The 55,472-nt window shown below is 41.2% G+C and carries 65 protein-coding genes, 1 tRNA gene, 2 pseudogenes and 1 riboswitch; of the genes and pseudogenes, 10 read left to right on the forward strand and 58 right to left on the reverse strand.

Going from position 1 to position 55,472, the window contains the following annotated elements; all coding sequences use genetic code 11:
* Positions 1 to 281: 281 nt before the first annotated feature.
* A riboswitch (TPP riboswitch) is annotated at positions 282 to 383 on the forward strand.
* Between the two features lie 97 nt (positions 384 to 480).
* Entirely contained in the window at positions 481 to 1,056 is a 576-nt protein-coding gene (gene thiT, locus AWT60_RS05140) for an energy-coupled thiamine transporter ThiT (protein WP_039180928.1), read from the forward strand.
* A gap of 240 nt (positions 1,057 to 1,296) precedes the next feature.
* Here the strand turns inward: thiT and AWT60_RS05145 are convergent, their stop codons facing one another.
* The 3 genes from AWT60_RS05145 to AWT60_RS05155 form a co-directional block, all read right to left on the reverse strand.
* Entirely contained in the window at positions 1,297 to 1,851 is a 555-nt protein-coding gene (locus tag AWT60_RS05145) for a GNAT family N-acetyltransferase (protein ID WP_218676996.1), read from the reverse strand.
* Between the two features lie 150 nt (positions 1,852 to 2,001).
* Positions 2,002 to 3,549 carry a flotillin lipid rafts scaffold protein FloT gene (locus AWT60_RS05150; RefSeq protein ID WP_024423234.1) on the reverse strand — a complete coding sequence of 516 codons (1,548 nt, stop codon included), beginning with the start codon at positions 3,547 to 3,549 and terminating at the stop codon, positions 2,002 to 2,004.
* Positions 3,550 to 3,560: 11 nt separating this feature from the next.
* Positions 3,561 to 4,091, reverse strand: a complete 531-nt coding sequence (locus AWT60_RS05155; protein WP_034284306.1) for an NfeD family membrane protein — start codon at positions 4,089 to 4,091, stop codon at positions 3,561 to 3,563.
* A gap of 207 nt (positions 4,092 to 4,298) precedes the next feature.
* On the opposite strand from AWT60_RS05155, the gene AWT60_RS05160 reads away from it, so the two are divergent.
* On the forward strand, positions 4,299 to 4,778 hold the full coding sequence (locus AWT60_RS05160) for a DinB family protein (RefSeq protein ID WP_034624515.1): 480 nt from the start codon (positions 4,299 to 4,301) through the stop codon (positions 4,776 to 4,778).
* A 40-nt stretch (positions 4,779 to 4,818) separates the two neighbouring features.
* On the opposite strand, the gene gbsB is transcribed toward AWT60_RS05160, so the two are convergent.
* Complete coding sequence (gene gbsB, locus AWT60_RS05165) at positions 4,819 to 6,027, reverse strand: choline dehydrogenase (RefSeq protein WP_208945983.1); 1,209 nt, start codon at positions 6,025 to 6,027, stop codon at positions 4,819 to 4,821.
* Positions 6,028 to 6,054: 27 nt separating this feature from the next.
* Positions 6,055 to 7,524: a betaine-aldehyde dehydrogenase gene (gene betB, locus AWT60_RS05170; RefSeq protein ID WP_041107556.1), complete on the reverse strand. Its 1,470-nt coding sequence runs from the start codon at positions 7,522 to 7,524 to the stop codon at positions 6,055 to 6,057.
* Between the two features lie 206 nt (positions 7,525 to 7,730).
* Here betB and cudC point away from each other — a divergent pair, with 206 nt between their 5' ends.
* Entirely contained in the window at positions 7,731 to 8,288 is a 558-nt protein-coding gene (gene cudC, locus AWT60_RS05175; protein WP_076839866.1) for a transcriptional regulator GbsR, read from the forward strand.
* A 72-nt stretch (positions 8,289 to 8,360) separates the two neighbouring features.
* Positions 8,361 to 8,433, forward strand: a tRNA-Ala gene (locus tag AWT60_RS05180).
* A 337-nt stretch (positions 8,434 to 8,770) separates the two neighbouring features.
* Here the strand turns inward: AWT60_RS05180 and AWT60_RS05185 are convergent.
* Genes AWT60_RS05185 through AWT60_RS05275 form a run of 19 tightly spaced genes read right to left on the reverse strand, consistent with a single transcriptional unit; the run spans position 8,771 to position 22,894 of the window.
* Positions 8,771 to 9,574 carry a peptidoglycan recognition protein family protein gene (locus AWT60_RS05185; RefSeq protein WP_218676997.1) on the reverse strand — a complete coding sequence of 268 codons (804 nt, stop codon included), beginning with the start codon at positions 9,572 to 9,574 and terminating at the stop codon, positions 8,771 to 8,773.
* A 19-nt stretch (positions 9,575 to 9,593) separates the two neighbouring features.
* Complete coding sequence (locus AWT60_RS05190) at positions 9,594 to 9,857, reverse strand: phage holin (protein WP_019743388.1); 264 nt, start codon at positions 9,855 to 9,857, stop codon at positions 9,594 to 9,596.
* An 11-nt stretch (positions 9,858 to 9,868) separates the two neighbouring features.
* On the reverse strand, positions 9,869 to 10,081 hold the full coding sequence (locus AWT60_RS05195; protein WP_012011023.1) for a BhlA/UviB family holin-like peptide: 213 nt from the start codon (positions 10,079 to 10,081) through the stop codon (positions 9,869 to 9,871).
* A 36-nt stretch (positions 10,082 to 10,117) separates the two neighbouring features.
* Positions 10,118 to 10,261, reverse strand: a complete 144-nt coding sequence (locus tag AWT60_RS05200; RefSeq protein WP_034624530.1) for an XkdX family protein — start codon at positions 10,259 to 10,261, stop codon at positions 10,118 to 10,120.
* 37 nt (positions 10,262 to 10,298) lie between these two features.
* Positions 10,299 to 10,967 carry a hypothetical protein gene (locus AWT60_RS05205; protein WP_256928287.1) on the reverse strand — a complete coding sequence of 223 codons (669 nt, stop codon included), beginning with the start codon at positions 10,965 to 10,967 and terminating at the stop codon, positions 10,299 to 10,301.
* A gap of 48 nt (positions 10,968 to 11,015) precedes the next feature.
* On the reverse strand, positions 11,016 to 12,143 hold the full coding sequence (locus AWT60_RS05210; RefSeq protein WP_024425890.1) for a pyocin knob domain-containing protein: 1,128 nt from the start codon (positions 12,141 to 12,143) through the stop codon (positions 11,016 to 11,018).
* Between the two features lie 7 nt (positions 12,144 to 12,150).
* Positions 12,151 to 12,324 carry a phage portal protein gene (locus AWT60_RS05215; protein WP_024425891.1) on the reverse strand — a complete coding sequence of 58 codons (174 nt, stop codon included), beginning with the start codon at positions 12,322 to 12,324 and terminating at the stop codon, positions 12,151 to 12,153.
* Positions 12,321 to 12,650: an XkdW family protein gene (locus AWT60_RS05220; RefSeq protein WP_041107564.1), complete on the reverse strand. Its 330-nt coding sequence runs from the start codon at positions 12,648 to 12,650 to the stop codon at positions 12,321 to 12,323. The genes AWT60_RS05215 and AWT60_RS05220 overlap by 4 nt, the downstream gene beginning before the upstream one ends.
* A gap of 10 nt (positions 12,651 to 12,660) precedes the next feature.
* Complete coding sequence (locus tag AWT60_RS05225) at positions 12,661 to 13,539, reverse strand: hypothetical protein (RefSeq protein WP_218676998.1); 879 nt, start codon at positions 13,537 to 13,539, stop codon at positions 12,661 to 12,663.
* A gap of 15 nt (positions 13,540 to 13,554) precedes the next feature.
* Entirely contained in the window at positions 13,555 to 13,938 is a 384-nt protein-coding gene (locus AWT60_RS05230; RefSeq protein WP_041107568.1) for a phage tail-collar fiber domain-containing protein, read from the reverse strand.
* Between the two features lie 11 nt (positions 13,939 to 13,949).
* Positions 13,950 to 14,873, reverse strand: a complete 924-nt coding sequence (locus AWT60_RS05235; RefSeq protein WP_163114959.1) for a YmfQ family protein — start codon at positions 14,871 to 14,873, stop codon at positions 13,950 to 13,952.
* Complete coding sequence (locus tag AWT60_RS05240; protein ID WP_218676999.1) at positions 14,857 to 15,906, reverse strand: baseplate J/gp47 family protein; 1,050 nt, start codon at positions 15,904 to 15,906, stop codon at positions 14,857 to 14,859. Before AWT60_RS05240 ends, AWT60_RS05235 begins: the two co-directional genes overlap by 17 nt.
* Positions 15,899 to 16,321 (reverse strand): DUF2634 domain-containing protein, encoded by a 423-nt coding sequence (locus tag AWT60_RS05245; RefSeq protein WP_024423252.1) that lies wholly within the window; start codon positions 16,319 to 16,321, stop codon positions 15,899 to 15,901. The genes AWT60_RS05240 and AWT60_RS05245 overlap by 8 nt, the downstream gene beginning before the upstream one ends.
* A 14-nt stretch (positions 16,322 to 16,335) precedes the next feature.
* Positions 16,336 to 16,602 (reverse strand): DUF2577 family protein, encoded by a 267-nt coding sequence (locus tag AWT60_RS05250; RefSeq protein WP_041107576.1) that lies wholly within the window; start codon positions 16,600 to 16,602, stop codon positions 16,336 to 16,338.
* The gene (locus AWT60_RS05255; protein ID WP_048237251.1) at positions 16,599 to 17,609 is read right to left on the reverse strand and encodes an XkdQ/YqbQ family protein; all 1,011 of its coding nucleotides are present in this window, start codon (positions 17,607 to 17,609) and stop codon (positions 16,599 to 16,601) included. The genes AWT60_RS05250 and AWT60_RS05255 overlap by 4 nt, the downstream gene beginning before the upstream one ends.
* Before the next feature lie 11 nt (positions 17,610 to 17,620).
* Positions 17,621 to 18,289, reverse strand: coding sequence for a LysM peptidoglycan-binding domain-containing protein (locus AWT60_RS05260; RefSeq protein ID WP_076839876.1), 669 nt, complete (start codon positions 18,287 to 18,289; stop codon positions 17,621 to 17,623).
* The gene (locus tag AWT60_RS05265) at positions 18,282 to 22,274 is read right to left on the reverse strand and encodes a transglycosylase SLT domain-containing protein (protein ID WP_218677000.1); all 3,993 of its coding nucleotides are present in this window, start codon (positions 22,272 to 22,274) and stop codon (positions 18,282 to 18,284) included. Before AWT60_RS05265 ends, AWT60_RS05260 begins: the two co-directional genes overlap by 8 nt.
* On the reverse strand, positions 22,275 to 22,412 hold the full coding sequence (locus tag AWT60_RS05270; RefSeq protein ID WP_095357030.1) for a hypothetical protein: 138 nt from the start codon (positions 22,410 to 22,412) through the stop codon (positions 22,275 to 22,277).
* Positions 22,413 to 22,453: 41 nt separating this feature from the next.
* A complete protein-coding gene (locus tag AWT60_RS05275; protein ID WP_012011040.1) occupies positions 22,454 to 22,894 on the reverse strand; it encodes a phage tail assembly chaperone in 441 nt (146 codons plus the stop codon).
* Between the two features lie 183 nt (positions 22,895 to 23,077).
* On the opposite strand from AWT60_RS05275, the gene AWT60_RS18705 reads away from it, so the two are divergent.
* Positions 23,078 to 23,134 (forward strand): putative holin-like toxin, encoded by a 57-nt coding sequence (locus tag AWT60_RS18705; protein ID WP_350223447.1) that lies wholly within the window; start codon positions 23,078 to 23,080, stop codon positions 23,132 to 23,134.
* A gap of 284 nt (positions 23,135 to 23,418) precedes the next feature.
* Here AWT60_RS18705 and AWT60_RS05280 read toward each other — a convergent pair whose 3' ends face one another.
* From AWT60_RS05280 to AWT60_RS05365, 18 genes are all read right to left on the reverse strand, one after another.
* Positions 23,419 to 23,862: a phage tail tube protein gene (locus tag AWT60_RS05280; RefSeq protein WP_003213309.1), complete on the reverse strand. Its 444-nt coding sequence runs from the start codon at positions 23,860 to 23,862 to the stop codon at positions 23,419 to 23,421.
* Between the two features lies 1 nt (position 23,863).
* A complete protein-coding gene (locus AWT60_RS05285) occupies positions 23,864 to 25,210 on the reverse strand; it encodes a phage tail sheath family protein (RefSeq protein ID WP_041107583.1) in 1,347 nt (448 codons plus the stop codon).
* A 3-nt stretch (positions 25,211 to 25,213) separates the two neighbouring features.
* A complete protein-coding gene (locus tag AWT60_RS05290) occupies positions 25,214 to 25,426 on the reverse strand; it encodes a YqzN/YkzM domain-containing protein (RefSeq protein WP_034282476.1) in 213 nt (70 codons plus the stop codon).
* The gene (locus AWT60_RS05295; RefSeq protein WP_039180991.1) at positions 25,413 to 25,868 is read right to left on the reverse strand and encodes a phage tail terminator family protein; all 456 of its coding nucleotides are present in this window, start codon (positions 25,866 to 25,868) and stop codon (positions 25,413 to 25,415) included. Before AWT60_RS05295 ends, AWT60_RS05290 begins: the two co-directional genes overlap by 14 nt.
* Before the next feature lie 4 nt (positions 25,869 to 25,872).
* Positions 25,873 to 26,370 (reverse strand): HK97 gp10 family phage protein, encoded by a 498-nt coding sequence (locus AWT60_RS05300; protein ID WP_041107586.1) that lies wholly within the window; start codon positions 26,368 to 26,370, stop codon positions 25,873 to 25,875.
* Positions 26,367 to 26,723 carry a YqbH/XkdH family protein gene (locus AWT60_RS05305; RefSeq protein ID WP_041107588.1) on the reverse strand — a complete coding sequence of 119 codons (357 nt, stop codon included), beginning with the start codon at positions 26,721 to 26,723 and terminating at the stop codon, positions 26,367 to 26,369. The genes AWT60_RS05300 and AWT60_RS05305 overlap by 4 nt, the downstream gene beginning before the upstream one ends.
* The gene (gene yqbG, locus AWT60_RS05310) at positions 26,720 to 27,103 is read right to left on the reverse strand and encodes a protein YqbG (protein ID WP_041107590.1); all 384 of its coding nucleotides are present in this window, start codon (positions 27,101 to 27,103) and stop codon (positions 26,720 to 26,722) included. Before yqbG ends, AWT60_RS05305 begins: the two co-directional genes overlap by 4 nt.
* 13 nt (positions 27,104 to 27,116) lie before the next feature.
* A complete protein-coding gene (locus AWT60_RS05315) occupies positions 27,117 to 28,040 on the reverse strand; it encodes a phage major capsid protein (RefSeq protein WP_024425904.1) in 924 nt (307 codons plus the stop codon).
* 22 nt (positions 28,041 to 28,062) lie between these two features.
* Complete coding sequence (locus tag AWT60_RS05320) at positions 28,063 to 29,151, reverse strand: XkdF-like putative serine protease domain-containing protein (RefSeq protein ID WP_041107592.1); 1,089 nt, start codon at positions 29,149 to 29,151, stop codon at positions 28,063 to 28,065.
* Positions 29,152 to 29,189: 38 nt separating this feature from the next.
* On the reverse strand, positions 29,190 to 30,647 hold the full coding sequence (locus AWT60_RS05325; RefSeq protein ID WP_218677001.1) for a phage portal protein: 1,458 nt from the start codon (positions 30,645 to 30,647) through the stop codon (positions 29,190 to 29,192).
* Positions 30,644 to 31,945, reverse strand: a complete 1,302-nt coding sequence (locus AWT60_RS05330; protein WP_163115067.1) for a PBSX family phage terminase large subunit — start codon at positions 31,943 to 31,945, stop codon at positions 30,644 to 30,646. Before AWT60_RS05330 ends, AWT60_RS05325 begins: the two co-directional genes overlap by 4 nt.
* 8 nt (positions 31,946 to 31,953) lie before the next feature.
* The gene (gene terS, locus AWT60_RS05335) at positions 31,954 to 32,598 is read right to left on the reverse strand and encodes a phage terminase small subunit (RefSeq protein WP_076839883.1); all 645 of its coding nucleotides are present in this window, start codon (positions 32,596 to 32,598) and stop codon (positions 31,954 to 31,956) included.
* A gap of 152 nt (positions 32,599 to 32,750) precedes the next feature.
* Positions 32,751 to 33,269, reverse strand: a complete 519-nt coding sequence (locus AWT60_RS05340; protein ID WP_024423267.1) for a sigma-70 family RNA polymerase sigma factor — start codon at positions 33,267 to 33,269, stop codon at positions 32,751 to 32,753.
* A 130-nt stretch (positions 33,270 to 33,399) separates the two neighbouring features.
* Positions 33,400 to 33,606 (reverse strand): XtrA/YqaO family protein, encoded by a 207-nt coding sequence (locus AWT60_RS05345; RefSeq protein WP_024423268.1) that lies wholly within the window; start codon positions 33,604 to 33,606, stop codon positions 33,400 to 33,402.
* A complete protein-coding gene (locus AWT60_RS05350; RefSeq protein WP_034624557.1) occupies positions 33,603 to 34,004 on the reverse strand; it encodes a RusA family crossover junction endodeoxyribonuclease in 402 nt (133 codons plus the stop codon). The genes AWT60_RS05345 and AWT60_RS05350 overlap by 4 nt, the downstream gene beginning before the upstream one ends.
* A gap of 50 nt (positions 34,005 to 34,054) precedes the next feature.
* The gene (locus AWT60_RS05355) at positions 34,055 to 34,297 is read right to left on the reverse strand and encodes a hypothetical protein (RefSeq protein WP_029706250.1); all 243 of its coding nucleotides are present in this window, start codon (positions 34,295 to 34,297) and stop codon (positions 34,055 to 34,057) included.
* On the reverse strand, positions 34,275 to 34,427 hold the full coding sequence (locus tag AWT60_RS05360; RefSeq protein WP_162860191.1) for a hypothetical protein: 153 nt from the start codon (positions 34,425 to 34,427) through the stop codon (positions 34,275 to 34,277). Before AWT60_RS05360 ends, AWT60_RS05355 begins: the two co-directional genes overlap by 23 nt.
* Positions 34,424 to 34,687 (reverse strand): helix-turn-helix transcriptional regulator, encoded by a 264-nt coding sequence (locus AWT60_RS05365; RefSeq protein WP_076839884.1) that lies wholly within the window; start codon positions 34,685 to 34,687, stop codon positions 34,424 to 34,426. Before AWT60_RS05365 ends, AWT60_RS05360 begins: the two co-directional genes overlap by 4 nt.
* A gap of 159 nt (positions 34,688 to 34,846) precedes the next feature.
* Between AWT60_RS05365 and AWT60_RS05370 the strand changes: the two genes are divergently transcribed.
* From AWT60_RS05370 to bioB, 3 genes are all read left to right on the forward strand, one after another.
* Positions 34,847 to 35,224, forward strand: a complete 378-nt coding sequence (locus AWT60_RS05370; protein ID WP_076839886.1) for a helix-turn-helix domain-containing protein — start codon at positions 34,847 to 34,849, stop codon at positions 35,222 to 35,224.
* 217 nt (positions 35,225 to 35,441) lie between these two features.
* On the forward strand, positions 35,442 to 35,792 hold the full coding sequence (locus AWT60_RS05375) for a hypothetical protein (protein ID WP_076839887.1): 351 nt from the start codon (positions 35,442 to 35,444) through the stop codon (positions 35,790 to 35,792).
* A 151-nt stretch (positions 35,793 to 35,943) separates the two neighbouring features.
* A complete protein-coding gene (gene bioB, locus AWT60_RS05380) occupies positions 35,944 to 36,939 on the forward strand; it encodes a biotin synthase BioB (RefSeq protein ID WP_041107600.1) in 996 nt (331 codons plus the stop codon).
* 35 nt (positions 36,940 to 36,974) lie between these two features.
* Here the strand turns inward: bioB and AWT60_RS05385 are convergent, their stop codons facing one another.
* The 4 genes from AWT60_RS05385 to AWT60_RS05400 all read right to left on the reverse strand — a co-directional run bounded on the left by AWT60_RS05385 (position 36,975) and on the right by AWT60_RS05400 (position 40,180).
* A complete protein-coding gene (locus AWT60_RS05385) occupies positions 36,975 to 37,448 on the reverse strand; it encodes a hypothetical protein (RefSeq protein ID WP_024423274.1) in 474 nt (157 codons plus the stop codon).
* 170 nt (positions 37,449 to 37,618) lie between these two features.
* A complete protein-coding gene (locus AWT60_RS05390) occupies positions 37,619 to 38,452 on the reverse strand; it encodes an undecaprenyl-diphosphate phosphatase (protein WP_218677002.1) in 834 nt (277 codons plus the stop codon).
* Positions 38,453 to 38,579: 127 nt separating this feature from the next.
* Entirely contained in the window at positions 38,580 to 39,722 is a 1,143-nt protein-coding gene (locus tag AWT60_RS05395) for an AI-2E family transporter (protein WP_024423275.1), read from the reverse strand.
* 65 nt (positions 39,723 to 39,787) lie between these two features.
* Positions 39,788 to 40,180, reverse strand: a complete 393-nt coding sequence (locus AWT60_RS05400; RefSeq protein ID WP_024423276.1) for a DoxX family protein — start codon at positions 40,178 to 40,180, stop codon at positions 39,788 to 39,790.
* A gap of 197 nt (positions 40,181 to 40,377) precedes the next feature.
* On the opposite strand from AWT60_RS05400, the gene AWT60_RS05405 reads away from it, so the two are divergent.
* A complete protein-coding gene (locus AWT60_RS05405) occupies positions 40,378 to 41,370 on the forward strand; it encodes a Gfo/Idh/MocA family protein (RefSeq protein ID WP_163114966.1) in 993 nt (330 codons plus the stop codon).
* 74 nt (positions 41,371 to 41,444) lie between these two features.
* On the opposite strand, the gene AWT60_RS05410 is transcribed toward AWT60_RS05405, so the two are convergent.
* The 7 genes and pseudogenes from AWT60_RS05410 to AWT60_RS18745 all read right to left on the reverse strand — a co-directional run.
* Positions 41,445 to 41,969 carry a type 1 glutamine amidotransferase domain-containing protein gene (locus AWT60_RS05410; protein ID WP_076839891.1) on the reverse strand — a complete coding sequence of 175 codons (525 nt, stop codon included), beginning with the start codon at positions 41,967 to 41,969 and terminating at the stop codon, positions 41,445 to 41,447.
* A 90-nt stretch (positions 41,970 to 42,059) separates the two neighbouring features.
* Positions 42,060 to 44,051 (reverse strand): methyl-accepting chemotaxis protein, encoded by a 1,992-nt coding sequence (locus AWT60_RS18805; RefSeq protein WP_218677003.1) that lies wholly within the window; start codon positions 44,049 to 44,051, stop codon positions 42,060 to 42,062.
* 362 nt (positions 44,052 to 44,413) lie between these two features.
* Positions 44,414 to 46,390, reverse strand: coding sequence for a methyl-accepting chemotaxis protein (locus tag AWT60_RS18810; RefSeq protein WP_075621916.1), 1,977 nt, complete (start codon positions 46,388 to 46,390; stop codon positions 44,414 to 44,416).
* A gap of 173 nt (positions 46,391 to 46,563) precedes the next feature.
* On the reverse strand, positions 46,564 to 47,514 hold the full coding sequence (locus AWT60_RS18730; protein ID WP_373272900.1) for a methyl-accepting chemotaxis protein: 951 nt from the start codon (positions 47,512 to 47,514) through the stop codon (positions 46,564 to 46,566).
* A pseudogene (locus AWT60_RS18735) lies at positions 47,509 to 48,555 on the reverse strand (HAMP domain-containing protein); the annotation flags it as partial. The gene AWT60_RS18730 and the pseudogene AWT60_RS18735, both read right to left, overlap by 6 nt.
* A gap of 125 nt (positions 48,556 to 48,680) precedes the next feature.
* On the reverse strand, positions 48,681 to 49,631 hold the full coding sequence (locus AWT60_RS18740) for a methyl-accepting chemotaxis protein (protein ID WP_373272901.1): 951 nt from the start codon (positions 49,629 to 49,631) through the stop codon (positions 48,681 to 48,683).
* A pseudogene (locus tag AWT60_RS18745) lies at positions 49,623 to 50,672 on the reverse strand (cache domain-containing protein); the annotation flags it as partial. The pseudogene AWT60_RS18745 and the gene AWT60_RS18740, both read right to left, overlap by 9 nt.
* Positions 50,673 to 50,828: 156 nt before the next feature.
* Here AWT60_RS18745 and AWT60_RS05435 point away from each other — a divergent pair.
* Positions 50,829 to 51,569 carry a protein-glutamine gamma-glutamyltransferase gene (locus tag AWT60_RS05435; RefSeq protein WP_041115839.1) on the forward strand — a complete coding sequence of 247 codons (741 nt, stop codon included), beginning with the start codon at positions 50,829 to 50,831 and terminating at the stop codon, positions 51,567 to 51,569.
* A gap of 21 nt (positions 51,570 to 51,590) precedes the next feature.
* Here AWT60_RS05435 and AWT60_RS05440 read toward each other — a convergent pair whose 3' ends face one another.
* From AWT60_RS05440 to AWT60_RS05460, 5 genes are all read right to left on the reverse strand, one after another.
* A complete protein-coding gene (locus tag AWT60_RS05440; RefSeq protein WP_041107608.1) occupies positions 51,591 to 51,839 on the reverse strand; it encodes a hypothetical protein in 249 nt (82 codons plus the stop codon).
* A 24-nt stretch (positions 51,840 to 51,863) separates the two neighbouring features.
* A complete protein-coding gene (locus tag AWT60_RS05445; RefSeq protein WP_218677005.1) occupies positions 51,864 to 52,895 on the reverse strand; it encodes a nitronate monooxygenase in 1,032 nt (343 codons plus the stop codon).
* A gap of 16 nt (positions 52,896 to 52,911) precedes the next feature.
* Positions 52,912 to 53,313, reverse strand: a complete 402-nt coding sequence (locus AWT60_RS05450; RefSeq protein ID WP_039181060.1) for a secondary thiamine-phosphate synthase enzyme YjbQ — start codon at positions 53,311 to 53,313, stop codon at positions 52,912 to 52,914.
* A gap of 113 nt (positions 53,314 to 53,426) precedes the next feature.
* Positions 53,427 to 54,719, reverse strand: a complete 1,293-nt coding sequence (locus AWT60_RS05455) for a hemolysin family protein (RefSeq protein ID WP_024423287.1) — start codon at positions 54,717 to 54,719, stop codon at positions 53,427 to 53,429.
* Positions 54,720 to 54,767: 48 nt separating this feature from the next.
* The gene (locus AWT60_RS05460; RefSeq protein WP_024423288.1) at positions 54,768 to 55,442 is read right to left on the reverse strand and encodes a zinc metallopeptidase; all 675 of its coding nucleotides are present in this window, start codon (positions 55,440 to 55,442) and stop codon (positions 54,768 to 54,770) included.
* Between the last annotated feature and the right edge of the window lie 30 nt (positions 55,443 to 55,472).

A 55,472-nucleotide genomic window follows, 5' to 3' on the forward strand; every position in this document is an offset into this window, starting at 1 on the left:
TTTTCAAAGATCATCTTCGTCGTCTCTCAGAGGCGACTTTATTAATATAACATTCTATCAAGATAAAGTCAACAACTTTTTTCTTAATGTTATTTATCAACCGCGCTGTTTCAGCGGCGAATACAAATATAACACCTTTTGAAAGAAGAAACAAGTATTTTTTCTAAATAATTTATTTTTCCTTATCTCTTCCTATATATTGATACAAATGCTGCTTATCTCGGGAATTGTCTATTGTTGATCCTGCAGGTCTTTAGTATATTTATAATAGATTGAAACTTAATAACCGCAGGGGGAGCTTTGTGCTGAGAGTGAACATTCGTTGTTCTGACCCTTTGAACCTGTCAGTTAATACTGAAGTAGGAATGTGGAATCACTTGAATACATACGGTGTATTCAAATCGATATGTTTTTCTATGAATAACATACTCATCCTTACACGGTCTCTCCTTGCTCAATTCATGAAAAGGAGATTTTTTTATGCAGCAATCAAATCAATTGGTACGACTGATGGAAATCGCGATTATGACTTCACTTGCACTTGTATTAGATTACTTATCAGGTCTCTTTTTAAGAATGCCCAATGGCGGTTCTCTTGCGCTGATTATGATTCCCGTCATTCTCATGTCTATTAGATGGGGAATATCTACCGGATTTATTATCGGTGTGTTAATCGCAGGTCTTCAGCTGATGAATAGCCCGATCATCGCTACACCTGTTCAAGGATTCCTCGATTACTTCGTTGCATCTGTTGTTATTTCTTTAAGCGGCCTGTTTTCTGGACTGATCAAAAAAGCCATTCAGGATCAAAAGCGAAAACAGCAATTCTTCTATATTACCCTAGCTGTTTTTGTTGCTAGTTTCTTCAGACTGCTGACGTTCTTTATTTCTGGCGTCGTTTTCTTTTCTCAATATGCTCCGAAAGGAACACCAGGATGGGTCTACTCTTTAATTTATAACAGCACATATATGGTTCCTTCATTTATTATTTGCAGTATCGTTCTTTGCATACTCATCCCAAGTGCATCTCGTTTGGTTTTTCCTCATCAAAAATAACCGGCTGATTTCAGCTGGTTATTTTTTTATGCATAATTTGCTGCTCCCTGGAATCTATTAATAATAGAAGATTTCATGCTGGAGGTACGACAATGAATCCTTACTCCATTATGCTGTGCTGTTACATTCTCAGTCTCGCCTACTTTTTGGCAAGTTTCTATGAGGCACTAAAAATAGCAGGTGTGAAAGGAAAAGTAGAGGCTTCTCCTTTTATATCTTATATTTTGCTCGCCACACTTTTTACTTTTTTCTCTCATTATTACTGGAAGCTGACGATATAATCTGTTGAACATGAGCACTTAGTACAGACAGTTCCCAACCATACCCTATTTCCTCATGTTTCTCACCAGCCAGCTCGAACTGGCTGGTGACGGCAAAACTAGGTTGAAGCTTTTGATAAAATTGATTCGCTGAATTTTGCTCAAATACCCAGAGCAACATTTTCTGAAAGCCTTTCTCTATTAAATAATCCACTCCTTTTGCAATCAAAGCCATACCCGCTCCTGATTTCTGTTTCTGTTGTAATAAATAGATGGCATATAGCTCTCCATCATATGTAAAATAACGTTCGTCACGTTGTTTTCCGAAAGAGGCAAAACCAAATACGCCATCCGCATCTTCTGCGACAAACGTGCCTTCAAGCGATCTTTTTCTCCAGCTCTCTTCCTTCTCTGCAATGTTTAAACCATCTAAATACTCCTGCGAAATAATCCCTTGATAAGTCGTCTGCCAGCTTTTCACATGTATTTCGGCGATTTTTGGAATATCTTGATGTACAGCATGTCTCACCTTCATCCGCGCCACTCCTTTTAGTTTTTTTCACCCTATCTTCATTATGATAAATTCCTATTATATAAAATTCAATGACCGACGTTTTGTCAGCATACCTTTTAATGATTACAGAAAAAAGTGACACCTTCTGATAGAAGGTGTCTTCTTTTGATTTTATTCTTCTATTTGACGATCAGCGATTTCTTTTTTTCTTGGCTGTTTGATTTCATTGGTTAGTTCTTGGATGCTTTGTTTCACATTGCCTTTGCCAGAGAAATTCTCAATAATTTCTTTGACATCAATCCCAGAGGATGCTTTCAGGCTTTCTTGCAGACTGGACATGAGATTTGTGGCATAGCCTGTAACTTTATTGGCACCGCTGCCTTCTCCGTTACCGCCCGTATCCACAACAGTAATTTTATCAATGTTAGAAAGTGGTGCAGATACTTGCTTCGCATATTCAGGTAGCATTTTCACAATCATATCAAGAATCGCTGCCTGACCATACTGTTCGAATGCTTCAGCGATTTTCTCTTTCGCTTCGGCTTCTGCAAGTCCTTTTAGTCTAATGACTTCTGCTTCTGTTTCCCCTTTTGCACGATCCGCTTCCGCTTTGGCAAGCCCATCAATTCGGACTTTCTCAGCTTCTGCTTTTGCCATTGCTTCAATGCTGTATTTCTTGGCATCTGCTTCAGCGAGGCGTTTCGCTTTTTCCGCGGCAGCCGACTGCTCAACAGCATAACGGTCCGCATCTGCTTTCTTTTTCACTTCAGAATCGTATTGACGTTCACGACGCTGAATCTCTTTTTCTTCTAATTCAATTTGTTTCTGACGCTCAATGATTTTGACTTGCATTTCTTGTTCAGTTACGTGCTGACGGTTACGAGCTGTTTCTAGATCGTACGCTTGGTCAGCACTTGCTTTTGCTGTATCCTGTTCACGTCTGAATTCTGCTCTTTTCAGCTCATTAATCTTTTCTGCTTCAGCGATTTCAGTAGCACGCTCAAGCTCAGATTTCTTCGCATCTTTATCTGCTTCGGCACGTTTGATACGTGTTTCTTTATCTGCTTCAGCTGTTGCAATATCTGCATCGCGTTTTACTTGGGCAATTCTTGGTTTACCTAGAGATTCTAAATAGCCATTTTTATCACGAACATCTTTAATCGTAAACGATACAATGACAAGACCCATTTTCGCTAAATCTTGAGAAGCGACACGTTGTACTTCTTGAGAAAATTTCTCTCTGTTTTTATAAATCTCTTCGACTGTCATTGATCCTAAGATGGAACGAAGGTGGCCTTCTAATACTTCTCTCGCTTCGTTTTCACGGTCTTCTTTTGTTTTCCCTAAAAATTGCTCTGCAGCAGTCGCGATTTCTTCAATCGATCCGCCAATTTTAATGATGGCCGTTCCATCCGCCATGACCGGTACACCTTGTTCAGTATAGACTTCAGGTGTTGAAACATCTAGCTTGCTAGATAGTAAGCTGAGCGGCTCTGCTTGTTGAAAGACTGGAAGTACAAAGGTACCGCCGCCTCTCACAATCTTAATCTTGTTTCCACCTTCATCCACGTGGACATTTTTACTTCCTAGGTAACTTCCTGTGACGATTAATGCTTCATCTGGACCTGCTGTCCGGTATTTAGAAACAAATACACCAATAAGTGCAATAAGAATTACAAGCACAATTCCAATGATCACTAAAATAGTTGTTCCTGGCATAGCATTCCCTCCTAGATTTCTTCATTTGGTATAACAGATAAGACGCCTTTGTTCACTTCGACAACTAGCACACGGGTTCCATATGGAATCTCCTCTTGGTCGAAACTGACAGCTGGCTTTGAGATTTTCCCGCTATTACTGATTAACAGCACTTCTCCAAATCCGTCTTTTGGAACAGATACAATGATCTCCCCAGTTCTTCCTTTTAAATCGGCTTCCGTATAAGAGAGAGATTCTTCAGCAGAGGAAAGCGGGACTAATACAAATACATTCAAACAGGTCACAAGGATCACTGCGAGGATGGCAGATAATACTGCGCCAAGTCCACTTCCTACAATTGCAGTTTTTTCAGAGATAAACCCTCCAGCCGAGAAAAAGGTAAGAAATGCGAGGATCAATGTTGGTTGAAGGAATGGAACAGGGATCGCTTCAAACAATCCATCAAATACATCGCCGAAAAAGACGAAAACAAGTGTCAGGATTCCTGATATCATCAATATGTATAAATACAGCGTCTGAAGAGGCAGCCCGAACACATCCATCTTCCTCACCCTTTCATCATGAAATGAACATCTTTTGTTTCATTTAGACCACACTCACCTCCAATGTATTCCTTCTAACAGGTAATACGAACCACTTTTGTAAAGGTTTCATATTTCATCACAATTCTTCAAAGGGATTTTCGGATAGCTCAAGAATGATTGTCATGTACCATTATGTTAAAATTTGATCTTGAGGTGATGAAGAAAATGAGTTTATTACATGAAGCAAGACAAGAATTGTGGCACGAGCTGCAAGGTTTGAACGAAGAACAATTGAACCAAAAATTATCTGATGATACTTGGAGTATTCAAGAGGTAGCAGATCATTTAAAGAAAATGGACCTAGTTGCAGCAAAACATCTAGCTGCTGAGGGGAAAAAAGCACCGATCAAAGAATATGAACCAAAGCCGGTGGAAATGGCAGAGGACCGTTCAAAAAAAGCCACTGCGCCTAGTATTGTTGCGCCTGACCGCAAGCATGTGACACCTACACATTTAAAGGATGAGCTGGATACAGCTCGTGAGCAGCTCAATCAAATTTTATCAACATTTACTGAGGAAGATTTCAAACGCGTCATTGCACACCCTGTGTTTAAAGAGCTATCCCTTAAGCAATATCTTGATTTTATCGGCGCACACGAAAAACGCCATATTCATCAAATCAAAGAAATTAAAGAACAACTATAAAACATAAAAAGGACTCCCTTTAGGGAGCCTTTTTTCATTGTTACACTGTTTTAGGTGTTAACTCAAAGCAGCGAGCATAAATCCATTTGTACGCTTTTTCGTTTAAATCTCTTGGGTTTCCAACTGTTTGCGGATCTTTCATCGCTTCTTTAGATAAACGATCAATCATATCTTTTGATACACCTTGTTCTTCTAATGAAGGAACTTCTAAATCCTCCACTAAATCATACATCCAGTTCACAGCTGCTTTGGCTGCTTCCTCTGTTGTCATTCTGCTTGTATCAATCCCAAACGCTTGCGCAATTCGAGCGAATTTTTCCGGATACCCTTTCCAGTTATACTCCATCACTGGTCCCATCATCGCTGCAACACACTGACCGTGAGCGACAGGAATAATACCTCCAAGTGTTTGACTCATCGCATGTGCAGCTCCAGCTGATTCACTTCCATAAGAAAGCCCGGCAAGCATCGCAGCTTGTGCCATTCCATATCTGGCTTCTAAGTCCTCGCCATCAGCAAAGGCACGGCGAATATAATGAGCAGCATATTCAATTGCCATGAGCGCTACCGCATCTGTAATCGGCTGAGCAAATTTCATCGTATAGCATTCAATCGCGTGAGCAAGCGCGTCAATTCCAGTCATTGCTGTCACATGAGGCGGCATGGACACATGAAGCTCTGGATCAATTACTGTTAGATGAGCTGCAATGAGAGGTCCACCAGTATTGAATTTGAATTCTCTTTCTTCATCAGTAATGACCGCCCACTGCGTTACCTCTGAACCTGTACCAGCTGTTGTCGGAATAGTGGTTAAAGGAGGGATTCTGTTTTCTAGCGGTTTTTTTCCTTCTGCCGCTTCGTAATCAAGGACTGAGCCTTCATGGGTCGCCTCTACTCCGATTGCCTTTGCTGTATCCATTGAACTGCCGCCGCCTACTGCGATTAATCCATTACAGCCTTCTTTTTCATATAAAGCAGATCCTTCGTTCACTAGACGGACTGGCGGATTTGGCTCTACTTTATCAAATAGAACGACATCGATTTGTGCTTCTTTTAATGAAGCAATTACTGGGTCCACCACGCCGGCTTGATAAATACCAGGGTCTGTTACAAGCAATACTTTTGAAACGCCGTATGCTTTCACTTCTTCACCAACATGTTTCACTGCACCAATGCCGTGTTTGATAACAGTCGGAATTTCAAATGTGTGGAATTTCTGCATGCTTTCAATTTTCATATTTAGTGTCATTAAGAATCTCCTCCAAATGCTTAATTTTTATTTAAACCAATGAACCGCTTCAGGTTTTGTATTTCGATATAAATGCTTCAGCTCCGTATATTCTTCAAGTCCCGTGCGTCCTAATTCGCGCCCAATGCCTGATTGCTTGTAGCCACCCCAAGGTGCTTGAGCGAAATAAGGGTGGAAGTCATTGATCCAAACCGTGCCCAATCTTAATTGTCGAGCCACTCTTTCGGCCTTGCTGATATCAGAAGACCACACAGCTCCTGCTAAACCATAAATCGTATCATTTGCCAGCTTGATGACTTCTTCCTCTGTACGGAAGGATTCGACTGTCAGGACGGGTCCAAAGACTTCTTCCTGTACAATCCGCATATCTGACGTGCAGCCTGAGAAAATGGTCGGCAAGTAGAAGAACCCCTTTTGCAGCTCCTCTGCGTCAGGTCTTTTTCCGCCTGTCTCTAACTTAGCGCCTTCTTCTAAACCGATGCTGACGTATTTTTCTACTTTTTCTCGATGCTCAGCTGAGATGAGCGGCCCGCTCTGGGTGTCTTCATCAAAGCCGCTGCCTAGCTTGATTTTTTTCGTACGCTTCACCAGTTCTTCTAAAAATTCATCATGAATAGATTCTTCCACTAGCAAACGTGAACCCGCTGAACACACTTGCCCTGCATGGAAAAATACAGCATTCATTGCCTGGTCAACCGCTACGTCTAAATCAGCATCTTGAAACACAATATTCGGATTCTTTCCGCCAAGCTCAAGGGCTATTTTTTTCACATTCCCGCTGGCTCCCTGCATAATTTTCTTCCCTGTTTCAATACCGCCTGTAAATGAAATTAAATCGACTTGATCATTCACAGCAAGCTCATCCCCAACGGTTGCCCCAGGTCCAAGCACTAGGTTTGCAACGCCTGCTGGAACGCCTGCTTCTTCCATGAGTTTAAATACTTTGATTGTGGTGAGTGGTGTGATTTCACTTGGCTTTAGAACAATTGTATTTCCCGCCGCAAGTGCAGGAGCGATTTTCCAGCTTGCTTGAAGCAATGGATAGTTCCAAGGAGTGATTTGTCCGCATACACCGACAGGCTCTCTGACTAATTCACTTTTCGAGTTTGGAATTGGTGATGCAATGATTTCCCCGCCCTCTTTATCAGCCAGACCTGCGTAATATTGGAACACGTTCGCAATATCGTCCATATCTGCCTTGCTTTCCTCTAATGTTTTGCCTGTATCAAGCGATTCCAATTTGGCTAGTTCATCAAGATCACGTCTAATCAATTCAGCTATCTTAAACACAATATTTCCTCTTTCAAGTCCAGGCATGTTTGCCCAGTCCCCTTGATCGAAGGCTTTTCTCGCTGCTTTAATGGCTAGCTGCGCGTCATTTCTAGATCCTTCGCTGACTGTCGCGATCACTTCTTGATTGAACGGATTGATGATATCTCGCGTGTCGCTACTTTTAGCGCCAACCCATTGTCCGTCTATAAATAGTGTTTGACTCATAGAAGGAACCTCCTCTGATTCTTTTCGGTAAGTTTGTTAAATAAAAATTTAACGTTTTGAACATAATTAACTTAACATGTTCAAATTTTTCTGTCAAAGGGAGGTATGCTTCATTTATTTTGACATTTTGTATTCTTTCGTTAACATATAGTCCATAAAGATTTTTTTGAACGGATTGAATTTTCTTAATAGAAAGCAGGGACAAAATGAAAAAGCAGGAAAAACCGCAAGCAGAAGATCGTATTTTAGCTGCTAAAGATCTAGTCATTGATTCCATAGCTGAAACGATGGATCTCTATGGCATTACACGAAGTGCAGGTATTCTATATGGAACAATGTATTTAAATGAGGAAATGACACTGGATGAAATGCGTGAAGAGCTGCAAATGAGTAAGCCGAGTATGAGTACTGGTGTGAAAAAGCTGCAAGACATGAATATTGTCAAAAAGACGTTTCACCGGGGCCGAAGAAAACACAGCTTTGTTGCGGAAAAAGACTTTTTTAAGTTTTTCACGAACTTCTTTCCGCAAAAATGGGAACGTGAGGTCGAGGTCAATTTAGCGGCAATTGAAGAAGCGCAAGAGCAGCTTCAAGAGGTGGCGCGTGATGATCAGCTGGAGGAACATATAAGAGAAGAAGCGCAGCAGCTCATTGAGCAGCTTGAAAGCTCAAAAGCCTATTATGACTGGCTGAGACGATTAGCCCATTCTGTTCATTCTGGTGAAATTTTTGACTATATTCCGATTGAACAGAAAGAAAAATAGACGATGTGTTTATGTTTTACAGCTTGAATTTCACAGGAGGATTGATTATAATAAATTATGTCGTCATAACTCGGGGCATTAGCTCAGCTGGGAGAGCGCTACGCTGGCAGCGTAGAGGTCAGCGGTTCGATCCCGCTATGCTCCATACGAAAAACCATTCTTGTAAAATCAAGGATGGTTTTTTTATGTACATATCTCTTACAGTTCTGTTTGTTCTTTGTTTTTTCTTAATACCTTTATGATGCGGTATGTGATCACAGAAAGATAAGTTAGGATGAGAATGATTGTGTAGGACACAGGGAAATCGCTCGTCATTCCGTGATAAAAGAAATAGATGAGCAGCACTGACAGCATGATGATCTGGAACATTTCTTTTTTCATAATAGTGATTTGGCCGATTATATCACAAATGAAGTCAATTTTAGTTAGCTATCAGCAAGGAAGCATTTCCTCACTTGCTGATAGCTCTTTTTATCAAATCATTACTTCTTCAGCAATTGTTCGATTTTGTTCTTCGTCTTCGGTCCATAAATTCCGTCTGCAGCTAAGCCGTTCATGAGCTGAAACCGCTTGACCGCATTCGCCGTTTTTGGTCCATAATAGCCATCAATCCCGTTGTTTTTTGCCCCTTTGTCTGGGTAAAAATAGAGGGAAGATAAGGCTTTTTGCACGGCTGTGACTTGAGGGCCTTTTGTCAAGGGCTTGGTGACTTTTAAAATGCCAGATGGCAGGTTTGACGAATTTTGTCTGGGAACGGGTGCTTTGTGGCTCAAGCTTTCTGTCTGAACTGGTTTTCTTGTGCTTTTGCTACCGGTATGTGCTGTGGCTATTCCAGCTTTAAACTGATCCCATCGTCCGAGAAGTTTCCTTGGACACTCTTTCCCGCTCCAATGTTTATGAGGCACTACATTTGATAAAGGAATTCCGAAATCTCCCATCAGCTTTCGAATGAGCCATTGGGCATTTTCGACTGCTTGTTCAAAGCTGCCGTCTGCATTTTCACAAATTTCAATACCAATTGATTTCATATTGCCGGTGCCTCTGCCATCCCCTGCGTGCCAGCCGTTTTCGTTTAACGGTAAATGCTGATAAATCACCTTATCATCAACGGTGTAATGCCAGCTCACCCCGGTACTTGAACGTGCAACAAATGCTGCATGACTGGCTGCATTAGCACCTTTTGCACTGTTAGACGTATTATGCACTGTAATATAGAGCGGCTTCATTGTTTTTCCTGGTCTGTTGCGATGTTGTTTTGGAATCAATGCTTGAATGATTTTTACCATGTCGTTTCTCCTTCAAGTATTATTTTGTTAGCCCTCTTTGTTTCAGAGCATCTTTTTGTAATTGGCCTTTGTAGGTCACATAATTGTTTTTAAACCAAGCTATTACCGCTGTGACCATAGTAAAAATCGTAGAACCTGCCACATAAAGTGCTTCACCTGCGGTTTGTACTTGCTCCTCACTAATCGGCAGCACCGTCTGTCCAAACATGACAAGCGTTTGATTGATCAGAGCAATAAAAAGAAGCACTGTGCGAATCACAGTGCCTTTGTCGAATGTTTTCATGATCTTTCCTCCTATTTTAAATTTCGTTCTATTTTGTCGAGTTTGTCGATCACGACATCATACTTTTCACTAAACTTTGCTAACACTTCATTTTGTGCCTCGATTTGTGCATTGAGCTTATTTTCTCGTTCCTTCGTTGTGTTGAGAACATAAAACAGAATCCAGCAAAAGAGAACGGCAAAGGGGCCTTGTGTCATTAAGTTCTGTACGACATCTACTTCCATTGGAATCACCTTCTTTCCGGCAAAAAAATAAAGCCATTAGGCTTCGTATTTGTCTCCTGTTATGTCTTGATAGTCATCTGCCGAGATCCAGCCGATGCTTACATAAAATGCAATGTCCTCTGGGCCGTAACATTGCCAGTCCCAAAATTGTTTGATATCTGCTACAGTTGGAAACATCATTTTGATTCAGCTCCTTTAAAGATAGCAAATAGCTGCGTTAAATGATCCAGCCATAAGTATTTTCACTAAAGACTGATAAGACCCTCATAGAACTTTTTGTAGGCAGATCGGGGTGTGCTTCATGAATATACCAAGAATGCACGCCAGGTAATTTGATAAGTTTATCTAAAATACTAGGATCGTTTGCATTAATTCTTTCATAAGCTTTTCCATCGTCAGCAGTGATTTTAGATAGTTGTCCTGCGTCCCATTTGTTTTTTTCATTTTGTGTCGGCAATTGGAGCCAGTTAATTCCGACGTCATTCCCTGATGTGTCAATCGCGATTCCTACGCCAATATTATTTTGACCTACAAGCTGAAAGCCTCTTAATGCAGCATTACCTATAGCAGGAGAATCGACTACTCCAGAACCTCCCGGAGCATAGAACGAGCAGGCACCTAACGATTTAATCCCGTTATAAATACTGCCGCCAGCAGGGATATTCACCAACTGGGACCCGTTATCATTTGTCATTTTATATAACTGAGATTGATCCCATTTCTGCTTTTCTGTTACAGATGCATGAGATGTTGCATCATTTTTGTGTTGATTGATTTGATCCAAAAGTCCAACATCATTTTCAAGAATAACCTTGATCATGTCATTAAACAGATCTGCATGGGCTTTGTCACTGACTTTAAAAGAACGATGTGTCTTTATCTCCATGAACATTCTCCTTTTATATTTCAGCTCTAAATATTGATTTTATTAGCTTCACCTTGTGCTGAACTTAAAACCAAATGTAATAAACTCAGTGGGATTGGCGTTATTTGAAGATGATTGTACACATACATTACCCTCTTTATCTATTAAGGTACGATGGAATTGTGGTACTCCTGGAGTCCCTATACTAGAAGCGACTCCTACAAAATGCATTGCCTGTTTCGGCCGATATTCTTCAGGCAAATTAAACACTGCATTATTTCCTAATGTCCCACCTTTTACAGCTCCTACTATCTCAACTTCACCTAGGAGATTCTTGCGATATTTTACTGGTAAATTAATAGGGTCATATTCCTTCCAATTGCTTTTAATCTCTTTAGGTGTTTCCCAAGATCCTTCTAATAAATCTGATAGCGTGATTTGCTTCTCCCATGGTGTCCATGATTCTGCATTGTGTTTAAGAACTCTAAAGTATGTGTTCTTCCCATAAACAGATTCGTATGCTATTTGCACTAATGTACTGCCATAACTCATGACCAATAAAAACACTCGATTAAAGGATGATGGACCGTTTATACCTTGGTTATAAATGAGGTACATTCCTGTCTGAGTGAGGGTGTTATAGTCTGTTTCGCTAGCAAATCCATGATAAATGGGCTTTCCATTATCTTGTGTGATTTTTACTAATTGACCGTTATCCCATCTATTCATATCGCTTTCTGTAGGCAACTTTGTCCATGAAATCGATGTATGTCCAGCATCATAATAGAAAAAATAAGCATTACCTGACATATCAATCGCAAAGCCAGATCCAATATTTTCTTGCCCTACTGTCTGCAGCCCTCTTATTGATACATTCGGTAAGGCAGGTGAATCCTCCACGCCAGCAGCTGCATAAAATGTACATGTTCCTTTGTCTTTTATCGCATCAAATATGCTTTCCCCGGCTGACACATTGATAAGCTGTCTTCCACTATCAGCCGTGATCTTATAACTCTGGGATTCATTCCATTTTTTCTTTTCTGTTTCAGATGCGTGTACTCCGCCATCATTTGTATGTTTTAAGAGATGCTCTAATAATCCAGTATCATTTTCAAGTAATACTCTGACCATGTCATTAAACAGATCTGCATGCGCTTTATCATTCACGTTAAATGGTTTTGGTTCTTTTATTTCCATTCGGTTTTCACTCCCTTGCCTTGAAATTTGGTTCAATCTCTTGCAGCTGCTCTAAAGTGAGTATCCTTTGCTCGTATCCTGCATTTAGATCTTCCATTGAACAATCACCTAGTTCAATTGCCTGTTTGACCAATCCAGGTGTCACCCATTTGAAATATAATGCCATTACCCAATAACTCATCTATCACTCTCTCCTTTAATGAAAAGGATCTCATTTTTTAGCGCTTTTAGTTCGTTTGATAGAAGATCACATTGATGTTCAAGCTGTTTTCTCATCAGCTTTTCTTTTGCTACTTCTTGTGCTAGATAATCTAGCGGGAGCGGTGGTTGATACCTTGGATTGGCTTGTGATTCCTCCCACCATTTTTTCAACTCTTTCTCTGTTGGTTTGGGCACATCAAGATACCATTCATCTATATACGAACCAGCACCGTCATTTCTTAGTTCAAAATCCTTTTGCGGATCCGCATCGGGATATTTATATTTAATGGCTTCATATAAAATCATTAAAACCCTCCTATACTCGCGGGAAATTTCGGCCGCCTACTTCTGTAATGTCAAAATAGTTGTACCAGCCTGAGTTATCTGATATATAACGACTAACGTCTCCGTCATATCCTGCGTACATGTAAATTTCTAAATAATCCCCTTTATTAGCCGGTACATTGGCAGAACCATAAAGTCCCATACTAAAACTCAACGTATCAGATGGGCTTGTCGGACTTTGTCTTTGATGTGAAATATTTTTATATCTTTTTCCATTTAAATAGATCGATAATTCAAAGTTTGCATACCGTTGAAAGCTTTCAATATACACACCAGCATTCACTGAATACATTCCGTTTTCAGGGCAGATGAAGCGATTATTTTTGATATCAAAATTGTTATGACTGTCTTTTATCTTTCGATTAAAAAGGACTTTTTGATACTCTCCCTTGGTTAATAACTGCTTCCCAGTTGTACTTATATTGGCATGACAGAACCCAGAGAGTTTATGCCAGTCGGTCCAACCCGAACCAGTCCACCAGTGACGACACCACGTACCTGTGCTATCAAAATAACTTCCTGCTTCGTTTCCAGTCCCATAGTAATATTGAATAAATCGAAAGTTACTATATTTTTCATTTTTCACAAAGCCGAATCTTGTAGGGTATCCCGTATCATTGGCTTGACCAATATCCATGAATGTAATACCTATTGGATATTCCTCGCCGCTGACTGTCGCATCTTGAATGGCTTGATCCCCTGTTAGCTTGAAGAAGCTTTCATTTGTGATCCCTGCAATTTGTTTACTCAGAGCATGATCATTCTCTACAAGTGTGTCGACCATCTGGTTAAACAAGTTGGCATGGGCTTTGTCAGTGGTTTCAAACGGTAAAGGTGATTTTATGTCCACTTCATTTCCCCTCCATCAATAAATATCATCAATCTCAAAAACAAATTCGATGTCGCCGTCTTTTTGTTTGTCTGTCATGGTGCGGATGGCGGTGAATTTGCCTTCTTCGTCGACGAGTGCTAGTTCGTTGATCACTTCTCCTGCCAGTTCTCCTTCGGCGATCGTGCAGGTATAGCGGATTTTTGCTGGTTCCATGAAAGTAAACGAATCAATATTTTTTTGAACTAGTTCTTTTTTGAGTTTTTGTTCAGTGCCGTCTAGTGAGATCGGTTTTCCATCCTTCGTTCCCCCATTGCCAAAGGCCATTTTGACGACTTTTGTGAGTTTTGTTCCTTCGGCTCTTGCCTTTGCCATTTGTTGACGTGCATACAGTGTTGTTACGGTTAATTGATCAGCCATTGTGATCCTCCTTATAAATCTATTTTTTTAGAAGTTGCTGCTAGCATTTTTGATCCGTCCAGCGGAACAGATCCATCGAGAATCCAGTAATGATCCTTGATCAGTAAGCTTCCACCCTGCTCAGTTTGGACATGTACTGGCAGACGGAACGTCATCTTCTTCTTTGTTTGATGCTGGAGCTGATTTTTTGTGCGTAAAGTCAGTGCCTTTTTTTGCTTCGTTTCATGTACCGCTCCAGTCATGACATAGTTCATGCGATATGCTGTGTCTGACTGATGTTGAAGAGGCATTCTTATGTTTAATGAATGCCGAAAACGAGCAGGCACATCCGTTGTACCTCGCGTTCCGCTGAGATAAAACGTACCATTTAAGACAAATTCACCATTGAGTAAAATTGGGATATGATCGAAAAAACCCACTCTGCTCCGCAGTGTGAGCCTCCCGTGATGATCATTTTTTTCATGTACATCAGTATGATGAAAAGCCGTGAACGTATAAGCCAAGTGTGCGGGTTTTAACGTTTCAAGTATTTCTACAATATATCTCGTGTTTTGCAGATCATCTAGGTTCACACGTAAGGCGAAGTGATAGCGATTGGTTGTGAGACGGATGACAGCACTTGGATTCTTGAGAAAGCGATTGACTGATTTCTCTAATGAAAGGTACGTGATTGGGGGAATATTTGACATCATATTGAGTAAGCGTGCCCTGCGCAGTTCAATTGAATCATCTGATTCCCGCTGCACCTTCAGCATTCTTTCCCATCTATTCAATCCCCATGTCGCTGTTAAAGGAAAGAACTGATCCGTTAAGTCGAAAATAGATTCGTCCAATCCCTCAAATTCCGGTGCCTCTGTCTTGAGCAGGTGATCAACTTCATAAATCTCTGTAAAATATGGCGGCAAGTAGTTTTTCATTTCATCCTGTTTGCTCAATAACCTTCACCTGCCTAAGACGCGGAATCTCAATGTCCTGTAATACTAAGTTTTTCGACTCTCCATTCAATAACACCTCTGCATAATCTGACACACTTTCTGAATGGTACAGAATATCATTTAAGGCGGACATTCGAATGGTACTCTTTTCAAATGCGATTGATTTCAACAGCGTCTTGACCTTTTCTTCTATTTCTTTCTGAGCTCCTTCAAGGGTCCAGTCCATTTGAAGTTCGACAGCCACTTCTATGTCGATATCCAGCCATTTGGCGCTTTCAACGGTTGCTTCTGAGCCTATAGGCGCTTGTCCTTCTCCTTCACCTGGCACTGGGTCAATATATTCCTGTACCCTTTTGACAAGAAGGTCTGATGCAACATCTAGATTGCCATCTGTGATGACAATTTTGACCGTCCCTTCTCCATTCCAAAGCGGGAACACTTTCGCTCTGCCAACACCGGGCACTTCCTCAGCCCATTTTTTATAATGCGCCCTGTTGGCACTGACAGCCTCCCGCCTCGCACGTATTAAATATCGATCATATAAAGAAGCGTCATCTTCCTCCTCTTGACCTGGTATCACCAGTTCTTTCATCTTAATCGATTCAAGTCCTGGAATTGTATCAAGTGACAGCAGCGGCTGATCTGTTAATTGAACATTGCCGGCTTTACCAGGTGTCTCGCATTCTAGAGTACCATCCTTCGAATACTGAAAATAAACGTCTTCAATAAAAAAACGTGAGCCAGCTGGTATGTTGATATTGTCTGGCTGAATGACCGCTGACCAAACCGCTTTAGTGGCTGGTTTTCTTTCAATTCCTACTTCAGCAGCCCGCCGATCTAGAAACTCTCCTTGTGCTGTGTCTGCAAAGACCAGCTCAAACACTTGGTCAAGCCAAATATAGGACTGGGCCAGTTCAGCGGCAGCAGGTGCCAAGGCATTCCAAATGACGCTGTTTTCTCTTTTATCTATATCATCTGGCAGTCTATCCAGCATTCTTTCCATTAATGCTTCGTACGTCTGTTCCTCAAACATCGCCCTCCATCACCTCCTCTATTTCTAATGTGCCCTCATCTGTGACAATCGCTAGTTTGACATGAAACGAGTCATTTTGTTTTGTGACCTCTAACTCTTCAATATGATCAATCCGTTCGTCAACGAGCAGTGCTTCCTCTAGCAGCCTTGGAATCTCCATTTCTTTGTATTCATCCGTAGCTTCTGTATCCGTCAACAGCTCCTGAATTTCAGTGCCAATGTCGTGGCTGTAGATAGGATGTGCATACCGCTCTGTCCTAAGTGTCATATAAATGAATTGCCGGATTGCCTCAATACCTGAAATGGTTTCGCCTGTCAGTCTGCCAGTTTCAAAATCTATTCGATACGTCGTTGAGGTTTCGACCTCTTCATCTTCTTCTATTTCCTCGATTTCTTCCTCTGGTGAAAGTGCCACGTTCATCACCTCCCTTACAATTTGTCGATGATGTAAAAGGATTGGCCTCCTGCCATTGCAAGCACCATAATACTGTCTCCCCTTTTCAGCTCATCATCCTCACCCTTATTTAAGCGCTTCGGCCAAATCAGTAATTCTTCTGGAATGATCAGCTTATGATTTTCATTTAATCGGATGCCGAGAGGGGAAACTGCCGTGACTTCTCCGATAACAAGATCAATTGGAGATGCTGCGTCTACTGCATTCACTGCTAATCGTTTAATCGCTTCACTTAATCTCACGCTTGATCACCCTTTGGCATGGAATTCTTCTCAACAACATCAATGGTCATGGTGTGTTTCACCCCACTGAATTCATGTTTGTCTTGATCGATCCAGTAAGTTTTTTTTACGTTGATTTCAGGAATTTTCAAATAGATTGGGAGACCGCTTTGCAGCTCAGGAATTCCTAGGGCTTGTATGCTTTTGACTTCTTGTTTGACGCCTTTTTTCTCTGCCAGCCGTACTTTGGCTCTTTTTTGCAGCTGCGGCTGGTTGATTTGCCCTGTGACTGTCTCAACATGCTGTAAAATACCGTATTTATTCTGACCGGCTTTATCCTGTTCAATCACCACAATCTCGGATTTACTGCCTTTTTTCTTATTCTTCCCCTGTTCATCAGCAGACGTACGCATCTTGACACGAGTGGCTGTCTCTTCAATCGAGGTGCTGTATTGATAGCTGATGAGATTAACGCCTGATTCAATGACCCATACGTCCTCTGGATCAGGCCAGGCTCTCAGCCCCATCTTGCCTTTAGCAGAATAGATTTGATAGTTTCTTCCTGTTTGCCGCTTCGTTTCTTTCAATGCTTTCAATATCATGTCATACAAGCTTGTATCATTTTTAAACACTAGTGATTTTATGACATGTCCTGTATTGGCGATGGAGGTCATTGGAATTTGAAAGTCAGCTCCAATCCGCCTTAAGATTTGATCTGCTCTTTGATTTGAAAAAACATAGACATCTTGGTTTTTCACCAAATATTGGAGCATATCGTATGCAGTAAACGTCAGCTTTCCTTCAACAGGCGTCCGGGAAAAAACAATGCCTCTAAACAGCTCTTTTCCTTTCCATTTAAAAAGAACCGTGTCCCCTTCCGAGACACGGTAATATGTTTGACTGCCTTGCTTTGTGATAATATTTGCCTGAATTGAGCGAGGGGCTTGATACCTTTGCCCCTGAAGTGTCACACTCTCTGTGACAAGCTCATACATGGTGCCGCTTCTGATGGCAAAAAGCTCGATCAATGCCAGCCCCCCTATTGTGGTATTTTTAACCTTTGTCCAGGGAAAATCCAATGCCCCGGCTGCTTAATATTACGTCTGCTACGTTTAATCATCACTAATTTATTGGCATTCCAAATACGCCGCCATTTTGTACTGTCTCCATAAAACCTGCCAGAAATGGCCCATAGTGTATCCCCTTTTTTGACGGTGTACATTTTTGGTGGTGTTTTTGAAGGCCGCTTCTTTTTCGTTTGTTTTGCTTTTTTCTTTCGTTTGATTTTCCTAGGCGATGCGGTTTTATATTCCTTTAACTCAATCGTAAATTCACGATCTCCAATATCATATGACCCTTCCTTGTGGGTGAAGCTTTCAATGCTGCACGTCATATTGATTTTTGTTCCAGTTACAATCAACCGCACGGATTTCTTTGAACGCATCATTCGTTCAATTTTCGCGATCGCATTCTCTGGTGATGGAATGCTTTTATATTCAGCAATCGGCGAATATTTCTTAGGAAATAATGAGGTGAATGATACTTGTTTCGCCGATGGTACGTCAATAAAGGTCAGTTCTCCAAAAGAGGCGACCTTTACCGTTTCATTTTGTACGTTATTTGTGATTTCGAGTTCGGATGGAAGGACAGGGAATCGCAACTTGTCCTTTCCTTGGGAAATCCACAATTGATACACTGATTTACCCATCAATTACGACCCCCTTCGTTCCTGTATGAAGCTCTACTTCCAGTTCATCTACAAGCATTTGTTTAATTTTTTCGACTAGCGATTGCTGGTCTTGTCCATTATGGAAATGCTGATCTCCATTGAACTGAATCGTGATTTGTTTATTACCTGACGGTGTTGTACTGCCAGTAGTCTGAGCTGAGGTGACTTGCTGCATCTGTGCTTCCGGTAAAGGAGCAGATGCATTTGATGGATCATATACTTGCATCCCAAGTGCCTTGGCTGCCTGCGTCAATAAATACCTTCCGCGAATGCCTCTTTCCTCAGGAATAATCCATTCGCGTTTATTTCCTTCACCGACTCTAGCAACCTGCTCTTGAGTAATCAGTCCGCCATTTGCGTAGCCTTTATAAGGGCCGCCTCTTCTCATACTTCGTAATCCCGGTGTGTTGAAGACTGTTCCATATCTGCCCTTAATGTAGTTAATGGCTGCTACGGCATTATGAATTGGGTTCCAAATGTCATTCATGCCTTTGCCTTTATTGGCGTTAAACGTCGTTCCAATGGTTTGCATTAAGCCTTTAGAAGGGGTTCCCTTTTTAGCGTTGGAATCCCATAAGTTGATCGCTCTCGGATTTCCATTTGATTCATGCTGCGCGATGGTCATCAGACCTGGAAGCCAGTTCATAGATGTGCCAGTTGCCATCAGAGCTGCCATCAGCCATTGCTGAACACTAAGACCTGAAGCCCCCATCCCGCTGAAGGCACCAATCAATGAACCAGCCTGATTTTCAGCAAATTTTTTCACATCAACTGAGTCAAGCCCTTTGACGACACCGATCGATGCGAATTTTCCAAGACTCATCATGACGCGTGAAGGGGAATGAATGTCTAATTCCTCTCTAAACGCCTGTTCTACTTTCTTCGCCATATCTTTGGCTGCTTGCGTGACTTCGCTTCCTTTGGAACGCATGCCGCTGTTAAAGGCGTCAATCATTCCAGAACCCCAGCCTGGTGATTCTTGTTTTGCTTGCAGGAATGGTTGTTTGATGTTTTGATCTACGTATTGGCTCGTCCCAATTGATGTGGCATTTTGGCCTGCTGCAAAACCACTCACCGTTCCAGAACCCCAAGTTGGTGATGCTGTCATGACTTGTTGGTAGGGTGCTTTTACACGACTTTGTAAAAAGCTATTTGTTCCTGTTGGTGTCATCTGCTGACCGTTTGCAAAGGCAGAAACCGTTTGCTGACCATACTTTCCTGAGTCTGATGTCAATTGACCAAAAGGCTGCTGAATATTCTTTTGTTTCCATTGATCAAGAGAGATGACTTTACGGTTTAACCCTTGTTCAAAATCGTTATTAAATTGCTCGCCAATGCTAGAGGCTTGAATGTTCGCAGTCATCGAGACCGATCCGTCTATTGAACCGACAGAAGATGATGCAGCTACAGCTGTAGGAGCTGGAGAGCTTGATACTTGATTTCCAGCTGCTCCGCTTGGCATAACAGACATTCCAAGTTGAGAAGCAGCCTGAGCAAGCAGCATTTTTCCGCGTCCTCGGTTATTTTGAGTTGGAATAACAAATTCGTTACCAGCTTCACCGACCCATGATAAGGTTGGCTGGGTGATATAGCCGCCTGTGGCTTTTTTATCAGGGGTTCCAAAGACATGTTTCAATATAAAATCAACCCCACCGCCAGCCTTATCAAAAATCTTTTTGACCCAGCCAAACGCTTTAGAAAACCCATCACCAATAGCTTCTGCTACTTTTACAATTGGCTTTTGAATGTTGTCCTCAAACCATTTGGATAATCCATCCCATATATCTGTCACGACTTTATACGCTTCTTCAAACTTTTTACCGAAACTGTCTTTAATGGTTCCTACTGTATCTACAAGTGGATTCCACACATTTTCCATAAACCATGTCGATACAACTCCAAAGATTGATTGTATCTTTTTCCATGCATTTGATAATGCTGTCCAAATCCCTGTAGCGACTGTAACAACTGTGCTGCTTAGTGGCGTCCAGACGTTCTCGATAAACCAGCCTGCGACTGCGCTGAACGTTTCTTGAATCCATGTCCAGGCATTGACTAGGCTTGACCAGATGGTCGTGGCTACTGTAACGACTGTACCGCTTAACGGCGTCCAGACGTTCTCAATAAACCAGCCTGCGACTGTACTGAATGTTTCTTGGATCCATGTCCAGGCATTGACTAGGCTTGACCAGATGGATGATGCTACTGTGACAACCGTATTGCTTAATGGTGTCCAGACATTTTCTGTGAACCAAGTCGCAACTGTTGACCAAACTTCAACAATTTGGTCTTTGATTTCAATGGCTTTTTGGCCAATCTTTTCAAATCCGCCGCCATCAAACCATTTTCCGATCGTTTCACCGATAGATTCGCCGCCCATACTTCCAGCGATGCCGCCTACTAGACCACCGATGGCTGTACCTACTCCTGGAACTACGCTTCCAATAGCTGCACCTGCTGCTGCACCTGCCATCCCGCCGGCGATACCGCCTCCAGTCGTACCGATCTTTTCACCAGCATTCTCTTTTTTCATACCGATTAAATTTGTTGCGCTAAGTAAACCACCTAGAATAGGTACTTTCTTTAATAATTTACCGCTCCCTTTACCGATATTTTTCACCGCATCTCCTAGTCCACTTAACCCCTTGCCACCTTTCATTAGACCCGTAAGTCCGCCAACTGAAGCTGCGATACCCGCACCTTTCTTTAGTCCACTAGGGATTTTTCCAAATAATTTACCTGCATTTGATTTCAGTTTCCCTAATTTACTTGGAGGCCTTCTATTCATTTCGGTTCTTGATGTGGCATTTGGATTTGTTGATCGTCTCGGTGAACGGCCATTTTTCGCTTTAGTAGATCCTCGGCTGCTTATACCTCTTGCACAACAAGGGCAGCAACTACTGCGAAACAAACCTTTTCCACCTCGCGGCTTAGGCTGCGTTTTAGGAGCCGAATTAGATGGTGTTGATGTTGGTGCAGTTGTCGGTGCTGTTGTTGGTGCTGTTGTTGGTGCCGGAGTGGTACTGTTGTTTTCACTTGATGGATCACTTGTACCAAAGAGGCGATCTAATCCAGTCTTCACCAATTGATCTAGTTTTTCTTCAGGATTAAATTTAATCTTCTCTTTAATTCTTCCGATCACATCTTGTTTGTACTCTTCCATTTTATTTTCAACCCAAGGAAGTGCTTTTTCATCCCAAAACTTTCTAGGACTCAATTTCTCCTTCACTTTGTCTGCAACGTCACCCGCATATTTTTGAATTTCATTTAATCCTTTATTGGCAAAGCTTTGGAGCCAACTCTGTTTAGGTTCATCCGTTTTAACTGACGGACTAGCAGTCTCAGGATCTTTTTTTATGGTTTTTTCTTTCACAACAGACTCTGCCTGATCTCTTTTTTTCAACTTACTTTTTGCATTGTCTTGAACAGATACTCTGATTTCGTGTTTAGACATCGTCAAGCTTTTGAGTGTCTTTTTGATTCGTTGAATTGCGGCGGTGGCTTGGTCAACCATGTTTAATCTCATATAGTATGTTCTGTTGATGAGCTGAAGGATTGATTTTTTGATCGATGACATTTTCGCTGACAATTGATCGTTTAGTTTAAACGTCAGCATAATGGGACTTGTCCCCATTTGTTTCAAACGATCTATGCTGGATTTAATGACATCCAGCCCCTTCGCTTGAAAGGATATGACCAGATGATTTGGAATCATATTTAACTGATTGTTCAATGCTTTTAGATCCCGATAGATTCCTTGATCCAGCCTCATAGAAAATCCTGAAACTTTCCGCAATGATAAAGTGAGGTTTCTTAATTTCTTTTCATCCATTTCCAGACTTATTTTCACTGGTTTTCTAAATGGTTTGAGCTGCTTCTCAAATGTTTGAAATCGTTTTTGAATGCGTAATAACTTCTTCGATACCCGGTCTTCTAATTCAAATCGTGCTGTAAGTTTCGCCAATTATTTACCTCCTTTCTTTGCTTCTTTTTCTAGCATGTCTAGCTTGTAGCTGATGAGTCCGAAAAGGAATGCTTTGAATGGTCTTGGTGATTCGTATAATTCCAGGAGTTCAGATGGGGAGTAGTGAAGCTCGTGCATTGCGTAATATAAAAACACCGCTTCTTTGTCCCCATCTTTTATTAGTTTTTTGCTGCTTCTTCTAAATCTTCAATTTCATCTTCGAATCCGTTGATCTCGATCGCTTTGTTTAACCAGTTCGCATATTCACCGCCGACTGACAGGACACGTTTTGCTACTTCAACTGGATCTTGTGTGCTGTAGGCTTCTCTTAATTCCTTTGAGCGGAAATCTGGATAAATCGTCGATTCAATCGCAATACGTGCGTAGAAGCGCTGGCTGTCTAAGTCTTTCACACGTCCTCTGCCTTTGACATTTTTGAAGGTTGTGTTTTCTTTTTCCAATTCATCAATACGTTCAGTTGTAATAGCTTTAAAGACAAAAGGAATGACATTCCCTTTTTTATCAACAAAACGCTTAGAAATCGGTACTTTGACTTCTTCCGCTTCTACTGTTTGTCCTGGCATAAAAAATGAAAGATCAAATGTTTGTTTTTCACTCATGTTTAAAAACTCCCTTTGTTATGTTTTTTTGAATGCAAAAAAGCACATCCATTTTTTGAATGTGCTTTCCAATCTTTTCATGTATCATTTAAATTGTACAATTGAACGGCTTGCTCAAGGGCGTCTGGCTCACCCAATAGGAAGGGGGTGATGCATATGTCAACATTTGAAGCGATTTCCCTTATGCTTTTATTCGGGATGTTTATCTTTACTTTGTTGACGTATATAGACAAAAAATAGACTCCCCCTTGAGCTGTGGAAGGTTAAAGGGAAGTCTACCTAAAGAACCTATTCGATAAGCCAGCCCCTTGAAGGGCCTCATTGTACATTGCCGGGATGTTAGAGCATCCTGGCTTCTTTTTATTTTATGCAAATTGCTTTGCATGTAAACATATTTTAATGAATCGAATACAAGACGTTACCAGACGAAATTAAAACCGCTTCAAAACGGTTGTATTACAACTGCATTATAGCATATTCAGTTATTATTTTGCTAATTAATTAGCTAATTTCCTCCACTTTTCTTAGAAAGAATTCTTTAACTTCTCAGGAAGATCAAAGTCTTCAAACGTGAAAGGAACCTCTTCTTCAAGCGCCTCTGAATCAACATCTAATCCAGCGATTTTAGCAGAATCAAAGTTGACATCAAATAACGTCACACGCTCTGTGCCACGGCCTGATGATTTATCGTCAATGACAGCTTGAAGAGTGAAATATGGATCTTCTCCTTTTTTCACGTAATTGAGCATCAATTGAACGAAACGCGACGTAACTTTATAGAAGGTTGCCGTTCCTGTTCCGTTTGCTCCCGTTGTTTTATGTCCAGTCATTCGGCGGCCCATGACGTTCACTTCTGATTTGTTTTTCTCCACGTTTGCTTCGAAGGTTTTGATAAATGCAAGCTCCTCACCTTCTAAGAAAAGACGACCTTCTTTACCTGAAATTGTATTTTGTGCTTTAAAAGCCATCTTACTTCACCTCCACATTGAAATAGAATTTTTCTGCTGCATCTACTGGTTGAACCGCTAAATCGATGATAAATCCATCACGATCTTCATTGAGGCCAATTACAATATCTGTTTCTGAATTAAAGCCTGTAATGCCGCTGCCATCTTGAAGCTGTGTGAGATACTGGGTAATCAGTGTTTTCACAAGCTGCACTCCATCATCTGATGCTGGAATGTCATTGCCATTGGCTTTACGTAATTTAATCAGATTTTTTAATTCGAATGTTAAATCATTGTTAATCGCATCAAGCACACGAATGATTTTGTTTTTCGCCATTTGCTGGTTCTTTTCAGCTGTGAAGCTTGTCAAGGAGTTAATATCTTTTTCAACACTCACGGTACGATCTCTCGCATCAAAGGTGAAAAGGAACTCCCCTTGCGATAATCGGTATTCTACTTGATCATTGTCAAGACGTTCTAATGTATCGACCGCTCCTTCGTATTCAACAAAGGTCAGTGACTGATTGAAATTTGCTCCGGCACTTGCACCTGCGACCCATGCTGTTGTTTGAGCAGGTGTTAGTTCGGTTCCATCTTCGAGTACAACACCGCTTGTCACATTGATGATTCCTTCTTGGTCAGCTGCATAATTCGCCACAACCCCTTGCACCTTACGTCCTTGCTTATCACGCAAACGCTCGATAAATGAAGCGAAGGTTGCTTTTAATTGCTCACTATTATCGACTGGAAGAGCAATGACATCGAAGTATTCTGTTTCTGCTGCTTCTAGGAAAGCTGTATAATCTGCGACACTTGCCACGCCGTTTTTCCCGCCGCTTAGTGCCACACCTGCTGTGATGACGGCTTCACCTTCACCAGAAAATTGAACGTATTTGTTTTTCACAAGGTCTTTGACATCAGTGACGACCTGTTTATCCACAATATCTGTTCCAAGATAAGTGATCACATCGCGTTTTGTGCTATCAAGTACATTTTCTGCGACTTGTACTGTGATCTCATTTCCTTTTAGGCCGCCATAATTTGCTGTGACGACAAAATTTTCAGCAATTTCGGCTTTGGCCGGCTCTCCTTCATTTAGGCGGTAAAGTAAGACCGTTTGCGCTTTTTTCTTTGCTTCACGGAAAAGAAGAAGTGACTTATCATCAATGTTGAGTCCAACCTTTTTATTTAAATCTTCCATATTTGAAACGGAAATAAAGGTTTTTGGTTCTCCCCAGCTCATCACAAGGGGAAGTGCCACCGTACCTCGATCGCCTAAAGTAATTCGCTGCTCTGCTGTTGTTTTAAAATTAAAGTAAATACCAGGACGCTTTTTCTCTGTACCTGGTGTAAAAGTGCCTCCGTTCATCCTTTAAACCTCCTTGGACAAAAAAGCATCAATGTGCTTTTTCGCTTCTGTTTTTGTAATTGGTTGATGTTTGATATAAAAAAGAGCACCTTCAAGGATTTCTGGTTTGACCCCAAAAAGATCCTTACTGTGCTCCTTTAAGGCTTCAAATGAAAAGCCAAATTCTTTTTCTTCGCCGGCTGTTTGAGCGGGCTGTGCATGTTTAGTCTTGCTCACGTTTGATCACCCCATCTGAAAAGTTGATATCTTCAAGGCTTGCCTGTTTGTCACGGTTGTACCAATAGCTGCTATCCCACGTCAGGACAATCGCTGCTACGCCTTGATCTATCATTCTTGTTTCCACTCTTTTTATGCGGACATAATCATCAAGCACCTCTCCGTCTTCACTCATCATCTGAATGATTTGACGATCAGCAAGCAATGCATCAACGATTGTTTCTGCCGCATCATGTGCTTTTTCTGTATCAATATGAAAGACTTTCACTTGCAGCGAATAAGATTTCATAAAGGTAGAGACCGTATCTGGACCACTGATCACTGTCACAGGCGGCACATAAACGGATGGCACTTGAAAGCGTTCTGGCAAAAGACGATCATACATTGTCACAGGAAAGTGTGTGTAGATATAATGCATGATTGCCCCGACTTCTTGATTCATTCCATCACCTCCCAAAATGTCGATCGAACCAGCTTTGCAGCTTTCGATCCAGCGACTGTTCAAACATTTGCTCATAGAGCATGACAGCATGATCCCAGTAGCCATTGCCATCAATCCATTGAGAGGCAAGCATCATTCCTGTACTTGCATTCGGATCATATTCAAAGCGGCTGCCAGTCCATCTGCCAGGCACCCATCTTCGCTCTCCACTTGAAGAAGTGGCATGTCCGTCATTGACATAGGAGGCATATTCAAGCTGCGTTCCCACCTCAAGTGTGAGGCCGCCTTTTGAAATGAGAAAATGATTCTCCTTATCGCCTTGTGTAAAGGATCTAAGAAGCCGGCCTGTATCAACAGCATTCTCCTTGATTAATTCATCCTGAATGATGTCTAAAAACTGCAGGCCCATGTCCTCCAGCCAATCTTGATATTCTGCCTTTAAGCCGCCATCACACGCTGTCCGCAGCTGCGAAATCAACCGGTCAAGTCCATCAATTTTCATAGATTTTCCTTCCTGACTGCTATCACTTCGATGTGATGATTTTTCACTTTTTTAGGCTGCTGTAATTTGAGTGACACGCCATTCCACACTATTTTGTCATGCAAGCGAATATCACTTGCTAAAGGAAAATGGACAAGATAGGATTGATAAATGACTGTATTCGGCTCTTCTTGCACAAGTGACTGGTTCTTTTCTATGACATAACAAGCAAGATCGGTCAAGCTGGGAGTATCAGGATAGGAAAGTGTTATTTGTAAATCATCAGCTGGAATTCCAAATTTTCCGCGGGCGGAATCCTGCTGTTCAAGATGAAAAAGATCACAGCGATCTGTTAATAGAGATTGATAGCTCATAATGACCTCACCTTTAACTTGGCACTGCCGCCGGTCAATGTTGGTTCAATGTAATCTACAAGCAGGGCATATACATAGGGTCTGACTTTGACTTGATCAGCTGCCTTCGCATATGAATAATCGCCCATTTTCTCTGACGTAAAGCCTTTCATCATAGATTCATCATCATTCAGCATGGCAAAATATTGGGCCATTTTTAATAATGCGATTCTTGCTTTTTCAGGGAGGGGCTGATATTTTTCGTTTGAGAAATCGTGACCTACGATCTGAAATACCGCAGCTTCTGCTTCGATAATATCTGCTGTCAGTCTTTCCACAGATCGATTTTTCACACGATCAAATACAGAATAGGCTTGCAGTTCTTCAGCAGAAATGATCATGGCCTGCCGTCACCTACTCTTTCACTTTCATCACTTTTGCTACAGCATCCTCTTCCTCAAATTTACTGTCTAGCTTCGCTGTGAGGACAATAATAAATTTACGGCTGCGAATATCTTTTTCTACTTCAATTCGAATATTACGAGAGAAACCTACGATAATATTTTTAGGGTGTGTCAGCAAAATATCTGATACGTCTGTTCCCGCTTCGTCATATGGCTGCATATTGGCAAGACCTTTGACCGGCACACCAAATGCAGAAGAAAGTCCGCCTTGAATGGCCGCATCTCCAAGGCCTGTCTGACGGTTTGCTACTTGATCCTTCCATTCAACTTCTAAGCTTGGGGATGTGTAGAAACGGAAATCCTGAGGTACACGTAAATATTTTGATGGCATCGCTTTATAAGCTTGCTTAAACATCTGGCGGCTGATTTCCGCTCCGTTTGCATCTACGATATGAGAGACTGCTTGTTTTCTCACGCCATCCATTTGAGCTAAAAATGGATCTGCAGAAGTCGTATCGCCATTGACGATGAGCTCTTCAATGTCAACGGCTGCTCGTTCAGCGAGCATTTGCATAATTGTCTGCTGAATTCCGTCTTTCTCAATATTGTTTTCAATGCTGTCATAGGTCATATGAATCTCTGCGATGACCTCTTTCGCATTTAGCTGGACAGTGCTTGTCGCTGGGACAACACGGTCTTTCGCATCAAGTGCTTTGCCTTCTTCTGCTGGGCGCAAAATACGCTGGCCAAAGCCGATTTTTTCGATTTTTTGTGAATCACTTTCCATTGGAATGATACGTGCATCATTTAAAACGGTTGGTGTATTTTGCATCATTCTAATGAATGTGTTGGATTGGGTTGCGTTCATGAGACCGCCGGTTTTTAAGCTGGCAAGTGTCATTTCGGCCTTGCGAATCAACTCTTGATTTCTCACACTGTTTCCTCCTTATTTAGGCTTATAGTAAGCCATCCCATATGGGCTTTGTACTGTCGTTTTGTGTATCGTGGATTGTTTGTTTTGACAAACCGCGCGCTTTTTCAAGCATGTGAATCCGCTCTGAAATAGGCAAAAGCTGCTGCTGAAGCACTTGCTCAAGCGCTGCTTTTTCTCTGCTGGCTGATTTCTCTAAGGAAGAAAGCTGATGACGAATCGGTGCAACGACTTGCTCAAGCACCTTTTGGACAGGTTCTTCCTCTGTTTGATCTGTTTCCTGCTGTTCTGCCTGCTGTAAGACGTTTTCAATGGCCATTTTTGCTTTTTCAAGCTCTTGTACTTGCTCCGTCGTCAAAGCGGCATCTTGTTTTTGTACGGAGGCTGGCCTTTCACCAATCGTTTGAAGCACATCCTCTGTCTTCAAAATGTCCTGCACGATTGGCAGCAATTGCTCAAGCGCTGCTCTTACGACCGTCTCATCACCATCACTTGACTGTAAGGCTTCCAGCAGATGGTCTAAAACGCTCCAAAATTGTTGTGACATGTTTGCACCTTCCTCTTTCAAAAAGAAATTTTTCAGCAAAGAAAAAAGCCCTCTCTCATTTGTGCTTTGAGATAGGAGCTGATCTTGTTCTTCTATTGCTACGATGTCCGCCGTTCCAGCCATTGAATACCCTGTAATGTGGCCTTTCTGAATTTGATCCCAAATCTCTTGGGAAGCCTTTGTTACAAGTACCCAAGATCCTTTTCGAATCAGCTCACCGCCTACCTCAAAATCAGCGGGGGCAATGTATGATTCAACAACCTCGCCCACACCATGTTGAAAATCATGCTGCTTGTCAATGTGACGAGCATCCTTCATAAAACCATGTGCCGCTCTTTCAATTTCTGTTGCAGACATAAAGTCTTGGTGTGCATCAGGTGTATTCGGTTCATACACGACACCATACACAAGGCGATGAGCATCTTCTGCCTTTGTCAGCACACTAACCTCCTTTTGAAAGTCAGGCTGGCTTTTCTTTGCCTTCATCAAAAAGAATTTCTTTTTGTTTGCGGCTCTGTCCACATAGGAAACATGCGTAATTTTTGCGTTTTTTAATTCTCTTGGCATATGTTCACCCCCTTTCAAAAAAGCGCATGCGCTTCGGTTTATTTCTTCAGCTGATTCGTCTCTCGTTGAGGCTGTTGCTCGGCTGATGTCATGCGGCTTTCTAAAGGTCTGTGATAGAGATCCTCCGGCCATTCCTCTAACGGTTTCCCAAGGATACGTCCCGCTAGATCTCGCAAATCGTTTGGTGACACTGCCCCAGCCTGAATAAACGGTGTCAGAACCTTGGCAATCTCTAATGGATCTCTAAAGTCAGGTCCATTTAATAGGAAACGAACGTGCCAAATATCAAGATCCGGCAGGAAAAGGGTATTGAGTTTTCCTGTGATGAGATGCCGTTCAGGCTGAAATACCTGTTCTTCTGTTGTTTTCCGCGCCGTATCGGCTGTCGCTTTGTTATAGTCTTGAGACTCACCTGTGTAAATAGGCGGCAGGCGAAAAGCAGAGCGGATCTTGTTTCTTGTTTTTTCATCGTATTCTAAAAAGAGTGCATCTTCTTGCAAGATCTCTGCCAGAGATTTGAAGTTCACTTTGACATTTGAGACATCTTCTTCTCCAGTTAACCCTTTTTCCGTCGGGAGACCTTCGACTTCAAGCAAGAGAAACTTATGTGCATGATCAGAGCCTTCAATATCGTCCATATAATCCTGAAGCTGCTGATAGGAAGACTCAGACAGCATTCCATTTTCGACAATGATGGCTCCAGGTACATGCCGCCCTTGTTTAAAATAAAGGTAGTTCAGCTCTTCTGCCTTGCGTGCTCCATACATATTGACGATGTTGCCAATCCAGCGGGGAATTCCATACGTTCCACTGCCGATTTTAAAATGAATCACTTCTGTTGCGCGCAGCGGCTCTGGGGTGGTGTCATCGTATTTGCCTGTTTCACAATGTAAAATGCGCGGATCACCATACTCCTTGAAGAAGACTTTCTTTTCATTGATCACCTGCACATATTTACGGAATCGTTTCTTTCGATTCATTGTTTTCACTTCGCCGTTTTCTGTATACCGGAATTCAACGTCAACTGGCTCACTAAGCTTGCAAATACGGATATGGAGCGCATCTAAATACTCGATTCCTGCCGGCTTTCCCTGACCATCTCGGAGAACCTCTAAAAAACCATTCCCCGTTTTCTCCCGGTCTTCGATGACATAGCCAAGAACCACATCAGCAGACTCATCATAGTTCATGTATTTCGTAAACTCTTCAAGTCTTGTCCATTCCTTCTCTGCTGCCTTCTTTTTTGCCGGTTTCACACCTTCTGCATTAAAGTCAAAGGCGTATTCAACACCAAAACCAAAGCCTAAAATATTGGTCTTATACGCATCAATACATTGCTGAAGAATGGTTGAATATTCTGCCATGCTTTTTAATTCATTGATATTGTAAGGCGGGGGAACAATGTCATCCTTTTCGTAGGAAAATTCATCTGCATACATTTGTTTTGTATGATCAGACATGTTTGCCTTCATAATGGTAGCTTTCAATTGTTTCATTGTATGGACCTCCTCTCTCTGTTTGGACGGACACGCTCCGAGGCGGTCTGTTTCAAATCTGTCACTTCATAATCATCCAGCGCATACCAGATGGCTGATAAAGTGTGCGGATCGATTTGAAATTCATCTTCCTCTAGACGTCCATCCTTATCTGCCTTATAGGTTAGTGATTGAAGTTCATAGATGGTATATGGACAAGCATCAGAACAAATAATTTTCTTAAACCGTTTGATTTTTTTTGTATACTGCAAACGTGAGCCTTGGAACTTATGTGCCGCTACCATTTGAAAGCCGCGCTGCCGAAAATAGTGAATGGTTTTAGGTTCGGCTGCGTCAGCTTTAATCTTTTCCTTTGATTCAATGAACTCTTTCAAGTCAAGGGCTGTTTCATCATCTGTTTTCCCGCGGTCGTAATATTCCCAATAAATATATAAGTACTTTTTTTCATGATCGACAGCTAACCGAATGAGCGCATTGTATGATTCAACAAATCCAAAATCCATGCCTGCTCGTTTCAGCGGTCTGTCAATCTGCTGAATGGCTTCTAATACATCAGAATGGCTTCTCACCTCAAATTGAGGAAAAACCTTTGTGCCATTAATGCCGAAATACCCCTTCCTCGCAATGCGATAGAGATCTGGATCATACTCTTTCAGCTCATCCAGCTGCTTCACGTAGCTTTTAGGAAGGAATAGGTTATCTTCCGCCGTGGAGTGATGGTAATACGTATCCTTGATGACAACGGTTCGCTTTTTGTATAATGTTTCGTCATCTAAAACAAATCGCTTCAGCTGTTCATCTCGAAAAAAATGTCTGTACGTCCAATTATCCTGACCAACAGGATTCGTCGATAACATCATATAAAGCGGTAAAGATGGATGCCTCAGCCTTCCAAGCAGCTCTTTAAAACCTTCATAAGAAACCTCTGAACATTCCTCAATCCAAATGATCGAGATGTTGTTGATCGATTTCAATTTTTCAGGCTTGTCCAGTCCTTTAAATAAGATGCTGCTGCCGTTTCGAAACGTTAGTGCAAGCGGCGAACTTCGGCACTTTACCACATGGTCGATGCCGAGGTCGCTGACGATTTCTTGTAATAAAGAAAAGGTTGATTCGCGGTGCGTATCATACACCTCTCGAATGACAAGTGCTGTCCGCTTTTCTTCCAGCAGCTTTAAGACAAGCTTTAAAGCAATGTGATAGCTTTTAGAGGAGCCATAGCCCCCTACTAAAAATTGAAACTTTTGATTCCAATCGAATAGAAAGTGTTCAAAATGAGGATTGACTTCTTTTTCAATCAATGGCGTCATGAGTCGTCCTCTTTTCGCTTGATCATGATTTGAAGATCTTCCTCTTTTTCTTCACGCACTGCTTTTTTCGTTTTTTCAATCGTCAGTTCAATTTGCTTCAGCCTTAATCTTCGTTCATCCTTCGCATGTGCGAGCTCTTCAAACTGTTTTATTAGACGTCTGAGTTCACCCATTGCACGGGATTGTGCATTCAAAAACGTCGCATGCCGATCCCATGAAAATTGAAACGAGTATTCTTCTGAGGTCATGTCTAGTTCTGTCTGAATACCTTCGCCTGTTTCTTCTAATGAAGAAGGCATGTATGCCGCCTTTTTCAGCTCTTTGATCATGTCCTCTTGATCTGCTACATACATGATTCGCTGCGCACGAATAATGGCTGCATATTGAATTTGAATTTGGTCCCAGATTAAATCAAGCGATGTGCGTCCATCCATTTTCTCCATGATTTCAATTGTTTCATCTGAAAGAAATTGATTGAAAATCGAGTGTGCTTGCTTTGACGAAGTTTTTTGTCTTTGCCATCCGTATCGTCTTTTCCACGATTTGACGGTATGGATCGAGACATTGTAATGATCAGCAATTTGCTGGTACGTCATCCCTTTCATATAATCCTGCTTGGCCTCTATCCGTTTATCTTTCATTTACATTCACCTGCCGCCTCCTTTTAATTCGAATGGTTCCCTCTGAAGGAATCATTTGTGTAGGGCTAGCAAACATTCGTTTGGTCTTTCTAACTATAGGTGGCAACTGTAAGACAAGCTTTAGCTGATTTATTTTTGAACAGAAAAAACACCTATTCAGCAGCTCTGAATAGGCGTTCTTGTACTTTTTTGGACATCTTCGTCCGCGCTCTTTCCATATGTTTTTGGACAGTTCCTTTTTTGACATCCAGCATAACCGCAATCTCGCTAAACGATAATCCTTGTGTTGTGTGCATAAAGAACACGTCCTTTTCTCGATCTGTTAAAACAGACAAAGCTTCATCAATTCGTCTTTTGTCTCTCTCACTGACTTCTCTTTCTTTCTCTTGAATAAGGGTATATTCATGTGATAAAGCCTCTAACACTTCTGGATTTGCGAGAATGGTACGCTGATAGACTGAACGTCTGTCCAATCCTCTGCGCGCACCTGGCTCTCTTCCGATTTGAAGCCATTCTACTACGTATTCCAGATCGCTTACCATACTGGCGATCATTTTTTTATCATGCTTGTCTTGAACGGACAGCTGATGTTCTTCTTTTTCTTTAAATGGTTCATATTGTTTTCTAGCATTCTTTAAAGCTCTTTTATATTCAATGAGTAAATCTTGCATATTGGCTCTCTCCCTTTTTTAAGAAAATAAAAAACGGACACCAATCAAGTCCCCTTTTAGCAGGGTCTTGATCAGTGTCCGCAGGCTTTCCGTCTTGGACATAATATTGTGCTTTGATGTGTTCAGTCAGTTAACTGATTTTAAAACCAATCTCGTGATCTACTCTTGCAAAATGACCTTTTGCCGTTTGAATAATGGTTTTTCCATGTTCAGGTACATCCATTTTATAAGCCGTTCCTACATTCCCATCTAACACGATGACTTGAATTTTTCCTTTTTCCATCTCACCGACAAAGGTTTGGTTTTCTTGAATGAATAGTTGTTTTGGCTCGTTCATATGCTTGTCTCCTTTTTTGGTGATGGCCTCGTGCCACCACCTACCGTATTGATAATGATTTCAACTCTTGGACACATACTATAAAACTGAGAAACTCTTAAATCGACCATCTGCAGAGGAACTTCATCGGCTATAGAATGAAGTGCTTCTTGAATATGCTGTAGATTCGGCTGAAAGATGCTGACGTGTACCGGGCGTATCAACCCTTTTTCTGCGTATGTACGCTTTTTTTGGCAGTCAGCTATGTCAAACGGCATGTGATCAAATAAACGAATTTCAAGTGATAGTGCGCCTTTTAATTTTTGCGGGCATTGCCCTTTTGCAGCTGATCGTATTCTTTTCATCAATGTCTCTTTTGTTAACAAATGCTCATGTTCAATGATTAAATGGATGACCATGTTATGATCTCCCGTCATCCTTTGACCACTGGCGAATGTCTTGTTCGTTTTTACTCGCTTTGAGCAAGCATTTCAAAAATGTCATGATTTGCTTCCATCGTTTCACGTTGCCCTGATTCCTCCTTTTTTGTATCATCGACCTTAGCTTCCAGGAGGGTCATATATGTCTCTTTCTCTTCTGCTGTGGCAAAAACAAACATCGGTTTCTGACGATGAAAGGCGATCCAGCCGCCAGCTTGGTCTAAACAAAGCTGTGCTTCTTTTCTAGCATCAAACGTCAGCTGATGTCTCATCTTCTTCAGCTCCCTCCAAGCTGTCCTCAATTTCTGTTTGGTATCCATATCGTTTCATGTCATATAACCAATAGCTTTTTGGATAACCAAAGTCACTCATCTGAGTCACCATTGGATGTTCAATATTCATTCTGCTCGTCTCCCCTTTTCTAAGAACCGATCTTCTCTTAAAGAATTACTCTTTCCGTGTAACTTTTGGCCAAAAAAAAGCTCTTGAACCCCGGTATTCAGCAGATCTGCAATATGCTTTGCTATTTCTAAGCTAGGCTTTGTTCTGCCCATTTCGATATTCGCATAGCCGCTTGTGTACTTATATCCCAATTTTTTCGCCATATAGGTTTGTGTTTTTCCTTGCAATATGCGCTCTTCTCGTAAATTTTCAAGTTTCATCTTTCCACCTCTTACTCAATATGTGTAAGTTATATTCATTATGATAATATACACGAAACGAGTAAGTCAATCATATTTTTATTCTTTTTGTGTATTTATTTATCTTTTCCGTGTAATTCATGATAAAATTTACTCATAACATGAAAAAAGGTGTTTCTGATGGATAATTTGACTGGGAAGATTCTAACTGAATTAAGAGAGAAGCATGGATGGAGCAAGTCAACAGTTGCTAAAAAACTCGGATTAAAGGCAATGTCCACTTATGCAAACTGGGAATACGGCTTGAGAAAACCCGACGGTGAAATGATTGTGAAAATTGCCGAGTTATATGGGGTCTCAACCGATTATCTTCTCACAGGTAAGGACAGAGGCAGGCCCGATGACGATCTTGCAGACGATCCTGATTTGCAAATTGCGTTTAAAGCAGCCTCAGATTTTTCCGAAGAAGCACGAAGACAAACCATCGATTTTATTAACTACATTAGAGAGAAAGAGAAGCAAAAAGGTCGTCAGCCAAAAAAGCGAGACGACCATTGATCATCTCTTTTCATCTGCTTTACGCTGGGACGAACCCAGCTTTTTTTATACCTCTTTTTCCCTTAAAAAAGAAATAGCATATGAATAAAAAATCATGTCTTTTCCAACAAATATGTGACAATTTTCTCCATAATTACTCTTTTTTTCATATATTTTAATTGACAAATAATTCTATTATTATTAATATATGTATATATCAAAAAAAGGAGTGTTATCGATGAAAAAATTCATGAAAATCTGTACATTGTCTGTAGCTGCTGTAGGTGCTCTTACGTTCTCTCAAACTGAAGGTGCTCATGCAGCTGCACAGCCAAAAGAACCAGTCATAGCAAAAGCTCCTATTATGAATAAAGTAATTACGGTGAACCGTACACTTTCTGTAGGTTCTTCAATCGCCGTCTCTCTTCCAGCAAGCCAAATTTCTGTGTCGGGTGCAACGTATGCGATTCAATTAGATCAAACAGCTCCAAACTTCACTTGGATTCGCGCTGTACAACGCGGTTCTGTGACAGTTTCCTACTATAATTCACTAGGCGAGCTTGTGATTAACTATATTACTGTTCGATAAGCAATCTAGCTTTACATATCTAAAGGCGATGACATGAAGTCATCGCCTTTTGGTGTTTAGAGTTGGTTTCATCTGAATCATGATTGCCAACATCCGCCCAATATGTTAACTTTTAATAAAAATAGGTTAACATATTAAGGGGGCATTAATGATGAGAGAGCAGCTGTCTTTGTCTTGGGAAGCAATAGCGGAGAAGGCGATGAAAAATGAACCGATCACGGTGCAAGAGGGTCTAGACATTCTTGAAGCTGACGATAGAGAATTGTTACCTATTATGCATGCAGCCTATCAAGTGCGATTTCATTTTTTTCAAAAAAAGGTGAAATTAAATATGATTTTTAACGCAAAAAGTGGATATTGCCCTGAGAACTGTGGATATTGTTCACAGTCGATGATTTCAAAAGCACCAGTTGAAAGATATACAATGCTTGATCAAAAGACCATTGTAGCTGGTGCGCGTGAAGCTCTCAAAAGAAAAGCCGGGACTTATTGTATTGTGGCAAGCGGGAGAGCGCCTTCTCATAGGGAATTAGATGAAGTCACAGCAGCAGTCAAGGAGATCACTGAAACGATGCCTTTGAAGGTGTGTGCCTGTCTTGGGTTATTAAATGAAGAAAAAGCGAAGCGGCTGAAGGAAGCGGGTGTTCATCGGTATAATCACAATATCAATACACATCATGATCATCATGCTCATATTACGACAACTCATACATACGATGACCGCGTGTCGACCATTGAGCAGGTCAAACAGTCTGGCATGTCACCTTGCTCAGGGGTCATTATTGGAATGGGTGAAACCAATCAGCAAATCGTTGAAATGGCTTTTGCGCTAAGAGCACTTGATGCGGATTCAATTCCAGTCAACTTTCTTCATGCCATCGAAGGAACACCGCTTGAGCATCAAAAACGAACACACCCGATCAAAGCATTGAAAGTGCTGGCAATGATGAGATTTGTCAACCCAACAAAAGAAATTCGGGTATCCGGAGGCAGAGAGTTTAATTTACGGACACTCCAGCCGCTCGCACTTTATGCCGCAAATTCCATTTTTGTTGGTGATTATTTAACAACAAAAGGCCAGCAAGTCCAAACGGATCATCACATCATTGAAGATTTAGGGTTTGAAATAGAAGAATGTGCGTTATAAAAAAAGTCTGCCGATTCTCCGGCAGACTTTTAAGATTAGAATCTTTTATGAAAATCGACAGTTCCGCTTCCATCTTCTCGGTCAAAGCTGCCAACAAACGTCCAGTTAATATATCCACCGTCTCCATTATTGACAAACGTACCATCTTCAAATACCCAAATACCAAACGTAATACCATCATATTCAACACTATCATAGTAGACAACATTGTTCAGACCGCTAAAGTCGTGGTCTTGGCTTAAGTTTTGGACAACTACGTTGTAGTTTTGACCTGCTTCATAGAACGCACTGTATGCAGCATTTTTTACGAATCCATCACGATTTTGAGATGACTTTACTGCTTGTTCAATTTTATCGGCAATGGCTACTGGATCAATTGAGACACTTCCATCAACACCTGTTGTTGTAGCAGCTTCAGCCGTTTGACCAAAAGTCGTAAGAGATAGAGGGGCAGCAATCATTGACGTAGCGATGACAGAACCAACAAACATTTTGCTTGTTTTTCTCATTATTTCTAACTCCTCCTTTAATTGGTATGTTTATGTACTACCCCTTTATCTGTCTCTTAAACACTAATTTATGAAAAAAATTCTTATTCTACCAATTAAGAGGGTATTTTTACTGTTTAATTAGGTGGGATAACAAAAAAACTACTCTTATAAAAGAGTAGTTTACAGTATTACATGAACAGGATAAATAAAATCACACCTAGGATAATTCGGTATATCGCAAAAGGCACCAGTTTGATTTTATTGATCAGTTTTAGGAAGAATCGAACAACAAAGAGAGCCACAACAAACGCACTCACAAAGCCGACGATAAAGAATGGCAGCATGTCAGGTGTTAAATATTCGGCATTTTTCACAAGGGTTAACAAGCTTGCTCCTGCCATAATCGGCATCGCCATGATAAATGTAAAGTCTGCCGCAGCACGGTGATTCAAACCAAGAATAACCCCGCCTGCGATCGTCGAACCTGAGCGCGAGAAGCCTGGCCATAATGCTAAACATTGAAACAGTCCAATATAAAGTGCTTGTCTGTACGTCATGTTATCGACAGAGCTTGTTTCTATTTTCCGTTTATTGATCCAGTCAGCGACAAGCATTAGAACTGCCCCTAAAATCAAACCGACAGCGACCGTTCTGACGTCAAATAAGTATTTATCAATATAATCTTCAAATAGGAATCCTAAAATGACGGCTGGAACAAGTCCAACTGCAATTTGGGCGATGGTCAGTTTATGCCCGCTGCGCTTTTGCTCTTCGGTGATATTTTTCTTTAAGCCCAATAAGTTTAAAATACGATCTTTAAACACGATCATGACAGCTAAAATTGAGCCTAACTGAATCACGACTTTAAATGTGTTGGCCGCTTCGGGCGTAATAATTTCCTTTGATTTTAACCAAAGATCATCGACAATAATCATGTGACCTGTAGATGAAACAGGTGCGTACTCTGTTAATCCTTCGACAATTCCTAAAACCAGTGCCACGAATAAATCCCATAGATTCATGATTTTCTTTCCTTTCAATTCTGATCTTTTGAACACGCCAAACATCTATGTCCACATAAAGACAAGCTTCCTTCATCGAAAGCTCGTCTTTATGATACTATATTTTTTTCAAAAAAAGATTATGACATCAAACCTTTTCTTCTTTATACAAATTGGACCGCATTTTGAACCAATCAAATAAGTGAGTCGTGATGACCTTCAGAACGGCATACGTCGGAATAGCGACAATGATGCCGACCACGTTGAACAATTTACCAGCTGTTAATATAACAAAAATAATCGTAATAGGATGAATATGAAGGTTTTTCCCCATCACCTGAGGAGAAATGAATTTCCCTTCAACTAGCTGAACCACTGTCCAGACTATAATGAGTTTTAACAGCATTACTGGTGACGTCACAAGTGCAATCACAATCGCTGGTGTAATCGCAATTGTTGGACCAAGGTAAGGCACTATGCTTGTACATGCAGCAATGATAGCAAGCAACAGCGCATAGTCAAGTCCAATGATCATATAACCGATTAACAGAAGAACACCGATACAGAAGCTGACAATGATCTGTCCGCGAATATACGAGCTCAGACGGTGGTTCATTTCGTGAAGCATGATATGTGTATGTTCCCTCATTTTACTTGGGAAAAATTTCAATAGATAGTCAGGCAGCTTTTTGCCGTCTTTTAATAGATAAAACAGAATAAACGGCACAGTCACGATCGAGATGATGACTTCTGTGAGCGCCCCTAAGAATGTTCCTACACCGGTAAAGGTGCTTTCCAAAATCTTCGTCGCTTGACTAGATGCTTTACTTACCAATTCAGACACGTTAAAGTTCATCGAGTTTTGCACTTGATTAATAAAGTTACTTCCTGTTAATTGTCTAATTTGATCTTCTACCGTATCGACGTATTTCGGAAGATTATGAAATAGACTCATGGTTTGAGCTTGTAAAAAAGGAATAATGGACACGATGGTCACTGTAATAATCCCAATAATGACAATATATAAAAGCAAAATGGAATAAATTCGCTTGATTCTTGCTTTCTCTAACAAGTTGACAATTGGATTTAATAAATAATACACGACCCCCGTTAAAATAATCGGTAAGGCAATGGTTTTGACGAGTACAATGAGCGGTGTGAAAATAAATGATGTTTTCATGAAAACAAGGATATTCAATCCAATTAATAACAGGACGAGTAAAAAGAGAACAAACTTGTTATCAAGAAAAAATTTTCTAAATCGACTGCTCCACATTTGCATAGAGTTCATATCGTTCCTCCAAACACGGGCTATTTTATGAGTAAATTGTACACTACTTGATCATGATATGGTGATCATTGTTTCAGCTTTTTTTCCCATTTTGCAATAGACATCACCCATACAATGAGAATCGGCTGTCCAATAAGCCTTATCCATAGCAAGGCTTGTTCTGTATTTTCTTGACCTGGAAATGGTATTCCCTCACGAGCAGCAAATAAGTTTGCAGGGAAAATGAGTACAAGATAGACAGCAATGGATTTTGCCGCTGTAATCCTGACATTTGGCAAAAGCAGCAGCACGGCCAGCAGCCATTCAAAACATGCAGTCGCATAGACCATTACATATGGAAATGGCCAGCCTGGCATCATGCGGGCAAAGCCGCTCGGCTCTATCACATGAAAAATACCAGCCGCTATAAATAAAAGCGCAAAGATGTATGTACTTCCTATATGCAGGACGCGCTTCATGTTTCCTCCTCTCCCTTCTATCCTGAGTATTACCCGAAGAAGGAAGAAACTACCCACTTTTCGTACATTTATATCCTTTATGTAAGACGTTTCAGCCTATATAAAGGTTTCATCCGCTTATCAATAAAAAGAATATTCTTTCATACAAACGCTTTCAAAGCATGTATAATCAGAGAAAAGCAGAAGGAGGGAATCACATGATTCGATTTGCTGTCATCGGAACGAACTGGATTACAGATCGGTTCTTACAAGCTGGTGAAGAACTAGCTGATTTTACATGTACAGCCGTCTATTCACGGTCCGCTGAAAAAGGACAGGCCTTTGCCGAAAAATATGGGATTGATACGGTTTTTACGAACTTACAACAAATGGCGGAAAGTGATACGTTTGATGCCGTGTATATTGCGAGTCCAAATGCCCTTCATAAAGAGCAAGCCATGTTGATGATGGAGCATCAAAAGCATGTTTTATGCGAAAAACCATTCGCCTCTCATCGAAAAGAAGTGGAAGAAATGATTGCCGCAGCGAAAAAACATCACGTTTGTTTGATGGAAGCGATGAAAACGACATTTCTGCCTAACTTCCTTCAAATCAAACAGCATCTTGATCAGCTTGGACCTATCAGGCAAGTGGTCGCGCATTACTGTAAATATTCTTCAAGATACGATGCCTATCGAAGCGGCGAGCTTCCAAATGCCTTTAAGCCTGAGCTATCCAATGGTTCTTTAATGGATATCGGGGTGTACCTCGTTTACCCAGTCATATACTTATTTGGTCTGCCGAATCAAATCACCGCGAGAGGCTATAAGCTTTCTTCTGGTGTGGATGGGAACGGTTCAGTCCTTTTACAGTATGACGGGCATCAAGCACTTCTTTTTCATTCTAAAATTTCAACGTCTCATTTATCGGCTGAAATTCAAGGCGAGGATGCCACGATGGTGATTGATCAATTCCACCGTCCGTCACAAATTACGATACATGGCCGTGACGGACATCAAACTGACATCTCTCTCAAAGATGATCAGCCAGCTATGTCTTATGAAATGAATCATTTTATTGAGTGTATTCAGCAGGGAATGGGGCAGTCTCCGGTCAATACATTTGCCTTATCTGTTCAAACCATGTCCGTCATGGACGAAGCGAGAAGACAAATGGGCGTGATGTATCCTGCCGACAGACAAAATGTATAGGGCATGAAATGATGAACAAAGGGCGAAATTATTTTTTTGTTCGCCCTTTGTTTTTTACGTTTCGTGTCAGTCATTTATTTTGCCGCTAACACATCCGCAAATGCTTTTACATACGGCGGAAGGTCTGGCGGGCGTCTGCTGGAGATGAGATGGCCATCTGTGACGACTGCCTCATCGAACCAGTCCGCACCAGCATTGGTCATATCATCTTTAATACCAGGTGTACTTGTCACTTGTCTGCCTTTCAGGATTCCTGCTGATATCAGCACCCAGCCGGCATGACAAATCTGCCCGATTGGTTTTTCCTTTGCATCAAATGTACGGACGATGTCTAATACTTCTGGATAACGGCGCAGTTTATCAGGCGCCCATCCACCAGGGACTAGCACAGCATCATAATCATCAGCTTGAATGGAATAAAAATCTGCATCGGATACCGCCGGCACACCATACTTCCCGATGTACTCATGATTTGCTTTTTCACCTACAAGATGGACAGTTGCTCCCTCTTCTCTTAATCGCAGAACCGGATACCACAGCTCTAAATCTTCAAAATCATCGCTGACAAACGCAATGACCTTCTTATCTGATAAACGCATACTATCTCTCCTCTTCTTTCGATTTCCTCTATTGTACGAGATGTCCTCTTAAAAAGAAAAGCGGTTCCCCTTGAGGAGAACCACTTAACCTTATTCACTGATCTTGAATTTTTTAATTAAATCACGTAATTCTTCCGCCATTTGGGAAAGAGTTGTGGATGAAGAACTAATCTCTTCCATTGAAGCAAGCTGCTCTTCAGCAGATGCTGCGATATCTTGGATGCTTGCTGAACTCTCTCTTGATACATCTGCAATTTCATTCACTGCTTTAGAAATTTGCTCAGAGCCTTTCGACAGCTCGCGCACCGTTGTATTCATTTCATTAATTCTTACTGCGATTTCCGCTGTTTGTTCATTTATTTGTGAGAAGCTTTCTTTCGTTTGATCTGTAATTGTAAGACCATTCTTCACTTCTTCATTCACTGCTTTGAACATATTTTGAGATGTTTCAATTTCAGTGACGATTTCATTCACAAGCTTTTCAATCTCTTTTGCTGAATCCGATGATTGAACCGCTAGTTTACGCACTTCTTCGGCAACAACAGAGAATCCTCTGCCTGACTCGCCTGCGCGTGCTGCTTCAATGGCGGCATTTAGTGCAAGTAAATTCGTTTGATCCGCAATACCGTTAATCACGCCTAAGATGTTTGTGATATCTTTTGATTTATGCTCTAGCCCGTTGATCACGCCTTCAGCTTCTTTCACTGAATGGTCAATCGTCTTCATTTGGCCAACAGTTTGCTCCACAAGCTGTCCGCCTGTTTCCGCAACTGTTTTTGATTGAATAGATGACGCTGTGATGACATCAGACGTTTCGGCAACTTCGTTCAGTCCTTCATTCATTTGTTTTAAATGAGCCGCGCTTTGTTCCACCATTTCGCTTTGATTTTCGTTGCCGTTTGAGAATGTTTCAATAGATGATGTAATATGTTCGGTTGCTTTTGTTGTTTGACCTGCGCTTGCCGTCAGTTCTTCAGATGATGAAGCGACATTCTCAACAGATGTTTGTACAGCTTGAATGACGTCTCTTAGGGACTCACTCATTTCATTAAAGCTTGTGCCAAGCTGTCCAATTTCATCTTTTGAGCGGACATCAATTTTTTCTGTCAAATCTCCCTGACTGATCTTCTTCGAAGAAGAGACAAGAGTGGAAAGTGGTTTTGTAATGGAACGGATGATAAAGAAGATTAGAATCCCGCCAATGATAAGCGCGCCGGCTAAAATGATGGCAGCCATGTTAAAGACTGGCTGTGCAGCTTCTTCTACTTCACTGACAAACATCGTCCCGACAATCTTCCAGCCAGTCGCCTTGTTTGTGGTGAACTCCATTTGCTTTTCTTTTCCTTCAAACATATAGCTCATAGCTCCGTTATCTTGTGAATACAGTTTTTCTAACCATTCACCACCAGATATTTTTGTTCCCGCTTTTTTATTTGGATGCGCCACATATGTACGATCTGGACTTCCAATAAAGGCATAGCCATGTTTCCCAATATTAATGCTATTGGACTCTTTAACAAGATTCGCAATGTCTAGGTTCATCGCGATGACGCCTGATCCATCCTCTAATTTTTTAGAGATGGTCACCACAAGTGTACCGGTTGAAGCCGTTGCATATGGTGCTGAAACAGACAGCTCACCGTTTTTCGCCCAGCCGTCTTTATACCAATCACGCTCAGTTGCGACATAATCGGCAGGCATTTTTTGATTAGGATATCTTGAAAACACTTTGCCATCACTTGAAGCAACAAAAATGCCTTCTGTGTCATCATTCATACTCATGAACTGCTCAAAGCGTCCTTGAATATCGGTCGTTCCTTTTTGCTTGAGCTTTTTCTCCGTGATCCATTTGCTAAAGAAATCGGCTGCGTCTGTTTTCACTTTTACAACCTTCGTAATATTTTTATCTAGCTGCTCTACGTTTTCCTTTGCACTTTGCATAATTTGATCATTTAAGGAGGTGCTTGCCGTATGGTATGAAGAGAATGCCAATACGATGATTGGGCATAAAAGAATAAATAAGAAAGAGAATACAAGCTTTTTTGAAATAGATGGCTTTCTGAAATACTGTATGAATTTCATAAAAAAGAAAACTCCTTTTAGTAAGATAGTATATATATCGGAAGTACTACTAGGTTGTTTACTTTTTTAACTTATTAAAGTCTAAATAAGTCCAAATTACCCAATTTATATGCATCAAATGGAAAAACACCTGACGTTTTGGCGTCAGGTGCTTAAGATTGTTGAGGGCTAAACTGTTCTTGATTTTAGCCCTTTGTCTTTTCAGTGTGATAGAAAACCTTTGCAGCCCTAGGAAGGGCGAGCACCGGAACGGAGCGAATTTGACATTCGTGAGTACCGGCGCAGAGACCTGCGGGCGAATGCGCGGGTTTGTCTACACGCTGAAACACCTGACGTTTGCCGTCAGGTGTTTCGCTACTCTCTTACATTTTAAATTGTTTAATAAGTTCCCTTAGTTCTTCTGCCATCTGAGATAAAGTGGCAGAGGATGAGCTGATCTCTTCCATAGATGCCAGCTGCTCTTCTGCTGATGCCGCGATATCTTGGAAGCCTGCTGAGCTTTCTCTTGAGAGCTCTTTGATTTGATTCACCGCATGAGAAATATCATTTGAGCCATGCGATAGCTCTTTGGCTGATCCGTTCATTTGTTTCATTTGTTCTGTTATTTCTGATGTTTTATCAGTGATTTTCTCAAAACTCACTTTCGTTTCATCTGTAATGTTTAATCCAGATTGTACTTCACCTGCTACTTGTTTAAACATTTTCTGCGATTTTTCTATTTCCTCCACAATTTCGTTCGTCAGGCTTTCAATTTCTTTTGAAGAGCTTCCTGACTGCTCTGCCAGCTTGCGGACTTCTTCTGCGACAACAGAGAAGCCTCTGCCTGCTTCACCTGCTCGTGCGGCTTCGATCGCAGCGTTTAAAGCAAGGAGATTCGTTTGATCCGCAATACCGTTGATGACCCCAAGAATGTTTGTAATATCCTTTGATTTCTGCTCTAAGCCTGCAATGACAAGCTCTGCTTCTTTTACTGCCTGCTCTATGGTTTGCATTTGACCTGCTGTTTTTTGAACGAGTTCTCCTCCAGCCTGAGCGGTTTTGCTCGATTCGATCGACGATTCCATCATATGAGAGGTTGTGTCGACCATATGCGATAAGCTCCGATCCATTTCGTTTAACTGGACTGAGCTTTTTTCGATCATATCATTTTGATGTTCAGTGCTGTTTGAGAACTGTTCAATAGATGATGTGATATGCTCGGTCGCTTGAGCTGTCTGTCCTGCACTAGCCGTTAACTCTTCAGACGAAGCAGCCACATTTTCAATGGAATTTTGGACAGCTTGAATGACTTGTTTCAGCTTTGCTGACATGTCGTTAAAGCTCTGCGCTAGCTTACCAATTTCATCGTGCGTACGAACTTCAATATGCTGGGTCAAATCACCTTGACTGATTTTTTCAGCCGATTCAGAGAGCTCTATCAGTGGCTTTCGAATCGATTTAATAATAAAATAAATCGCGATTCCGCCAATGGCAATCGCAGCCGCAAGGATGATCATTGTTAAATCGAGCACTGGCTGTGCGGCTTCTTTTACTTCATTCACATACATCGTTCCAGCAAGCTTCCAGCCGGTTGCTTCATTTGTGGCAAAAAACATTTGCTTCGGCTGGCCATTGTATTCATATTCAAAGCTGCCTTCTTTTTTATCATATAGTTTTGAGATGAAGTCACCAGTCAGCTTTGTCCCCGCCTTATCGGTTTTATGGGCCACATAACGCTGATCTGATGTGGCGATAAACGCATAGCCTTCTTGGCCAATTTTGATGCTGTTTGTATCTTTTACAACCGTATTTAAGCGTACATTCACCCCAATCACACCAGATCCATCTGCTAACTGTTCTGATATTGTGATGAGCAGGTCATCTGATGACTTGTCAGCAAAAGGATTTGAAATGATGAGTTTCTTCTCTCCCATCGATTGCTGAAACCATGGTTCATTTTTTGCGCTCTTTGCATTACCTTTGTGAATCTTGGAATATTCAGTTAGTTTACCATTTTGATCTGCAACAAATACTTCTACTACATCATCATCTGTTTCCGATAATTGCTCTAATTTCTCTTTGAGTAAATCTTTGTTTTTAGCAGTCAATTCTTCCTTTTTGACCGATTTGGATAAATATGAAACAATGTCAATTTTAGGCTGTATATCTTTATTAATGAGTTCGTTTAATTGTTGAACACCATTTGCAGCACTAGACATAATCTCATCATTAAGAGACTTTGAGGCCACTTCATAAGAAAATGCAGCCAATACGAGAATTGGCACTAGGAGAATCGTTAAGAATGCAGTAATTAATTTCTTCGACATCGTAAAGTGCTTAAAAAAGTTGATTTTTTTCATGACTCTACTCCTTTTGATTTATGATTTGTGGTCTTTCTCTTCTATTCTTAGGTAATATGAATTATTTTTCAAGAAATAATGTTCGAAAAACCTAAAAAATAAGTATAATTACCCATTTCTTTTGATTTACTCAATGAAAAAGAGCCTCTAGCTGGAGGCTCTTTTCTTCCTATCTATTCAACCTTAAATTTGCTAATTAAATCGCGTAATTCTTCTGCCATCGAAGAGAGTGTGGCAGAGGACGAGCTGATTTCTTCCATTGATGCCAGCTGTTCTTCTGCTGAAGCAGCAATGTCTTGAATATTTGCCGAGCTTTCACGTGATACATCTGCAATCTCACGTACAGCCTCTGACACATGTGCAGAGCCTTTTGAAAGCTGGACAACGGTTTGATTCATTGTTTGAAGCTGGTCAGAAATTTCTTTTGTCATTTCGAAAATATTGTGGAAGCTTACTTTCGTTTGTTCAGTGAAGCTTAGGCCTGATTGAACTTCTCGATTCACCGCAGTGAATACTTCCTGTGATACGTCGATGTCTTGCACGATTTCTTTAATCAAATTCTCAATTTCTTTTGCCGAGTTGGCAGATTGAACCGCCAGTTTTCTTACTTCTTCTGCTACAACGGAGAAGCCTCTGCCAGATTCACCGGCTCTTGCTGCCTCAATCGCTGCATTTAGTGCAAGTAAATTCGTTTGATCGGCAATTCCATTGATGACACCGAGAATTTGGGTAATGTCTTTAGATTTACTTTCAAGCGCACTGATGACATTCTCTGCTTTTTTCACGGATTGATCAATGACATTCATTTGAGAAGCGGTTTTTTCAACAAGCTGTCCGCCTTCTCCTGCGATATCTGTTGATTTGATCGATGAAGCAGTAATAGATTCAGCTGATTCATTCATATTCTGAAGACCACGGTTCATTTCCTCTAACTCGACTGAGCTCAATTCGACTTTATCATTTTGGCTTTCATTTCCGCTGGAGAATTGTTCAATGGCTAGTGTAATATGCTCTGTTGCTTTACTTGTCTGTCCTGCGCTGGCAGTCAGTTCTTCTGATGAAGATGCGACATTCTCGACTGAAGTTTGAACGGCTCCAATGAGAGATCGCAATGAGTCAATCATCGTATTAAAGCCTTTACCAACTTGTCCAATTTCGTCATCTGACTGGACCTGAAGCTTATCGCGTAAATCACCTTCGCTGACTTTTTTCGAGAAGCGGGCAAGGTTGGATAATCTTTTTGAAATAGAGCGGACGATAAAGAAAATGAGGGTTCCTGCTACAATGAGTGTGACACTGAATACGATAATGGCTGTATTGAAAACGGGCTTTGCCGCTTCTTCTACTTCAGATACGAGCATCGTTCCACCAATTTTCCAGCCGGTTAATTCATTGGTGACATATGCAACCTTTTTATCTGTTCCTTTGAGGGTATAGCTGCCGCTTCCTTCTTTGTTTTTAAAAATAATGCTGGCCAGATTTTCATTGACTTGACTTCCTGGCTTTTGGGTTGGATCTGCTAAAACGGTTTTATCTTTCTCCATGATGAAAGCATAGCCTTTTTGCCCAATTTTGATTTCTTTTAGTTTTTGGAGCAGGCTGTCAATTTCCATATCAAGACCAATGACACCTGAACCATCTTTCATTTTTTGGGCAATTGTGATAACCATTTTGCCTGTGGATGCTGCTACATATGGTTTTGTGATGACTTGTTTTCCGTTTTCTGCTTTCAATGCCTCTTGATACCATGGACGTTCTCTTGGATCGTAGCCATCTGGCATCTTTTGAACTGGATATTGCATAAACAATCCTTTTTCAGAGCCTGCATAGATTGCGGATACATCTTTTTCATTAATTTTTCCAAATTGCTGTAATTCTTTAATGGTCGCATTTCTATTTTTTTCTTGAAGATTAGACGCTTTGAGCGAGTCTGAAAACAGTGTCACGGCATCTGATTTGTTGCCAATATTCTCATTGATTAAGGTATCAAATGCATTGACCTGACTCATCGCACTGCCCATAATCTGTTTGTCTAGCTCTGTCTTTGATGTAAAAAACGCACTAATTGTCAGTGCCACAGTTGGCAGAATAAGGACGACCAAAAAGGCAATGATTAATTTCTTTGAAATGGATGGTTTTTTGAACCATTGGATCATTTTTCCCATTTTAACTTTCCCCCTTTACTTCTCTAAAGTTATTATCGGATGAAAGGTTTATTTTTAGAGGCTGGAAGGGAGGTTTAAAAATAAAAAAAATATCCAGACAATTCTGGATATCTTTTCATCATCATTTAATTAATTTTAAATTGACTTGTGAGCTCTTTTAGTTCCTCTGCCATGTTGGCAAGTGTCACAGAAGAAGATGTGATTTCTTCCATAGATGCTAGCTGCTCTTCTGCAGAAGCCGCAATGTCCTGAATGTTTGCTGCGCTTTCTCTAGAGACTTGGCGCATCTCCTGCATCGCTTGTGAAACAAGCTTTGAACCGCTCGATAGGTCTATGGCTGTATCGTTTAATTGCGACAGTTTTTTCGACATTCCTTCTGCCGCCTTATAAATGTGCTGGAAGCTTTCTTTTGCTTCTTCTGTCATACCGAGTCCTGCGTTTACTTCTCGATTGACTGCTTTGAACATATCTTGAGATTTAGCAATTTCTAGCACAATTTCTTGGATGAGTTTCTCAATTTCTTTCGCTGAATCTGCAGATTGGACAGCTAGTTTTCTCACTTCTTCTGCAACGACGGAGAAGCCGCGTCCTGATTCACCTGCTCTTGCTGCTTCAATTGCTGCATTAAGCGCAAGTAAATTCGTTTGATCCGCGATGCCGTTAATGACATTTAAAATACTCGTAATATCTTTAGACTTGTATTCTAATTCTTTCATGACCTGCTCTGCTTCTTGTACAGATGTATCAATATGTTTCATTTGGCTCGCTGTGCTTTCAACAATTCGGCCGCCTTGACCAGCAGCTTCTGTTGATTGAAGAGAGACAGCAGCCACTTCAGATGAGGTTTGTGACATATCTTGTAATCCTTCGTTCATTGCCACAAGCTGATTCGTACTAGATTCGACTTTCTCGTTTTGTGCTTCATTTCCATTTGAAAATTGTTCAATCGACATCGTGATATGCTCTGTTGCTTGACTCGTTTGGCTGGCACTTGCCGTCAGCTCCTCTGAAGCCGAAGCCACGTTGTCGACAGATTGCTGTACAGCGCGAATGACGTCACGAAGAGATTCACTCATCTTGCTGAAGCTTCTTGTGAGATCTCCTATTTCATCCTTCGATTTGGTTTCCAGGGTTTCTGTTAAATCCCCTTCACTCACCTTTTCTGAGAAATCAACAAGCCTTCTCAGTCCAATGGTAATCGAGCGAACAATGAAGAAGATAGCGACACCGCCAAGGATAAATGAAGAAATTAAAAGAATAATGGCAGAATTCCAAACTGGCTGTGCTGCTTCTTCTGTTTCTGATACAAACATCGTTCCAGCAATTTTCCAACCTGTTAAATCATTTGTGACAAAAACGATACGTTTTTGTTCTCCTTTATTCTCATAAGTTGATGTTCCTTCTTTTCCGCTGTAAAGGATTGATGAAATATTTCCTGTGACTTCAGATCCTGATTTTTCTTCTGGATGGGCTACAATTTGTTTGCTTTTATTTGCAATAATTGGATATCCTTCTCGTCCAATTTTAATTTCTTTGATTTTATCAACAATGTCTTGCACATCAATGTCAATTCCGATCGCTCCCGACCCGTCCTTCAGTCGCTGGGCAATCGTGACCACCATGCCGTTTGTTGTAGCAGAAATGTATGGATTGGTGACAACTGGCTCGCCTTTTTCATCCTGCATCGCTTGCTGATACCAATCGCGTGTTGTTGGGTCATAGCCTTTTGGCATGTCTACTTTAGGAAACTGAATGAAATCACGATTTTTACTCGCTGCATAAAATCCAACTACATCATCTTCGTTGATTTTGCTGTATATTTCAAAATGCTCATACAGTTCGTCCTGGTTTTTCTTTTTAAAGTCTGCAGCAGTTGTTGTTTGAGTAAAAAGTTTCACCGCGTTTTCTTTATTCAAAAGCTTTTGCTCGATCATGTCATTCATATCATTAACTCTTGCTTTTGCTCCGTACATGATTTCATGATCTAATTCTTCTTTGGCAATCTGATATGAAATCGTACTAAGTGTAATGATTGGCAAGACGAGAACAAGTGTGAATGAAATAATCAGTCTTTTGGAAATCGATGGTTTTTTCAACCATTTTATTGCACTTTTCATGTTTTTCCTCCTTTTAAACGATATGTTTTATATCGGACATCTTCATAGTATTTTCATGTTTTTCAAATAAAAAGGATGCTAATTTGTTTATTTTCACAAATTGATTCCTTGCCCAAGCACCCTGCATACGCTAATACAAAAGGGGGCGCTTTTCATATGATTATCCTTTCAGGACAGCCAGTGACAAATGAGCAGCTGGCATCGTTTCAGCTAGAGGGACAAAAGCGGATCATTTTGATGCAGTTACAGGCTTCGAATGATACGTTCCGCTATAGGCAAGCATCTGATTTGTTATTTGAGGTCACTTTAAGATCGAACATTATGAATGCTGCAAGAGATTTGAATAAAAGCGGTGCCTCATTTGCCATCTTTCAAAGGTCGCGTGCAAATGATGCGTTTTGGCGAGTATCGGAAGCAGGAGCACTAGAGCTGCGCTATCAAGTGGAGCCATCTAGAGGCATTCAAGACATTTTTGAAAATGGTTCAAAATATGCTTTTGAATGTGCAACGGCAATTGTCATTGTGTTTTATATGGGGGTCTTGCAAACAGTAGGAGAGGAGAAGTTTAATCGAAGACTTCGCAGTTTAACACTGTATGATTGGCACTATGATACTTTGTCGATTTATACAGAGCGCGGGAATGATTTTATCTATGGGGATTGTCTATATTTCGAAAATCCAGAGTTTAGCTATCAGCAGTCGCAATGGCGCGGAGAAAATGTGATTTACTTAGGAGAAGATCAATATTACGGTCATGGGCTTGGAATTTTAACAGCGGCAGAAATTATCGACAAACTAAATAAGAGAAGACGGCCAGGTGCGGTTCAATCCGCTTATTTATTACCGCAGACTACCCGGATGGATGTCATTTATCTCAGGCAAATGTTTGGCAGCTAAAAAAAGCCTCTTGTCTCTTGGTTATGACAAGGGGCTTTTGTATGCCTTGCGTTTACGATAATTTTGGAGTGTGCCAAGCATCGTGTTCGCAAGGACCTCCATTTCTTCTAAATCTTTTCTTGTAACCGGCGAGTCGTGCCGGTTCCATTTCACGTATCGAACAAAATAGTAATGACGAATGGGCGTAAGGACAGCAGGAGAATGAGGGAAATCATCAAACCAAAATTCAATCTGGCCTTTTTTTCGGTAGGAATGTTTTAAGATGTCCATCCTGTCACACCACCCATCTTGATTTTATGTCTGCGTCAGTTCGTGCATGATGTCTTCAACGCTTAAAATCGAGTGAATACGTCCAACCCCCTGTCCTGCCCACAGAGCCATTTGATCAGGGTTACCGCCAGCAGCAGCTGCTTTTCGCATCGGTGTTGTGCATACATGCTGAACCGGATAAGGAAGAACCCGATCTTCATGCAGGCTTTCATCCTCCATCCACTGATTCACAATACCTCTCGCTCTTTTCCCAGAAAAAAGTCTGGTCACCTTTGTTTCACTGCCTTCTGCCTGTAAAATAGCCTTCTTATATACTTCTGCCGCAGCACTTTCCTTGCTGGCTAAAAACCGTGTACCGATTTGAACCGCATCTGCTCCAAGCGCTAGCGCTGCTTTGACTCCTGATCGGTCCGTGATGCCTCCGGCGGCAATCAAAGGCACGCGGCAGACCGGTTTGACATCTGAGATCAGGCTGATGAGTCCCAGCAGAGCGTCTCCTTTTGCACGTAAAAATGTGCCGCGATGTCCCCCTGCTTCACTTCCTTGCAGAACAATGGCATCCATTCCTTTTTCCTCTAGAAGCAGTGCTTCCTCTTTTGTTGTGGCCGTTCCGATTAAAAAGATCCCCTTTTGTTTTAGGTGGTGAATCGTTTGTTCTTTTGGACAAGCAAATGTAAAGGAAACGATCGGAACGTCTTCTTCCAGAAGAATGTTGATTTTCTGTTCAAAATCATCCCACAATTCTTCTTCGCTTGGCATCCTATGAGCTTCGGGCCATACAGGCAGTCTCTTCTCCCAAAACGCCACATCCTCTTTTTTCACATCTGGAATTGGCTCTGGTACAAACACATTGACCTGAAACAGGTGAGTTGTCAGCTGTTTGACCTGTCTAATCTGCTGTTTCAAATCGTCAGGCTGCACATATCCACTTGCCAGGCTGCCAAGCCCTCCGTAATTTGAAACAGCGGCTGCCAGTTGCGGTGTCACAGCTCCTCCTGCCATTGGCGCTTGGATGATTCCATGTTCGATTTGCAGTAACTTTTTGATATCCCCCATTTATTTCCCCCATCTCTTACTCGTTTGACGACACTTGTACATAAAAATGACGATGCCTCGGCCCGTCAAACTCACAGAAATAGATTCCTTGCCACGTGCCAAGCACAAGATCTCCATCATGAATGAGAACATGCTGAGACGCCCCCATATAACTCGCTTTCATATGTGCTGCCGTATTTCCTTCCATATGGCGATCCTTTGGATGTTCCCACGGAAAAACTTCATCAAGCCGGCGAAGCATATCCCGTTTCACATCTGGATCCGCATTTTCATTAATGGTGATCCCGGCTGTCGTATGTGGACAATAGACGATGACAGTTCCGTTTTGTATGCCTGTTTCCCTGACATATTGGAGAACCTCATGTGTGACGTCGATCATGTCATCGCGTCTGTCTGTTTGTACATTGATTTTTTTCATATGAGCTGCTCCTTTTTCACGTTTCTATCAAAACCATACCCTTTTTATGTGAAACAAATCTTCTTATCTAAAGTTTACCAAGCAAAAAAACCTCGTCAAGCAATGCGAGGTTTTTAAGAAAAGTGAACCTTTTTGACTTCAATGGTTCGAATATGGTGGTCTTCAGCATCAATGATCGTAAATTCACAGCCTTCAGCTTCAATCGTATCTCCAATGTCAAAATCAAATTTATGCGTCATCATCCAGCCTGCAATTGTATCAACATCATCATTCTCAATGGCTAAATCCAATAAATCATTTACTTCATCAATCAATGCTTTCCCATCCATCACATAATGGAAATCACCTTTTTTAACGATGTGAGGTGTTTCATCCTGATCATATTCGTCTCGAATCTCTCCGACAATTTCCTCTAATATGTCCTCCACTGTGACAAGTCCCGCTGTACCTCCGTATTCGTCTACGAGCACTGACATATGAATCCGTTCCTTTTGCATCAAAATGAGCAATTCTTGAACAGGGGTGCTTTCAATCACTCGGATCACCGGACGCATTAAGTCTTCAATCGATACATCTTGATTTAGGAAGCTCGCCTTAAATACATCTTTGCTATTAATAACACCAATCACATGATCTTTGTCTTCTTTAATAACAGGGTAGCGTGTGTACCTTTCGTTCAGCATATAATGGGTCACGTCTTCTAAGGTCTGTTCAATCTCTATAGCTGAAATTTCTGTACGCGGAATCATGATCTCTCTTGCCACTCGGTTATCAAATTCAAAGATTTTATTCACATATTTGTACTCAGATTGGTTAATCTCACCCTTCTCATAGCTTTCAGATAGAATGAGACGCAATTCTTCCTCACTGATCGCCACTTCATGTTCTTTGACAGAATGATAACCAAATAATTTCACGATGCTTCGTGCAGCCCCATTTAATGCCTTAATAAACGGGTACATGACTTTATAGAAAAAGATGAGTGGTTTTGCTGTCACAAGGCTGACCGCCTCTGCCTTTTGAATGGCAATTGTTTTAGGCGCGAGTTCTCCCACAACGACATGTAAAAATGTAATGATCACAAACGCGATGATAAAAGAAAGGATGTCAGTCAATGCAGAATGAAGCCCGATTTTTTCAAACAGCGGATGCAGAAAATGCTCCACCGTCGGCTCACCCAGCCACCCTAGACCTAAAGCCGTGATGGTAATGCCAAGTTGGCAGGCGGATAAATATTCGTCGAGATTTGATATCAGCTTTTGAACATGGATGGCTCTCTTATCCCCGCTTTCGATCAGCTGGTTGATTTTAGAGCCTCTAATTTTCACAATCGCAAATTCAGTGACAACAAAAAATGCTGTCGCAGCAATGAGTAATATGACTAAAAATACGTTTAAAATATACAAAAAAACCCTTACCTAACACTGGTAAGGGCTCACCTCCTCTGGCATCAATTAATCATTACGGCCATTTAGGAAGATCATTACAAAACGGAGCAATTCAAACAGGGAGACAAGGGCCGCTGCTACGTATGTCAGAGCTGCAGCATTTAACACCTTGTTCACGCCTCTTTCTTCACTGCTTCTAATGATTCCTTCTGAAACAATGATATCTTTTGCACGAGAACTTGCATTAAACTCGACAGGCAATGTCACAAGCTGAAAGAATACAGCTGCTGAGAACAAAATAATCCCAAGCCCAATTAAGTTAAGGCTGCTGAGCAAAATTCCACCAAGGAAAAGAAGCGGAGCAACACCAGATGCAAAGTTCACGACAGGAAAGATCTTATGTCTCAAAACAAGCGCACCATAGGATTCCTGATGCTGCAAGGCATGTCCAACCTCGTGTGATGCGACTGAAATGGCCGAAATGGAGTGGCCGTAGTACACAGGTTCAGATAAACGAACCACACGCTGCGTCGGGTCGTAATGATCAGTCAAAGTTCCTCTTACCGGTTCAACGGGCACGTCATATAACCCGTTGCGATCTAAAATATATCGAGCGGTTTCAGCACCTGTTTTCATACTGGATGCTTCCACCTTTGAATACTTTTCAAAATTATTCTTCACTTTAAATTGTGCCCAAAATGATAAACCCAATGCGGCAAATGTTAAAAAATAAAAAAACAGCATGCTCATCAGCTTCCTTTTTATTTTATA

The sequence above is a fragment of the Bacillus sp. F2HM genome, assembly GCF_019266135.1.
Classification (GTDB): domain Bacteria; phylum Bacillota; class Bacilli; order Bacillales; family Bacillaceae; genus Bacillus; species Bacillus safensis.

What these genes read in the sequence shown, in the direction of transcription:
- thiT (WP_039180928.1), top strand. Translation starts at nt 481, where the DNA reads ATGCAGCAATCAAATCAATTGGTACGACTGATGGAAATCGCGATTATG.
- AWT60_RS05145 (WP_218676996.1), bottom strand. Translation starts at nt 1,851, where the DNA reads ATGAAGGTGAGACATGCTGTACATCAAGATATTCCAAAAATCGCCGAA.
- AWT60_RS05150 (WP_024423234.1), bottom strand. Translation starts at nt 3,549, where the DNA reads ATGCCAGGAACAACTATTTTAGTGATCATTGGAATTGTGCTTGTAATT.
- AWT60_RS05155 (WP_034284306.1), bottom strand. Translation starts at nt 4,091, where the DNA reads ATGGATGTGTTCGGGCTGCCTCTTCAGACGCTGTATTTATACATATTG.
- AWT60_RS05160 (WP_034624515.1), top strand. Translation starts at nt 4,299, where the DNA reads ATGAGTTTATTACATGAAGCAAGACAAGAATTGTGGCACGAGCTGCAA.
- gbsB (WP_208945983.1), bottom strand. Translation starts at nt 6,027, where the DNA reads ATGACACTAAATATGAAAATTGAAAGCATGCAGAAATTCCACACATTT.
- betB (WP_041107556.1), bottom strand. Translation starts at nt 7,524, where the DNA reads ATGAGTCAAACACTATTTATAGACGGACAATGGGTTGGCGCTAAAAGT.
- cudC (WP_076839866.1), top strand. Translation starts at nt 7,731, where the DNA reads ATGAAAAAGCAGGAAAAACCGCAAGCAGAAGATCGTATTTTAGCTGCT.
- AWT60_RS05185 (WP_218676997.1), bottom strand. Translation starts at nt 9,574, where the DNA reads ATGGTAAAAATCATTCAAGCATTGATTCCAAAACAACATCGCAACAGA.
- AWT60_RS05190 (WP_019743388.1), bottom strand. Translation starts at nt 9,857, where the DNA reads ATGAAAACATTCGACAAAGGCACTGTGATTCGCACAGTGCTTCTTTTT.
- AWT60_RS05195 (WP_012011023.1), bottom strand. Translation starts at nt 10,081, where the DNA reads ATGGAAGTAGATGTCGTACAGAACTTAATGACACAAGGCCCCTTTGCC.
- AWT60_RS05200 (WP_034624530.1), bottom strand. Translation starts at nt 10,261, where the DNA reads ATGATGTTTCCAACTGTAGCAGATATCAAACAATTTTGGGACTGGCAA.
- AWT60_RS05205 (WP_256928287.1), bottom strand. Translation starts at nt 10,967, where the DNA reads ATGGAGATAAAGACACATCGTTCTTTTAAAGTCAGTGACAAAGCCCAT.
- AWT60_RS05210 (WP_024425890.1), bottom strand. Translation starts at nt 12,143, where the DNA reads ATGGAAATAAAAGAACCAAAACCATTTAACGTGAATGATAAAGCGCAT.
- AWT60_RS05215 (WP_024425891.1), bottom strand. Translation starts at nt 12,324, where the DNA reads ATGAGTTATTGGGTAATGGCATTATATTTCAAATGGGTGACACCTGGA.
- AWT60_RS05220 (WP_041107564.1), bottom strand. Translation starts at nt 12,650, where the DNA reads ATGATTTTATATGAAGCCATTAAATATAAATATCCCGATGCGGATCCG.
- AWT60_RS05230 (WP_041107568.1), bottom strand. Translation starts at nt 13,938, where the DNA reads ATGGCTGATCAATTAACCGTAACAACACTGTATGCACGTCAACAAATG.
- AWT60_RS05240 (WP_218676999.1), bottom strand. Translation starts at nt 15,906, where the DNA reads ATGTTTGAGGAACAGACGTACGAAGCATTAATGGAAAGAATGCTGGAT.
- AWT60_RS05260 (WP_076839876.1), bottom strand. Translation starts at nt 18,289, where the DNA reads ATGGGTAAATCAGTGTATCAATTGTGGATTTCCCAAGGAAAGGACAAG.
- AWT60_RS05270 (WP_095357030.1), bottom strand. Translation starts at nt 22,412, where the DNA reads ATGCACGAGCTTCACTACTCCCCATCTGAACTCCTGGAATTATACGAA.
- AWT60_RS05275 (WP_012011040.1), bottom strand. Translation starts at nt 22,894, where the DNA reads ATGAGTGAAAAACAAACATTTGATCTTTCATTTTTTATGCCAGGACAA.
- AWT60_RS05280 (WP_003213309.1), bottom strand. Translation starts at nt 23,862, where the DNA reads ATGGCTTTTAAAGCACAAAATACAATTTCAGGTAAAGAAGGTCGTCTT.
- AWT60_RS05285 (WP_041107583.1), bottom strand. Translation starts at nt 25,210, where the DNA reads ATGAACGGAGGCACTTTTACACCAGGTACAGAGAAAAAGCGTCCTGGT.
- AWT60_RS05295 (WP_039180991.1), bottom strand. Translation starts at nt 25,868, where the DNA reads ATGAATCAAGAAGTCGGGGCAATCATGCATTATATCTACACACACTTT.
- AWT60_RS05300 (WP_041107586.1), bottom strand. Translation starts at nt 26,370, where the DNA reads ATGAAAATTGATGGACTTGACCGGTTGATTTCGCAGCTGCGGACAGCG.
- AWT60_RS05305 (WP_041107588.1), bottom strand. Translation starts at nt 26,723, where the DNA reads ATGAGCTATCAATCTCTATTAACAGATCGCTGTGATCTTTTTCATCTT.
- yqbG (WP_041107590.1), bottom strand. Translation starts at nt 27,103, where the DNA reads ATGATCATTTCTGCTGAAGAACTGCAAGCCTATTCTGTATTTGATCGT.
- AWT60_RS05320 (WP_041107592.1), bottom strand. Translation starts at nt 29,151, where the DNA reads ATGCCAAGAGAATTAAAAAACGCAAAAATTACGCATGTTTCCTATGTG.
- AWT60_RS05325 (WP_218677001.1), bottom strand. Translation starts at nt 30,647, where the DNA reads ATGAAACAATTGAAAGCTACCATTATGAAGGCAAACATGTCTGATCAT.
- terS (WP_076839883.1), bottom strand. Translation starts at nt 32,598, where the DNA reads ATGAAAGATAAACGGATAGAGGCCAAGCAGGATTATATGAAAGGGATG.
- AWT60_RS05340 (WP_024423267.1), bottom strand. Translation starts at nt 33,269, where the DNA reads ATGCAAGATTTACTCATTGAATATAAAAGAGCTTTAAAGAATGCTAGA.
- AWT60_RS05345 (WP_024423268.1), bottom strand. Translation starts at nt 33,606, where the DNA reads ATGAACGAGCCAAAACAACTATTCATTCAAGAAAACCAAACCTTTGTC.
- AWT60_RS05350 (WP_034624557.1), bottom strand. Translation starts at nt 34,004, where the DNA reads ATGGTCATCCATTTAATCATTGAACATGAGCATTTGTTAACAAAAGAG.
- AWT60_RS05355 (WP_029706250.1), bottom strand. Translation starts at nt 34,297, where the DNA reads ATGAGACATCAGCTGACGTTTGATGCTAGAAAAGAAGCACAGCTTTGT.
- AWT60_RS05360 (WP_162860191.1), bottom strand. Translation starts at nt 34,427, where the DNA reads ATGAATATTGAACATCCAATGGTGACTCAGATGAGTGACTTTGGTTAT.
- AWT60_RS05365 (WP_076839884.1), bottom strand. Translation starts at nt 34,687, where the DNA reads ATGAAACTTGAAAATTTACGAGAAGAGCGCATATTGCAAGGAAAAACA.
- AWT60_RS05370 (WP_076839886.1), top strand. Translation starts at nt 34,847, where the DNA reads ATGGATAATTTGACTGGGAAGATTCTAACTGAATTAAGAGAGAAGCAT.
- AWT60_RS05375 (WP_076839887.1), top strand. Translation starts at nt 35,442, where the DNA reads ATGAAAAAATTCATGAAAATCTGTACATTGTCTGTAGCTGCTGTAGGT.
- bioB (WP_041107600.1), top strand. Translation starts at nt 35,944, where the DNA reads ATGAGAGAGCAGCTGTCTTTGTCTTGGGAAGCAATAGCGGAGAAGGCG.
- AWT60_RS05385 (WP_024423274.1), bottom strand. Translation starts at nt 37,448, where the DNA reads ATGAGAAAAACAAGCAAAATGTTTGTTGGTTCTGTCATCGCTACGTCA.
- AWT60_RS05390 (WP_218677002.1), bottom strand. Translation starts at nt 38,452, where the DNA reads ATGAATCTATGGGATTTATTCGTGGCACTGGTTTTAGGAATTGTCGAA.
- AWT60_RS05395 (WP_024423275.1), bottom strand. Translation starts at nt 39,722, where the DNA reads ATGAACTCTATGCAAATGTGGAGCAGTCGATTTAGAAAATTTTTTCTT.
- AWT60_RS05400 (WP_024423276.1), bottom strand. Translation starts at nt 40,180, where the DNA reads ATGAAGCGCGTCCTGCATATAGGAAGTACATACATCTTTGCGCTTTTA.
- AWT60_RS05405 (WP_163114966.1), top strand. Translation starts at nt 40,378, where the DNA reads ATGATTCGATTTGCTGTCATCGGAACGAACTGGATTACAGATCGGTTC.
- AWT60_RS05410 (WP_076839891.1), bottom strand. Translation starts at nt 41,969, where the DNA reads ATGCGTTTATCAGATAAGAAGGTCATTGCGTTTGTCAGCGATGATTTT.
- AWT60_RS18805 (WP_218677003.1), bottom strand. Translation starts at nt 44,051, where the DNA reads ATGAAATTCATACAGTATTTCAGAAAGCCATCTATTTCAAAAAAGCTT.
- AWT60_RS18810 (WP_075621916.1), bottom strand. Translation starts at nt 46,390, where the DNA reads ATGAAAAAAATCAACTTTTTTAAGCACTTTACGATGTCGAAGAAATTA.
- AWT60_RS18730 (WP_373272900.1), bottom strand. Translation starts at nt 47,514, where the DNA reads ATGATTGACTCATTGCGATCTCTCATTGGAGCCGTTCAAACTTCAGTC.
- AWT60_RS18740 (WP_373272901.1), bottom strand. Translation starts at nt 49,631, where the DNA reads ATGAGTGAATCTCTTCGTGACGTCATTCGCGCTGTACAGCAATCTGTC.
- AWT60_RS05435 (WP_041115839.1), top strand. Translation starts at nt 50,829, where the DNA reads ATGATTATCCTTTCAGGACAGCCAGTGACAAATGAGCAGCTGGCATCG.
- AWT60_RS05440 (WP_041107608.1), bottom strand. Translation starts at nt 51,839, where the DNA reads ATGGACATCTTAAAACATTCCTACCGAAAAAAAGGCCAGATTGAATTT.
- AWT60_RS05445 (WP_218677005.1), bottom strand. Translation starts at nt 52,895, where the DNA reads ATGGGGGATATCAAAAAGTTACTGCAAATCGAACATGGAATCATCCAA.
- AWT60_RS05450 (WP_039181060.1), bottom strand. Translation starts at nt 53,313, where the DNA reads ATGAAAAAAATCAATGTACAAACAGACAGACGCGATGACATGATCGAC.